The sequence below is a fragment of the Lysinibacillus zambalensis genome (assembly GCF_040183165.1).
Taxonomy (GTDB): domain Bacteria; phylum Bacillota; class Bacilli; order Bacillales_A; family Planococcaceae; genus Lysinibacillus; species Lysinibacillus zambalensis.
Window position 1 is genome coordinate 1 of the sequence record NZ_JBEGDG010000005.1, and the last position, 57,671, is coordinate 57,671.

General features: G+C 37.1%; 53 protein-coding genes and 1 riboswitch (1 of these 54 running past the window's edge). Of the genes, 7 read left to right on the top strand and 46 right to left on the bottom strand.

Annotated features, from left to right (window positions below; translation table 11 throughout):
• Positions 1-225 precede the first annotated feature (225 nt).
• The 6 genes from ABNX05_RS08500 to ABNX05_RS08525 form a co-directional block, all read right to left on the bottom strand.
• Positions 226-354, bottom strand: coding sequence for a hypothetical protein (locus ABNX05_RS08500; protein ID WP_349659519.1), 129 nt, complete (start codon positions 352-354; stop codon positions 226-228).
• A gap of 29 nt (positions 355-383) precedes the next feature.
• Entirely contained in the window at positions 384-1,283 is a 900-nt protein-coding gene (locus ABNX05_RS08505; RefSeq protein WP_349659315.1) for a hypothetical protein, read from the bottom strand.
• Positions 1,284-1,714: 431 nt separating this feature from the next.
• Positions 1,715-2,329, bottom strand: a complete 615-nt coding sequence (locus ABNX05_RS08510; protein ID WP_349659508.1) for a response regulator transcription factor — start codon at positions 2,327-2,329, stop codon at positions 1,715-1,717.
• Positions 2,313-4,526, bottom strand: coding sequence for a sensor histidine kinase (locus tag ABNX05_RS08515; protein WP_349659509.1), 2,214 nt, complete (start codon positions 4,524-4,526; stop codon positions 2,313-2,315). Before ABNX05_RS08515 ends, ABNX05_RS08510 begins: the two co-directional genes overlap by 17 nt.
• Before the next feature lie 83 nt (positions 4,527-4,609).
• Positions 4,610-4,768, bottom strand: coding sequence for a competence pheromone ComX (comX, locus tag ABNX05_RS08520; protein ID WP_349659316.1), 159 nt, complete (start codon positions 4,766-4,768; stop codon positions 4,610-4,612).
• Between the two features lie 12 nt (positions 4,769-4,780).
• Positions 4,781-5,683: a polyprenyl synthetase family protein gene (locus ABNX05_RS08525; protein WP_349659317.1), complete on the bottom strand. Its 903-nt coding sequence runs from the start codon at positions 5,681-5,683 to the stop codon at positions 4,781-4,783.
• A gap of 400 nt (positions 5,684-6,083) precedes the next feature.
• Here ABNX05_RS08525 and ABNX05_RS08530 point away from each other — a divergent pair, with 400 nt between their 5' ends.
• Positions 6,084-6,701, top strand: coding sequence for a hypothetical protein (locus ABNX05_RS08530; protein ID WP_349659318.1), 618 nt, complete (start codon positions 6,084-6,086; stop codon positions 6,699-6,701).
• Between the two features lie 255 nt (positions 6,702-6,956).
• On the opposite strand, the gene ABNX05_RS08535 is transcribed toward ABNX05_RS08530, so the two are convergent.
• From ABNX05_RS08535 to putP, 12 genes are all read right to left on the bottom strand, one after another.
• Positions 6,957-7,271 carry an antibiotic biosynthesis monooxygenase family protein gene (locus ABNX05_RS08535; protein ID WP_079562489.1) on the bottom strand — a complete coding sequence of 105 codons (315 nt, stop codon included), beginning with the start codon at positions 7,269-7,271 and terminating at the stop codon, positions 6,957-6,959.
• A 1-nt stretch (position 7,272) separates the two neighbouring features.
• A complete protein-coding gene (locus tag ABNX05_RS08540; RefSeq protein ID WP_349659319.1) occupies positions 7,273-8,283 on the bottom strand; it encodes a siderophore ABC transporter substrate-binding protein in 1,011 nt (336 codons plus the stop codon).
• A 63-nt stretch (positions 8,284-8,346) separates the two neighbouring features.
• Entirely contained in the window at positions 8,347-9,108 is a 762-nt protein-coding gene (locus ABNX05_RS08545; RefSeq protein ID WP_349659320.1) for an iron ABC transporter ATP-binding protein, read from the bottom strand.
• Positions 9,105-10,058: an iron chelate uptake ABC transporter family permease subunit gene (locus ABNX05_RS08550; protein WP_349659321.1), complete on the bottom strand. Its 954-nt coding sequence runs from the start codon at positions 10,056-10,058 to the stop codon at positions 9,105-9,107. The genes ABNX05_RS08545 and ABNX05_RS08550 overlap by 4 nt, the downstream gene beginning before the upstream one ends.
• Complete coding sequence (locus ABNX05_RS08555; protein ID WP_349659322.1) at positions 10,051-11,001, bottom strand: ABC transporter permease; 951 nt, start codon at positions 10,999-11,001, stop codon at positions 10,051-10,053. Before ABNX05_RS08555 ends, ABNX05_RS08550 begins: the two co-directional genes overlap by 8 nt.
• Positions 11,002-11,413: 412 nt before the next feature.
• Positions 11,414-12,466: a YkvI family membrane protein gene (locus ABNX05_RS08560; RefSeq protein ID WP_349659323.1), complete on the bottom strand. Its 1,053-nt coding sequence runs from the start codon at positions 12,464-12,466 to the stop codon at positions 11,414-11,416.
• 65 nt (positions 12,467-12,531) lie between these two features.
• Positions 12,532-13,635, bottom strand: coding sequence for an o-succinylbenzoate synthase (gene menC, locus ABNX05_RS08565; RefSeq protein WP_349659324.1), 1,104 nt, complete (start codon positions 13,633-13,635; stop codon positions 12,532-12,534).
• Positions 13,636-13,657: 22 nt separating this feature from the next.
• Positions 13,658-14,482, bottom strand: a complete 825-nt coding sequence (locus ABNX05_RS08570) for a GNAT family N-acetyltransferase (protein ID WP_349659325.1) — start codon at positions 14,480-14,482, stop codon at positions 13,658-13,660.
• On the bottom strand, positions 14,482-15,627 hold the full coding sequence (locus ABNX05_RS08575) for a M20 peptidase aminoacylase family protein (protein ID WP_349659326.1): 1,146 nt from the start codon (positions 15,625-15,627) through the stop codon (positions 14,482-14,484). The genes ABNX05_RS08570 and ABNX05_RS08575 overlap by 1 nt, the downstream gene beginning before the upstream one ends.
• Before the next feature lie 193 nt (positions 15,628-15,820).
• Positions 15,821-17,308 (bottom strand): peptide MFS transporter, encoded by a 1,488-nt coding sequence (locus ABNX05_RS08580; protein ID WP_349659327.1) that lies wholly within the window; start codon positions 17,306-17,308, stop codon positions 15,821-15,823.
• A 408-nt stretch (positions 17,309-17,716) separates the two neighbouring features.
• Complete coding sequence (gene hflX / locus ABNX05_RS08585) at positions 17,717-19,003, bottom strand: GTPase HflX (RefSeq protein WP_349659328.1); 1,287 nt, start codon at positions 19,001-19,003, stop codon at positions 17,717-17,719.
• Between the two features lie 159 nt (positions 19,004-19,162).
• Positions 19,163-20,650, bottom strand: coding sequence for a sodium/proline symporter PutP (gene putP / locus ABNX05_RS08590; RefSeq protein WP_349659329.1), 1,488 nt, complete (start codon positions 20,648-20,650; stop codon positions 19,163-19,165).
• 183 nt (positions 20,651-20,833) lie between these two features.
• Here putP and ABNX05_RS08595 point away from each other — a divergent pair, with 183 nt between their 5' ends.
• The gene (locus ABNX05_RS08595; RefSeq protein WP_349659330.1) at positions 20,834-21,994 is read left to right on the top strand and encodes a class I SAM-dependent methyltransferase; all 1,161 of its coding nucleotides are present in this window, start codon (positions 20,834-20,836) and stop codon (positions 21,992-21,994) included.
• A gap of 9 nt (positions 21,995-22,003) precedes the next feature.
• Here the strand turns inward: ABNX05_RS08595 and ABNX05_RS08600 are convergent, their stop codons facing one another.
• The 3 genes from ABNX05_RS08600 to ABNX05_RS08610 are packed head-to-tail and all read right to left on the bottom strand — an operon-like array spanning position 22,004 to position 24,328.
• Entirely contained in the window at positions 22,004-22,279 is a 276-nt protein-coding gene (locus ABNX05_RS08600) for a hypothetical protein (RefSeq protein WP_349659331.1), read from the bottom strand.
• A gap of 41 nt (positions 22,280-22,320) precedes the next feature.
• Positions 22,321-23,640 carry an ABC transporter permease gene (locus ABNX05_RS08605; RefSeq protein ID WP_349659332.1) on the bottom strand — a complete coding sequence of 440 codons (1,320 nt, stop codon included), beginning with the start codon at positions 23,638-23,640 and terminating at the stop codon, positions 22,321-22,323.
• A 1-nt stretch (position 23,641) separates the two neighbouring features.
• Entirely contained in the window at positions 23,642-24,328 is a 687-nt protein-coding gene (locus ABNX05_RS08610) for an ABC transporter ATP-binding protein (protein ID WP_349659333.1), read from the bottom strand.
• A gap of 454 nt (positions 24,329-24,782) precedes the next feature.
• On the opposite strand from ABNX05_RS08610, the gene ABNX05_RS08615 reads away from it, so the two are divergent.
• From ABNX05_RS08615 to ABNX05_RS08625, 3 genes are all read left to right on the top strand, one after another.
• On the top strand, positions 24,783-25,403 hold the full coding sequence (locus ABNX05_RS08615; RefSeq protein WP_079562474.1) for a DUF47 domain-containing protein: 621 nt from the start codon (positions 24,783-24,785) through the stop codon (positions 25,401-25,403).
• Positions 25,404-25,423: 20 nt separating this feature from the next.
• Positions 25,424-26,440 carry an inorganic phosphate transporter gene (locus ABNX05_RS08620; RefSeq protein ID WP_349659334.1) on the top strand — a complete coding sequence of 339 codons (1,017 nt, stop codon included), beginning with the start codon at positions 25,424-25,426 and terminating at the stop codon, positions 26,438-26,440.
• A gap of 184 nt (positions 26,441-26,624) precedes the next feature.
• A complete protein-coding gene (locus ABNX05_RS08625; RefSeq protein ID WP_349659335.1) occupies positions 26,625-28,736 on the top strand; it encodes an MMPL family transporter in 2,112 nt (703 codons plus the stop codon).
• A gap of 113 nt (positions 28,737-28,849) precedes the next feature.
• Here the strand turns inward: ABNX05_RS08625 and ABNX05_RS08630 are convergent, their stop codons facing one another.
• From ABNX05_RS08630 to ABNX05_RS08695, 14 genes are all read right to left on the bottom strand, one after another.
• Positions 28,850-29,461 carry an alpha/beta hydrolase gene (locus tag ABNX05_RS08630; RefSeq protein WP_349659336.1) on the bottom strand — a complete coding sequence of 204 codons (612 nt, stop codon included), beginning with the start codon at positions 29,459-29,461 and terminating at the stop codon, positions 28,850-28,852.
• An 18-nt stretch (positions 29,462-29,479) separates the two neighbouring features.
• Entirely contained in the window at positions 29,480-29,671 is a 192-nt protein-coding gene (locus tag ABNX05_RS08635; protein WP_349659337.1) for a hypothetical protein, read from the bottom strand.
• A 22-nt stretch (positions 29,672-29,693) separates the two neighbouring features.
• The gene (locus ABNX05_RS08640) at positions 29,694-30,158 is read right to left on the bottom strand and encodes a hypothetical protein (protein WP_349659338.1); all 465 of its coding nucleotides are present in this window, start codon (positions 30,156-30,158) and stop codon (positions 29,694-29,696) included.
• A gap of 520 nt (positions 30,159-30,678) precedes the next feature.
• Complete coding sequence (locus ABNX05_RS08645; RefSeq protein ID WP_349659339.1) at positions 30,679-31,290, bottom strand: NUDIX hydrolase; 612 nt, start codon at positions 31,288-31,290, stop codon at positions 30,679-30,681.
• A 12-nt stretch (positions 31,291-31,302) separates the two neighbouring features.
• Positions 31,303-32,382: an AI-2E family transporter gene (locus ABNX05_RS08650; RefSeq protein WP_349659340.1), complete on the bottom strand. Its 1,080-nt coding sequence runs from the start codon at positions 32,380-32,382 to the stop codon at positions 31,303-31,305.
• Positions 32,383-32,677: 295 nt separating this feature from the next.
• Positions 32,678-34,375, bottom strand: a complete 1,698-nt coding sequence (locus tag ABNX05_RS08655) for a M3 family oligoendopeptidase (protein ID WP_349659341.1) — start codon at positions 34,373-34,375, stop codon at positions 32,678-32,680.
• 73 nt (positions 34,376-34,448) lie between these two features.
• Positions 34,449-35,024 (bottom strand): YdcF family protein, encoded by a 576-nt coding sequence (locus ABNX05_RS08660; RefSeq protein ID WP_349659342.1) that lies wholly within the window; start codon positions 35,022-35,024, stop codon positions 34,449-34,451.
• Between the two features lie 85 nt (positions 35,025-35,109).
• The gene (locus tag ABNX05_RS08665) at positions 35,110-36,852 is read right to left on the bottom strand and encodes a methyl-accepting chemotaxis protein (RefSeq protein WP_349659343.1); all 1,743 of its coding nucleotides are present in this window, start codon (positions 36,850-36,852) and stop codon (positions 35,110-35,112) included.
• A gap of 352 nt (positions 36,853-37,204) precedes the next feature.
• Positions 37,205-38,500, bottom strand: a complete 1,296-nt coding sequence (locus ABNX05_RS08670; RefSeq protein ID WP_349659344.1) for an arsenic transporter — start codon at positions 38,498-38,500, stop codon at positions 37,205-37,207.
• Between the two features lie 90 nt (positions 38,501-38,590).
• Positions 38,591-39,310, bottom strand: a complete 720-nt coding sequence (locus tag ABNX05_RS08675; protein ID WP_349659345.1) for a YebC/PmpR family DNA-binding transcriptional regulator — start codon at positions 39,308-39,310, stop codon at positions 38,591-38,593.
• A gap of 374 nt (positions 39,311-39,684) precedes the next feature.
• A complete protein-coding gene (locus ABNX05_RS08680; protein ID WP_349659346.1) occupies positions 39,685-40,149 on the bottom strand; it encodes a low molecular weight protein-tyrosine-phosphatase in 465 nt (154 codons plus the stop codon).
• A 216-nt stretch (positions 40,150-40,365) separates the two neighbouring features.
• On the bottom strand, positions 40,366-40,974 hold the full coding sequence (locus tag ABNX05_RS08685) for a lysophospholipid acyltransferase family protein (protein WP_349659347.1): 609 nt from the start codon (positions 40,972-40,974) through the stop codon (positions 40,366-40,368).
• Positions 40,975-41,054: 80 nt separating this feature from the next.
• On the bottom strand, positions 41,055-41,885 hold the full coding sequence (locus ABNX05_RS08690) for a putative RNA methyltransferase (RefSeq protein ID WP_349659348.1): 831 nt from the start codon (positions 41,883-41,885) through the stop codon (positions 41,055-41,057).
• Complete coding sequence (locus ABNX05_RS08695; protein WP_349659510.1) at positions 41,885-43,261, bottom strand: MATE family efflux transporter; 1,377 nt, start codon at positions 43,259-43,261, stop codon at positions 41,885-41,887. The genes ABNX05_RS08690 and ABNX05_RS08695 overlap by 1 nt, the downstream gene beginning before the upstream one ends.
• 138 nt (positions 43,262-43,399) lie before the next feature.
• Here ABNX05_RS08695 and ABNX05_RS08700 point away from each other — a divergent pair, with 138 nt between their 5' ends.
• Entirely contained in the window at positions 43,400-43,612 is a 213-nt protein-coding gene (locus ABNX05_RS08700) for a hypothetical protein (RefSeq protein ID WP_349659349.1), read from the top strand.
• Positions 43,613-43,793: 181 nt separating this feature from the next.
• Here ABNX05_RS08700 and ABNX05_RS08705 read toward each other — a convergent pair whose 3' ends face one another.
• The 6 genes from ABNX05_RS08705 to ABNX05_RS08730 all read right to left on the bottom strand — a co-directional run bounded on the left by ABNX05_RS08705 (position 43,794) and on the right by ABNX05_RS08730 (position 51,874).
• Positions 43,794-44,561 carry a tyrosine-protein phosphatase gene (locus tag ABNX05_RS08705; protein ID WP_349659350.1) on the bottom strand — a complete coding sequence of 256 codons (768 nt, stop codon included), beginning with the start codon at positions 44,559-44,561 and terminating at the stop codon, positions 43,794-43,796.
• Positions 44,562-44,993: 432 nt separating this feature from the next.
• Positions 44,994-45,956, bottom strand: a complete 963-nt coding sequence (locus ABNX05_RS08710) for an ABC transporter substrate-binding protein (protein ID WP_349659351.1) — start codon at positions 45,954-45,956, stop codon at positions 44,994-44,996.
• Between the two features lie 4 nt (positions 45,957-45,960).
• Positions 45,961-46,500, bottom strand: a complete 540-nt coding sequence (locus ABNX05_RS08715; protein ID WP_349659511.1) for a hypothetical protein — start codon at positions 46,498-46,500, stop codon at positions 45,961-45,963.
• A gap of 196 nt (positions 46,501-46,696) precedes the next feature.
• Positions 46,697-46,886: riboswitch (cobalamin riboswitch) on the bottom strand.
• 250 nt (positions 46,887-47,136) lie between these two features.
• The gene (locus ABNX05_RS08720) at positions 47,137-47,685 is read right to left on the bottom strand and encodes a hypothetical protein (RefSeq protein WP_349659352.1); all 549 of its coding nucleotides are present in this window, start codon (positions 47,683-47,685) and stop codon (positions 47,137-47,139) included.
• Between the two features lie 604 nt (positions 47,686-48,289).
• The gene (locus ABNX05_RS08725) at positions 48,290-49,486 is read right to left on the bottom strand and encodes a C40 family peptidase (protein ID WP_349659353.1); all 1,197 of its coding nucleotides are present in this window, start codon (positions 49,484-49,486) and stop codon (positions 48,290-48,292) included.
• Positions 49,487-49,885: 399 nt separating this feature from the next.
• Complete coding sequence (locus ABNX05_RS08730; RefSeq protein ID WP_349659354.1) at positions 49,886-51,874, bottom strand: ABC1 kinase family protein; 1,989 nt, start codon at positions 51,872-51,874, stop codon at positions 49,886-49,888.
• A 494-nt stretch (positions 51,875-52,368) separates the two neighbouring features.
• Between ABNX05_RS08730 and ABNX05_RS08735 the strand changes: the two genes are divergently transcribed.
• Positions 52,369-54,063: an FAD-dependent oxidoreductase gene (locus tag ABNX05_RS08735; RefSeq protein WP_349659355.1), complete on the top strand. Its 1,695-nt coding sequence runs from the start codon at positions 52,369-52,371 to the stop codon at positions 54,061-54,063.
• Positions 54,064-54,103: 40 nt separating this feature from the next.
• Here ABNX05_RS08735 and ABNX05_RS08740 read toward each other — a convergent pair whose 3' ends face one another.
• From ABNX05_RS08740 to ABNX05_RS08760, 5 genes are all read right to left on the bottom strand, one after another.
• A complete protein-coding gene (locus tag ABNX05_RS08740; protein ID WP_349659356.1) occupies positions 54,104-55,048 on the bottom strand; it encodes a c-type cytochrome in 945 nt (314 codons plus the stop codon).
• A 274-nt stretch (positions 55,049-55,322) separates the two neighbouring features.
• Complete coding sequence (locus tag ABNX05_RS08745; protein WP_349659357.1) at positions 55,323-56,027, bottom strand: DsbA family oxidoreductase; 705 nt, start codon at positions 56,025-56,027, stop codon at positions 55,323-55,325.
• A gap of 13 nt (positions 56,028-56,040) precedes the next feature.
• On the bottom strand, positions 56,041-56,817 hold the full coding sequence (locus ABNX05_RS08750; protein WP_349659358.1) for a sulfite exporter TauE/SafE family protein: 777 nt from the start codon (positions 56,815-56,817) through the stop codon (positions 56,041-56,043).
• A gap of 104 nt (positions 56,818-56,921) precedes the next feature.
• A complete protein-coding gene (locus tag ABNX05_RS08755; protein WP_349659512.1) occupies positions 56,922-57,149 on the bottom strand; it encodes a sulfurtransferase TusA family protein in 228 nt (75 codons plus the stop codon).
• A gap of 411 nt (positions 57,150-57,560) precedes the next feature.
• Positions 57,561-57,671, bottom strand: partial view of an MBL fold metallo-hydrolase gene (locus tag ABNX05_RS08760; RefSeq protein ID WP_349659359.1) — the 3' portion only. 1,017 nt of this gene lie beyond the right edge of the window; only the last 111 of its 1,128 coding nucleotides appear in the window; its start codon lies off the right edge, out of view; it ends in the stop codon at positions 57,561-57,563.

Sequence of the window (57,671 nt, forward strand, 5' to 3'; positions counted from 1 at the left end):
TGGTGAAGACTAATAATCAGCGGGGTAAACCTCCCCACTGATTTAAGTTTCACTTTATCCCGCATTAAGGGGCTGTAAACTATAAATAATTAACTGCCCCTAAATGCCCGATTGGTGAAGACTAATAATCAGCGGGGTAAACCTCCCCACTGATTTAAGTTTCACTTTATCCCGCATTAAGGGGCTGTATAATTTAGAAATCAACTGACCCTTAATGACCGGTTTCTAACCTACCGTATTCCCTCTTTCTTGTGGTATGACAAAGGATTTTCCTTCTGCTTTATTAAAATAATTTGAAAGAGCTAATGCAACGACAAATAAGATTGCAACGATAGGTATTATTTTTCTAAACAAAATATACACATCCTCATTTTCGATTTGAATTATTTTAATAACACTGGATCGAATAACCAATCCTTCGGTCCAAAGTTTCTATCCTTCTCTCCTCTTACCTCACGGGATATATTATTTTTAATAATTAGTTCTCTAAACTTTCTACTGAACAAAGTTTTTCGGTATAAATATCTTCCGTCATGGCTCCATTCTGCCGAGAGGAAAATATCATTTTTTATATTGGTTAAATCTTCGCGATGATAAGTATCAGGACCATTAATTACCCCACTTAATCCGCAACGACATGGAGGCTGCTCTGTCGCAAAATACAATTTAACTCTTTCAGTGCTAGATTCCGGCAATACTTGTGTCGGTATAATTTGAAAAGCTTTTCGCTTCCCTTCTCCCGGTCCTTGATGAATAACCTCTAAAAGTTCAAAGCCTTTAATATCTTCTTGTTTCATTAATGTCGCTAATTCCTGTGAAGCTACCCAATATCCGCTCACATGAACTAGATGACGATCTTTCATTTCCGTAGTATCTATCACCAATGGTGAAAGTTGTTCTTTTTCCATTAGTCCACAGTGTTGGCAATGGGTACTTAAAGAAAATAAAGTTCCTTTATCATCTATAAACATATCAGGGGAGTTACCTGCCGAATTTAAGGTAAACAATGAAGCTTGCTCATATTCGCTATCTGAAAAGTCAAAGTAAAAGCGTTCCCCAATAGAAACAATTCCTAATTCATGTTCCAATGATTTATATAGTGCCGCGACATGTTCGTATGTTACATCATCATTTAATGTGAAAATAGGATTAAATGATGCCTTTAAATTTCTCTTTCTTATTTCAGGCGCACCGACGAAAATACCATAGCGATTATAAACTTTAATGACTTGATCTTGACTAGATTCATCTATAGAAAATAAATTTTCAAGTTCTACTTTCAAAATACACGCCTACCTTTATATAAAGTTTTATGGTGAAGTATGTTGACTGGCTAGTAACTTTTAAAAAATCTACAATCTCTACTTTATTCTTAGATAACTAGGCTTTTATCGAAATCTTATATTATCGTATTACTTACTATAACAAATCTACTTAACCACGATTAACTTAAGCGTACCAGTACTTACACCGATATTTCAACGTTGGATTTACGCCAATTTTTTGGCGGTCTTTGCCCCAATTCTTGGCGTGATTTGGCGGACATACAAAAAATACCGCCAAAATTTGGCGGTATTAAACGAAAATTTTAGATATTTAGACTTATAGTTTAGGTATAATTAACTAAATTAAATTATGGTATTTTAAAACCACCTAAACTCTCCCTTTTTATAGAAAAATCTACCAGAGAGGATGATTGTAACATACAGACAATCTATAGTAAATTCATTCTTTCTGCAAGATTCACAGCGTCAGTCCTTGAATCTACATTCAATAAAGAAAATAGTTGCGTTAAATATCTTTCAGTTGTTCGCTGAGGGATATTTAATTCTATAGCAATCGCTTTATTCGTATGTCCTTCTGCAATCAATCTTAAAATTTTCTTTTCTTTTTCATTTAAGTGTATATCAAGTTTTGCATCCTGCAATTTAAATTTATTATCGAGAAAATCCAAGAAATTTTGAGGTAACACAATCTCACCATTTGCAATGGCTCGAACAGTTCGTAAAATTTGCTCCTTAGACGCTGTTTTAGCTAAAATCCCTTCTATTTTCCGCTCTAAAATAAGTGGATAATAATCAGTAATATCATCACCAGTATAAAGGATAATTGAAGCATTTGACTGGATAGCTTTAATGTTGCGTGCTAAATGTATGCCATTCTCTAATGGCATATTTATATCAATTAAGTAGATATCATACGGTTTGTTTTTAATTCTCTGTATGACATGAGTCGCATCACTTTCTGTATCAACTATAATATCATCATTTTCTTGAAATAAATTTTTCGTTCCCTCTAACACAATAGGGTGGTCATCCACTATAAGCATCGTAATCAAGTGTATCACTTCCTTCTTTTACTGTAATTCTAATAAACATCCCTTCATTAACCTGTGAATCGATGTAAAACTGCCCGTTAAAGGCCTTTACACGCTCTTGCATACCTTGAATTCCCATTGACTCTCCGACAATAATATCATCTACATTACAGCCTACCCCATCATCCTTATAGATGATTTCAAAACCATCGTTCATTTCTTGTAAACGTATTTCAACTGTTGTTGCATAGGAATGTTTTAAAGCATTGTTGAGTAATTCTTGAAACAGTCGATAAATCATTAAATTCATACGCTCATCTTCTAAATAAAGGCGATCTATCGTATAAATTAATTTAAAACTAGCTCTTTCTATTACTTTACGAATTAACTTTTCTAACGCAGCGTTTAGCCCTAATGTATCTAATAATGGAGGTTTTAAATTTTCGCAATATGCTCTTAAATCATGTAAAGACGTAATCATCTGTTGATGAATTTTATCAAGTTTTTGTTGAATATCAGTTGTATCTTTCGCATTGACTAGGACATCAACCTCTCGGGCAATATGGAGCTGCTCTTGCAAATTGGTATCATGTAATTCTTGAGCTAATTGATATTTTTCCTCTTCAAATCTTAACCATAATAATTTGCTTAACCAAGGTAATTGACTATCATCTACCTGTCTCATATGCCTTAGTTCCTCTAACAGCTCTTCTACCATCTTTGTATTTTCAATAAAATTGTTTACATATAATAAAAGCAATTCAAGCCATAGAAGCTCTTCATCTTTTAAATGAATCGAATTTTTATGTTCCAATACTAAGGCTCTTTTATAATGAGCATCTTGATGGAGGAAGGCTAAGTAGACTTTGTCGATTCTCCGTATTTCTCCTAATTTTAAATCCTCTATTAGCGCTGGATTAGTTGAAAGCCTTCCCTCAACTGTTGAAGTAAATTGATTTGTGTCATAGTTATAAGTTAATACAAATACATTCTCTAGCTCAAGATGTAATGAAACCTCTTGTGCAAACTTCTCTAGAAGCTCATCTATTTTAATCGTTTTACCAATCCTATCGACAGCAGTGTATAGCTGGTGTATATAATCCCCTTTTGTCGAAAATAAAATTTTTCGCTTTCGATAATCTACCTTCTCTTTTATGTAAAAAAGGACAACTAACGATGTAAAAGTAAAGAAAGAAACACCTGATATTACAGGTATAGTTAAATATTTTCCGGCAATGCAATACAAACCAACTATAAACCATACAGTAAATATTAATGAAAAAATTATATAATACCGAAGTCTTGTAATATGGTATTCAATATCAAATAGCCGCTCTGCTAACTGTGTAAAAATAAAACTAAACGGAATTAGCAATAAAAATAGAGCACTAATTTCAGCTGAAAGTATAGATTGATGAAATAAAATGTTAGGGAGCGCATATAGAAAAAGGAATGGCAGAAACGGAATCATTATACTAATTAATAAAACTTTTAACTGAGGCGATTTATATTTGAAATAGCTTAGCAATAAAATACTAAGTATGATAATAAGGAAAATGAGGAACACCGTTAGTACAATATTCGAAAGTAAATTATTAATAGCAGGGTAAATAATGCCCATACCGCCTAGTATCATTGCTACCACAGGAAGAATATAAAATAATTTTATATTGTTAGAACGCAACCAGTTTGTTTTTAAAAATGTATAATAATTTCTTAAAAAATGGAGTAGTAACACTAAGCATAGCAACATGCTACCCCGGTTAACGATTACACCTATACTGTTAAGGCCGCCGGATGCACCGATGCTAACATAAGCAATGGAAACAGTGAGCATAAATAAAATAAGCAAACATAAAAGAGATGTATTTTTTTGTTTAAAATATAAGTAAAACACAATAATCAATGTTAAAAAAAAGTAACCGGATGGTATTACCAATAAATAATAAAAAAATTGCTCTTGTAAATCTGATTTACTAATCCTCACATCAATTATTTGTCCGTTAGGCTTCATAATTGTTAGTGAGCTTGCCGTACGTAAAACATGATCATGTTTTACATTAGGGACATTCTCTATTTGGATGTTATCTACACTTAAAACAACATCTCCTTTAGTAATTCGATTTCCATCCGCTAATTGTTTATTGTATGAATTAGTTGCTACCCATTCCCCATTTTCTTCTTTTAAACCTATAGTCAAAAAATTCATGCTGTAAGTGACATATAGTAGGTAAGAACCTAGCAATATGTAAATACTTATAGCAAGTAGAAACCATATACGTTTAATTATTTTCAGTTCCAAAATACGTTTTCTAAGCATACTATTTCTTCAAATGAGTCAAGTATTGCTTTTTGCTCCATAGCTGAAATTCCAATTAATGAGGCTTTTTCTTCTTTTATTAGTGTAACTAGTTCATGGTTCTTTTCTAGATGTTGAATTACATTAATCATATTAATCCCTCCTCATTTCATTAGTTTTTTTAGGTAGTCTGTATATACTTCATTTATAGCTACATTTTCAAGAGCATTTAATGCTTTTAACTTATAAACATTTTTAATAGTAATTGCATAACGTATCGCACCACCATTTGTCAACTCGTTTTTCGTAGCATTATTATCTAAAAATGCATCTATATTGTCATTATAATAGCTTATAACAGACTTTGAAACATCATTTTTCTGTGATAAAAGATAAATAATAGGCAATGAGTATCTTTTATTTAGCAAATCATTTTTAGATCCCCACGTTTTTAAACTTTGAATATCGTTTTTAATTTGTTGGATAATACCTATGTATTTCCCATACTCGTTAACATCAGAAGATGTCTCGCCTTTTGCAAGTACTTCACCAATTAAGCAAGTCATTGCTGTTAAAGAACCTGACTTTTGTTCAATCATTTGTAAATAGGATTGCTCATCCCTACAAGTATTAAGTAAATCTAGTTGCTGACCATTTATACTTCGTAATGCATAATCATCAAGTATTTGAATAGCTGCACTTTTGTGTTCAAAGGAAGTCTCACGTATAGTTCTAGAAGCCATCACTAGCATAGCTAACGCAACATTTAATGATAATTCAGGTGTTTTAGTCCAACTGTAGTCTGAATCCTTGTCCTGCAAGTCATCGATGATATCAAACGATAAAATTAAAAGTTCGATAGCTGCGGCAACTTTATAGATGTCCTCGTTCAAACAATCTACAAATGCTTCGTAATGCCAATAACATAGCTTACCAAATGAATAGCCAACTGCCTTTTTTTCTTCCTTAAAAATCTTTAGCATCGACCGTAGTTCATGACCTATCAATAACTCGTTTTCAATTAGAATATCCAATGTTTCATTAATTTTTTCGTCAAGCTCCTGCAATAGTCCTCTCCTCCCACAAGTATGTTATCAAATAGTATACAGATTAATGGGAAATAATACTAGAGATTAAAATTATTAGGGAATATTTTACATATAATAATGACGGAAATACCGCCAAAAAATGGCGGTATTATATTATTGACCGCCATTTTTTGGCGTAAACCCACCATTGAAATGGCGTCCTTATCGATGATACGCTTAAATAGGCTAAGATCATTCGCATCTGTTCGTAATATTTTGATTTAATCAAGTTAAAAGCTTCATCGTCAAATATTAGAAAATAGAATTGAGACCGTATGCAATGTACTGAATAAAAATCTCTTAAGTTATCAAGATGGCCAGCTAGGAATCATTTAAATCTATTAACAGGGAAATACTCGAAACACAGGGAGTGATTGAAATGAAAAATGACGTAAATGAAAATGTTTTAATACTTACAGCTAATTTCTCCTGTACAATTTCTGTTTCTGAAGAGGAAATCACGATTAAAAAACCTTCGAAAGAACAGCAATGTATAGAGCAAATAATTGTTGAAGCCGAGCAACAGGCTTATAAAGAAACATTGGCAGAGTATAAAAGCAAATCTACATTTTCAAATTTTATTTGCAATATTCCTGGATTTGAGGATACTTTTCAGCAAAAGCTAGACGCTTTTATTGAACAATATGGAATTAAAAGAGTATCTGAAGAAAATCAATCTATAGCACCTTTAGTAAGTCCATTTACCTCTGGATTAAACATACATACACCTATAATCTATACGTTTCCAAGCTTTTGTATTATAAATGCTAGAGGCAATTGCTCTAGCATTTATAATAGAAATGCCGCTGTCGGCTTACCTGTTTATCTCTATAATTCAGAAATAGAAATGTCCTCTTTAGGGAAAAATAATACTGCTGTAAAGGAAGCTAATTATGCACCCAAACATTTTACCGAGGTCTCCATTAGTGATAATGGTATTTCTTTTAATATTACGACAGCATTTAATGCATGGAATAAAGCGTCCATTAAGCATTAAGAAACAAAACTACATTGGGATGGCACGGTTATAAATTTGTGCCTCCCTTCTTCCTTAATAACGTTTTATGTGTCATTTCAATGCTTCTATTCATCACTTAATTTTTCTATTCGCCACTCTGACTTCTTTCAATCTCGCTAGCCATTCTTTCCTTCGCTCTCTGTCACTTTGCCTATCTATTGTTTTTTCTACGAGACCGTACGTATTCGTATAAAAAAAGGTGCCTCAAATGGACTTTGAGACACCTCTAAATTATTAACCTTTTACATAATAAACTTCTTGTCCGCTTTCGATGATGTGATCAGGCTTCGGTTTACCAGCATTTGCTTTATGACCAGCAATATGCTCCGGGCTCTTCTCCCAATTTTTCCATGCTTCTTCTGATTCCCATCGAACCACAATTAACACTTCTTCATCACCACGTCGTACTTTTTTCAAAAGTACTTGCTTATCAATAAAGCCTGGCTGTTGTTCAAGTAATGTTGGACCATCTTTTTTAGCACCAAAACGTTCAACTACTTTATCGGAATTCCCTTCCGTAACGACAATACGTTTAATTTGTACAAACATATTATTTAAACGCCTTTAAAATGTCATCAGCTTTTTGTGTTTCAGAAGTTAAACCGCCACCAGATAAATACCAAACTTGTGGATCTAAATAGAAGATTTTACCGTTTTTCGCAGCGTTAGTAGCACCAACGATTTCGTTTTCAATTGCAGCTTTTGTACCAGACTCACCATCTGGAGTTACAGCAGCATCACGGTCAACTACGAATAAAACGTCTGGGTTTGTATCACGAACATATTCAAATGATGCGTTTGAACCGTGTGTAGAAGCTTCAATTTTTTCATCAGCAGCTTTTACACCATAAACATCATGAATTACACCGAAACGCGAACCAGGACCATATGCAGATAATGCACCTTCAGAACCTAGTACGATTAAAGCTTTTTCTTTAGCTGAAGCTGTTGCCGCTTTAACTTCCTCTACTTTTGCTTCGTAAGCAGCAAATGCATCAGCAGCTTCTTTCTCTTTACCAAAGATCTTACCAGCTAATTCAACGTTAGCTTTGAATGATGGCATGAAATCTTTTGCATCAACACCTACGAATACTGTCGGTGCAATTTTAGATAACTCATCGTAAGCTGCAGCTTGACGACCAGAGATGAAAATAATATCTGGGTTCATTTCAGAGATTGCTTCAAAATCAGGTTCTTTTAAAGCACCAATATTTACATAAGATTTATCAGCATATTTGCTTAAATACTTTGGAACTGATTTTTGTGGTACACCTGCAACTTTAACGTCTAAAGCATCTAAAGTATCAAGGAAACCATAGTCAAATACAACAACTTTTTCTGGCACTTTATCAAGAGTTACTTCTTTAAATGTATTTTCACCTTGTGTGCTACCTGGAATTGTAATTGGATAAGCTGTAGCTTCTTCCTTTTGCGTCTCAGAAGGTTTGTTATCAGTTGAAGAATCTTTCTCTTCTTTTTTTGCTTCGTCCTTAGAACCACAAGCAGCTAATACTAATAGCATCATAGCCATTAATACAGTTAGTAATTTCCAATTTTTCATTGTAAAATTGCTCCTTTAAATTTAATTTATAGTTAATAGATGGTTATCCCATCTTTACTATTTTTAAGAGTTGAAATACACACAAATGCGACATCCATTTTGTTCTTGAACAGGAATATCCATATCGTAGATTTCTTTAAGTGCATCAGGGTTGATAATGTCATTTGTTGGACCATCTTTGACAACACGACCATTTTTTAATGCAACAATATGATCAGAGTAAACGGAAGCAAAGTTAATATCGTGTAATACGATGACAACCGTTTTTCCTAACTCATCCACGAGCTTACGCAAAATTTTCATGATTTGCACAGAGTGCTTCATGTCTAAATTGTTGAGCGGCTCATCAAGCAAAATATAGTCTGTATCCTGTGCAATAACCATTGCGATAAATGCACGTTGACGTTGACCGCCGGATAATTCATCCAAATAATTGTGTTGAATATCCTCTAAATTCATATATTGAATTGCTTCATCTACTTTTAGTTCATCCTCCGGCTTTAAATTACCTTTTGAATAAGGGAATCGCCCGAATGAAACAAGCTCACGAATTGTTAAGCGTACATTCATATAGTTCGACTGCTTTAAAATAGATACTCGCTTTGCAAAGTCATCTGATTTCCAACGACGTACATCAGACTTGTCGAGTAATACTTCTCCAGTATCTGCATTAAGTAAACGGCTTACCATTGAAAGCAATGTTGATTTACCTGCACCATTTGGTCCAATAAAAGATGTTATTTTCCCTGGTACAACGTCGACACTGACATCTTGAATGACCGGTTTTTTCCCAAAGTACTTGGAGAGTTCTTTTACTTGGATCATCCTGCTGACCTACTTTCCTTCAATAATAAGTAGATGAAGTATACGCCACCTACGAAGTTTATAATAACGCTCAGGGTTGTATCGAAGTTAAATATACGTTCGACCATCCACTGTCCACCGACTAAAGCTACAATACTCATTACACAAGAACCTATGATGATCACAGAGTGCTTGTACGTCTTAAAATATTGATACGATAAATTTGCTACGATTAAGCCAAAGAACGTAATAGGCCCAACTAGAGCTGTAGACACGGCTATTAACACCGAAGATAATATGAGCATACGCTGTACAAGCTTATCATATGGTACCCCTAGGTTTATGGCTGTATCCCGACCAAGAGACATTACATCTAGTTGGTTCATATGACGCCAGCCATAAATAAAGGTGATGATGATGGCAACAGCTGCAAGCCATACTAAATCCGAATTCACATTGTTGAAGCTTGCAAACATTTTACTTTGTAAACTTAAAAATTCATTCGGATCTATTAAAACTTGGAAGAACGTAGTTACGCTTCCTAAAAACGTTCCGACAATCATACCGACAAGCAGTAAGAAATAAATCGGACGCTTACCTTCCTTGAACAATACGCGATAAAAAATTAACGCAAAGATAACCATAGCTGAAACAGCTAGTAAGAAATTGTATTTGGCATTAATGACGAATATCGACATAGAGCCAAAAAAGTAAAAGATGAACGTTTGAACCATCATATATAATGCATCAAGTCCCATTACACTTGGCGTTAAAATACGGTTATGTGTAATCGTTTGGAAAACCACCGTCGAATAAGCAATCGCAATTCCGGTTAACGACATTGCAAACACTTTAATGAGACGACGTGGGAACGCATAATGAAAGTTACCATTAAGTTCATAAAATACATACAGTAAAATAGATGCTACAGCCAAACCTAGTAAGATCAACATTTTTGTACGGTTACGCATATGCTTTCCCCCTAAATAACATAATTAGGAAGATTGCACTTCCGATGACACCGACAGTCATACTAATCGGAATTTCATAAGGGAAAATCAGTACACGCCCTATAATGTCGCAGAATAACAAGAACGACATTCCTAGTAGTGCGGTATGAGGCAATGTCTTAGCAAGATTATCCCCTTTGAACAGCGAAATTATATTTGGAATGATTAAACCTAGAAACGGTATCACACCAACTGTCAGTACTACCGTTGTCGAAATAAGTGCTACTAACACTAAACCTAGATTCACAATGAATTTATAGGAAAGACCAAGATTTTTTGCAAAATCCTCCCCCATTCCTGCCACTGTAAAGCGGTTCGCATAAATGTAAGCTAATATAAGCACGGGTACACTTATGTATAAAAGCTCATAACGACCTTTCATCATTAATGAGAAATCTCCTTGTAACCACGCAGAAATGTTTTGGATAATATCCGCCTTATACGCAAAGAAAGTTGTAATTGAAGAAAGGATATTCCCAAACATTAAGCCAATAAGTGGTATAAAGATCGCATCTTTAAACTTGATTCGATTTAATATTTGCATAAACAATAATGTGCCGGCTAAAGCAAATAGGAAAGCGAAGGAAATTTTTTGAAAATACGTGACGTTTGCGAAAAACATCATCGAAATTAGAACCCCCAACTTCGTAGCATCTAATGTACCTGCTGTCGTTGGTGACACGAACTTATTCCTACTTAAGCTTTGCATAATTAAACCAGCAATACTCATACCTGCACCTGCTAACAAAATTGCTACAAGTCTCGGTATACGACTAATAATAAATAGTCTAGTTTCTTCTGATTCGAAGTCTAATAGATCACTCGGTTTAATATCAACTACTCCGATAAATAGTGAAACTATAGACAACACAACAGTTGCTGTTAAAAGATATCTTTTTTTCATTGTAATCCCCGGTAGATTCATTTTTGCTCGTAATAATCATTGAAAATGATTATCATTACTCACGATTCTCATTATAAGCTCGTTTCCATTCTCAGTCAACCTTCCATTGAGAATTATTCTCGTTTTATTTGAGAATCTTTAATAACACGAGCTTTCTTAACGGAATTCTTATTTATTTGGTTCCTCAAAGTTAAATATCTCTACTTTTTCGTCACAATAAAAAGGTAATTGAGAATAAAATACTAATTTTTTCTCAATCACCTTTTAAATCAATTGATAATTGCGTCCGGAGGCTTTGGGCCAATAAATGTCTTTTGTGCGAAAGCGAAGCGACAACAACAACAACATGATGTTGGTCACTCAGTCGTGTGTTGTTATTGCTTTTGCTACATAAAACATTCGCTGAAAGAAATTATGCTATTCGTCGAACGCCTTTGAGCCACGCAAAAACAATTAAAATGATTAATATAAAACCTACATACCCCATCACTGCATATAGCTTGGCTACAAGCGTTGTAAAGCCAGCGAGACTTGCTAAAAAGCCCAATGCGCCGATAAAAAAGGCAGTAACCTTAAAACTAGCCTTATTAGGTTTAAAAAACCTTACCATAAATGAATAGAACATCCCTACCGCTGTATTATAAATCATCCCTAATAAGGAAAAAGACATCAACAGACCGACTAGAGGATGAATTTCATTTGCTAAAGCTAGCATCGGTATATCTAGGCCAACGATTACATTCATTTTGGCAAGAAGGGATAGGTTAATAAGAAGAATTAAAGCTCCGAGCAAAACCCCACCAATAATGCCTCCCATCCCCGCCACCTTCTCATTGCGAATAGATCCACACATAACAGTTAAAAGAGAAAAACACACACCGATATTAAAAGACGTATACAGTAAAGCTGTAGTCCACCAGCTTTTAGTACTCACTTGTGCTTGTTGTGCGATAACAGCTTGTTCGACAAAGGTCAAATCCATCGTAGCTATTGAATAGACAGCTATGATCGAGACAATTGCTAGCAGATAGGGTGTAGCAATAGCAATAATGTTTATAATACTCTTCACATTCATCATAACCGTCGCTATAGTCAGTACAATCATACAAATGCTCCCTAGCCAAACCGGCAGTCCAAACATTTGATGAAACGTAGCACCTGCTCCTGCAAACATGATTACTGCTACACCGAATAAGAAAAGGGACAGTAAATAATCCATCACAAAGCCTACAGTATTACCTGATATTTGATAAATTAAATCCTTGTGCGATGTCGTACGTAATCTTGAGCTAATTTGTGCAAGGCACATTCCTACTAAAGCAAATCCAAATGTCGCAATAAGTGCACCATATACCCCATGAAAGCCATAGCTTGTAAAATAAAGTACGATTTCCTGTCCTGATGCAAATCCCGCACCGACGATAATTCCTACATAGGCACCACCGATTTGCAAACTTTTTTTCAATCAGTTCTCTCCCTGTTTATCCTTATTATCGGGATCATCACCAAAGTGTGGTGATGATCCTACTATTAATAGACCTTTCTGCTGATTGTTAGCTTATCGATTACCTTCAAATTAGGTGTATATCCAATACCAATTGTTTGTGGCACACGAATATAACCATCCTCTACAATTACTTCAGGTGTAATGATATCCTCATACCAATAATGACTAGAGCCTGCAGTATCCCCTGGTAGCACAAAATTAGTGAGCGATGTTAATGCAATATTATGCGCTCGTCCGATTCCTGCCTCTAGCATGCCACCACACCAAACAGGAATTTTATTTTCCTTACATAAATCATGAATTCTTCTCGCTTCTGTTAAACCGCCTACACGTCCTATTTTAATATTGATAACACCACAACTACCAAGCTCTATCGCTTTTCGAGCATCTTCATAGGAAGTGATGCTTTCATCTAAACAAATAGGTGTTTTTATTTTTCGCTGTAGCTTAGCATGATCGACAATATCATCTACAGCTAAAGGTTGCTCAATCATTAATAGATTAAATGCGTCAAGTTGCTGCAATACATCCATATCGTTCAATGTATAGGCTGAATTAGCATCTACCATTAATGGCAGATCGGGCATTTCAGCTCGTATAGCACGAATAACTTCTACATCGTGACCAGGCTTAATTTTCACTTTTACTCGTTTATAGCCTTTATTTACATGGCTTTTTAATAGCTTTATTAATGCTTCGGTGGAAGATTGAATACCTACGCTAACGCCTACCTCTATTTGTTCCTTATGTCCACCTAATGCTTTTGCAAGTGATTGTTTCGTTTGTTGAGCATAAATGTCCCATATAGCCCCTTCAATAGAGGACTTCGCCATGCCGTTACGACGAATAGAGGAAAACAAAGCACTAACTTCATCTGGATGCCCAACCTCTTTATGTAACAAGATAGGTATCAAGAAGTCTTCAAGCATATGCCATGTTGTTTTTAATGTCTCCTCTGTATACCAAGGCGCTACAAAGGCAACAGCTTCTCCCCATCCTACAGTTCCTGATTGATCTATCGCTTCTATAAGTAAAAATTCCTTTTCATCAATTGTGCCAAAACTCGTTGTAAACGGAGATTTCATTGGCATTTTCATATGTCTAACTGTAATCTGTTCTAATTTCACAAGATTTCACTCCTTATCCTTATTATAAAGCTAATAAGGAGCGTCTGACTAATAGATAGCTATGGACATATTCCTTGTGCTTTTTCATTCGAACGATTGCATAATCTTGTTCAAATAATGTCGTTAAAATAGTACGAACTTTATAACGCCAGTCTTCTGCAAGCTCAGGACTATCCACTTTCATCTTTTGTAAATATTGAGGTATGGGCAATAAATAAGCGTCCTTATAAAATAATTGCTCTCGCTGAAATTCACCTTCAATATCGAGCACTGGTAAGCCATCTACCGTTAAAGACCACGGTACAATTTCTTCGGCTCCCTCTTCTAGTTCATCTAAGGAATCATCTACTCGATCGCGTTCGATCCACCATTCTACGACAATTCGATCCGAAGGTAGCCCATCGTTAAAATCATCCTTGAGCGGACCATAATAATCATTTTCATACTGAAGACTAAAGGAATTGAGCTTCAAAAACGATAAATTAGCCATACATGCTTCTAGTGGATCAAATAGCCAAATCACAAGCTGAAACCCATATTCTTTTGCATATTCCTGCTGGGCATGCTTTAATAATTCACCTACACCTTGTTCACGATATGTTTTCTCCACGCCAATCATGTGTGAGTGTAAATACATTTTTCCATGTCCATAGCCAACAAAGCAGTAGTTAAAGCCGATCAGCTTGTCGTCTAAATACGCCCCAAGTACTAATCCACCATTTTGTACAGCCGCTAACAATTGATGAGAGGGAATAGCCTGACTCCCCCAAATACTTTCGTTTAAAATTTGCACTTCTGCAACCTCTGTAGGTGTCATTACTTTTTGAATACGCACTCTCTCTAACATTATGCTGACCCCTCCTTTGTATTCCCTGACTCCAACGCTAACAATACCGCTCTTGTAAGAATTTCAACTCCAGTTACTAGCCTTGCCTGCTTAAATTTCATCTTCGGATGATGTAGTCCTGGTGCTAGTCCACAGCCTAAACCTAACATCGTAGATTTTATATGTGGGCGTTGGACAGCATAATGATGAAAATCTTCTCCTCCAGGTGTATGAATTGGCCTTCTTAAATTTGACACCCCTGTTGCTTGCACGATTGCTTTCTCCATAAGAGATTGAGCGGTTGAGTCTACCTCAGCAGCTACTATATTTGCCACTGTACGTAATTCAATCTGTACTTTATGCAACAGCTTGGAAGAATCAATAACCCTTTTTACTCCCTGTACTAGTGCATCCATCACATCATTTTGTTGAGCTCGTATATCAATGGTGAACGCTGCACTCCCAGGAATAATATTGCCGGATTCTCCTCCTGCATGAAATTTAGTCATCTTAATTGATACAGGAACCATCGGATCTGTATGAATGGTTCGTAAATCTTCAATAATAGTTGCTCCTACTTCAATGGCATTCACGCCAAGATGCGGTCTAGCAGCATGGGCATCTTCTCCAATGATTTCTCCTTCTAATAATCGAGAAGCTCCATGGTGCAACGCGGCACAATATGTACCGTCTTCAAGCTCTTGGACAGGTCTTACATGGACACCAAATAAAAAGTCTAAATCATCAATGACTCCTTCTTTTAAAACAGAGAAAGCGCCTGTTCCTTTCTCTTCCGCTGGTTGAAAAATTACACGAATTGTACCGTTGAATGATGGAGCAAGCTCTTTCAAAAGTAAGAGGGCACCGATTGCCATCGTCATATGTCCGTCATGGCCACAGGAGTGATTCGCACGAAATTCACCATCTACTTCCTGCCATAACGCATCCATGTCCGTACGTAAACCGACTTTAGGTTGACCATTCCCTACATCAACATAAAGCCCTGTACTGTTTTTAAAGCGTATTGGTGAAAAACCTTCACGAGTTAGTAAATCGAAAATATAATTTGTTGTTTCTACCTCATGCCAACTTATTTCTGGATTCGCGTGCAAGTACGTGAAAATCTCCATTAATCTTGGCCTCAAACGACTCAAAGCTTCCTTCATAGCATCCAACCCCTTAAATTATCATACTATTAAGATTATTATAAATGAAAATAATAACTTTTCTACTCTAAAACGTCCCGCATCCAGCCATTTAACCACACGTTATGTGATGAGCAGATTATCAACAAAATATTCTTTATACAAAAAAAAATGCAAGCACAGTTATTTGAATAACTGTACTTGCATTTTTTGATTAATTAATACCTCGCATAGCTTTTGAAATAATTGGCGATAGCACTAATATTATGATCCCGAAAACAATTGCTAATGAGCCTAAGAAACCGAAGTATGTGAATTCACTTACCACTTCATAGACTTTTACAAGTTGTGCGTTGATCGCTTGCGCTGCTGCGCTTGTTAAAAACCAAAGAGACATCGTCTGTGCAGCAAAAGCCTTTGGAGCCAATTTTGTAGTAACTGACAACCCTACTGGCGATAATAATAACTCCCCAACTACAACTAAAAAGAATGATAATACTAACCACAATGGACTTACTAAATCTGTACCACCAGATAAATACGCTGGAAGCATCATCACTAAGAATGACAATCCTGCAAAGAATAATGCATATGCGAATTTACGCGGTGTAGATGGTTGCTTATCTCCCCACTTCATCCATAACATGGCAAATAACGGAGCCATTGTAACGACGAATAAAGGGTTTAACGATTGGAACCAAGAAGATGGGATATGAAAACTACCAATATCCAATCGTGTACGACTATCTGCATACGTTGCTAAAATAGTCGCCCCTTGTTCTTGGATTGCCCAAAACATTACAGCCGATAAAAACAAAGGAATATAAGCCAGCACGCGAGACTTCTCGTCCTTCGTTGTTTTCTCACTGCGATACATATAAATAAAGTACAACGTTGGAATTACAATACCTAGCGCCGTAATAATTAAACCAAAAACATTCACTGTTAGTACGCCAGTTTTAATACCAATTGCCCCAGCAATAATAATAAGTAGCGCTAAAATCCCAAATCGTGTAAAGACTTTTTTCCGTTCTTCAGGCAGTAGCGGGTTGTTTACCTGTAAACCTGCTAACCCTAAATATTTTTTCCCTGTTAATTTAAAAATAATTAAACCAACTAACATTCCGATCCCCGCTACACCAAAGCCTAGGTGGAAATTATACTGTTGTCCAATTGTTCCGACAATTAATGGTGCAAGGAATGATCCCATGTTAATGCTCATATAGAAAATTGAAAAACCTGCATCACGACGACTATCTGTATCAGCATACATATCTCCGACAATGCTTGAAACGTTCGGTTTTAATAAGCCTGTCCCAATAACAATAAAGAACATTGAAACAAATAAAATGCTAGCGCCACCAGGTAACGCTAGCAGGAAATGTCCAAACATAATGAACACGCCGCCATAAAAAATGGTTCTACGTGTACCTAGTATTCGGTCAGCAATCCAACCACCGATAATCCCTGACATGTAAACCAATGATCCGTAGATAGCCATAATTGAGTTCGCTAGCCCACGATCTAGGCCTAAGCCACCTTCATGCAATTCATAATACATAAAGAAAATCAGAATTGCTCGCATACCGTAGTATGAGAATCGTTCCCAAAATTCAGTGAAAAATAATGTAAAGAGCCCTTTAGGGTGTCCGACAAAGCCATTTTGAGGGACGGATTTTACAATTTCATCTTTAGTAGACATAAAAATATCCTCTCCCGATTTCATTATTCAATGATAATATTATTACCCAAAAGTAAGGATAAAAACTTTATTTCATCATACTAAAGCGTTTTAAAAACTTTTTCAAGAGTTTTAAAAAATGTTGGAATTTTACACCTTTTCTTTAAATTCAGACTCATTTTGCTATATTTATAGCAAACCTATTGATATTACTGAGTTTTCTTACTCTTTAATATCTACTAATTTATAAACTTCTACAAAATTATTCTAAAATATTTTATAATCAGATTATTTACTTTATTTACAAATAAGCTAGTATTATCTAGAATTTAATCCACAATGATATAAATTCGCTTTATCTTTTGCAACAAAAAAACACGTTAGAAACACGAAGAGTGCTTCTAACATGTTTTTAGAACATGTCTGTGATTAATTAATTACATATTGTTGGAATTTTGCGTAATCCGCTTCTTTTGCCTCTATTGTTAACAGCGTGCCATTTTCTTCATAGGCTGTTTCATAGACAGAGGCATGTTCATTTAAATAAGATACGATATTTCCCTGCTCATACGGAATGAGCATTTTACATGTTATATAATCAGAGAAAATATGCTGACGTATCATTTGCAATAATTCCTCTAATCCAGTCCCTTCCTTCGCTGAAATCCAAATATTATCACCACTGATCACAGGGTATGGAACGTTGGCTATATCAGCTTTATTATACACATAAATTGTTGGAATCCCTTCAACGCCAACTGCTTTAAGCGTTTCATTTGTTACTTCCATCATAAAGCCGTGCTCAGAATTGGAAACATCCACAACATGTAGTAATAAGTCGGCATCACGAGCCTCTTCTAGAGTTGAGCGGAATGCCTTCACTAGATGATGCGGTAATTTGCTAACGAAACCAACTGTATCTGTTAATAAAAATGTCTTCTTATCAGGTAATTCTATTTGACGGACAGATGTTTCAAGTGTGGCAAAAAGCATATCCTTTTCAAACACTTGTTTATGATCTTCCTGCCCTATTTTCGTAAGTAGCTGATTCATAATGGTTGACTTACCAGCGTTCGTATAGCCAACAATGGAAACGACAGGGACGGCATTTTTACGTCGTTGTTTACGCTGCGTCTCTCGTTGCTCCTTCACATGCTCTAGGTCCTTCTTAATTTTCGCAATTTGATCCTCAATTTTACGACGGTCTAGCTCGAGCTTTGTCTCACCGGCACCACGGTTTTTAAAGCCACCTCCAGTACCGCCACCTTGACGACTGAGAGAAGCATGCAAACCAACCAAACGAGGTAACATATATTGCAATTGCGCTAACTCGACTTGCAGCTGGGCTTCACTTGTTTTAGCACGACGTCCAAAAATATCTAAAATCAACATCGTTCTATCAATAACCTTTGTTTCTAAATCGCGCTCTAGATTACGGATTTGCGAAGGAGATAATTCATCATTAAAAATTACTAAATTCGCCTGTACTTCATCATAAAAGTTTTTTATTTCTTCAATTTTCCCTGTTCCAACATAATGAGATGGCGTAACTCGCTCTAAATTTTGTGTGACTATGCCAGCTACTTCAACATTTAAAGCTTCAGCTAAATTTTTTAGCTCCTCCATTGAATAATCAAAATGCTCATCATTCCGTAAATTTACGCCAACTAAAATAGCTTTTTCCACCAATATATCTACTTCTTTAATTCTATCCATCCACAAACCTCCCACCAATGCCTTGATGCTACTACGACAAATTTTCTTCATCTTACCATATAATGTCCAAATTCGTGTTGTTTAGTAGTTATCTTATTTTCAATAACATATATATCATAAAAAATGCGCCTTCTATACAAAAAGGCGCACTACATTTATTTACTTACGTTCTTCTTTTAACAATACCTCAGTGCGATTGAACTCGTCTTCAATATCTTTATTCGGTTTATATGTCAAGATACTGACAATAACTGCAACGATTAAGCATACGAAGAAGCCTGGAACAATCTCATATAATGTATCAGATAAGACCTTTATTTTCCCCCAAATGAAGGCAGTTGCAGCACCTGCTATCATCCCACTGAGAGCTCCGTAATTCGTTAATTTCCTCCAATATAGAGACAGCAATATTACTGGACCGAATGCTGCACCAAAGCCAGCCCAAGCAAAGCCTACTAGGCCTAAAATAGAACTATCTGGATTCCATGCTAAAATCGCTGCGATAATAGCTACAACTAAAACAGCGACACGGCCAATAAAAACATAATGCTTATCATCTGCCGTTTTATTAAATATAGCTTTGTAAATATCTTCTACAAGCGCTGACGAAGTAACAATTAATTGTGATGAAATTGTACTCATAACCGCGGCTAAAATGGCAGCTAGCATTATACCTGCAATGAATGGGTGGAATAGGATTTGGCCAAGTACAATAAATACTGTCTCGGCGTCCTTTAACTCACCTGCATTTTGTTCATAATAAGCCACACCTACCAAAGCTGTTGCAATCGCCCCGAACAAACTTAGCATCATCCAGCCAATACCGATACGACGTGCCTGCTTTGTTTCTTTTACTGAACTTATTGCCATAAAGCGTACGATAATATGTGGTTGTCCGAAATAACCTAGTCCCCATGCAAGTGATGAAATAATTGCCGCAGCAGTTGCAGTTGCTGGTAATAAACTTAGATGTTCAGGATTTACAGCTTTAATAGATGCTATTGTGTCTCCAATTCCACCTGTTAAAAACAGTCCAAATAATGGTACAGAAATAAGTGCAATAAACATAATTAGACCCTGTAAAAAGTCTGTATAACTAACAGCTAAAAATCCTCCAAACAATGTGTATGCTACAACAACAGCAGATACAATCAATAAACCAGTATGGTAGTCATAGCCAAATGAACTATCAAAAAACTTGCCTCCTGCAACCATTCCCGAAGAAACATAAAATGTAAAAAAGATTAAAATAATAATACCTGACGCAATTCTTATAAGCTTTGTGTTGTCACGTAAACGATTATCTAAATAACTCGGAATAGTAATTGAGTCATTAGCAACTTGTGTATATACACGTAGTCTCGGTGCTACTAGTAACCAATTCAAATAGGCACCAATCGTTAAACCAATAGCAATCCAAGCCTCAACAATTCCAGATAAATAGATCGCACCCGGTAATCCCATTAACAGCCAGCCAGACATATCTGCTGCACCTGCACTTAGCGCTGTGACAGCAGGGCCTAGCGAACGCCCACCGAGCATGTAATCCGTTAAATTAGATGTTTTAATAAATGCATACCAACCGATTCCTAGCATAGCTATCATATAAATGATAATCGAAAGTAATTGATACATGTTTGCAGACATATTTTTCCCCCTTATTTCCCCATAAATCTTTTTATTAAAAATTCTCTATATTTAAAATACCACAAATATACAAGATAACCTATAATTATTCAAAGAGCGAGTTCTAAAATTTATAATAGCAATGCAATTCATAAAGTATGTTAAACTAGTGCCATCTATAACACGATAAAGAAGGCGAAATGTATGACATATGAAGAAATGAAGGCTCAGCTTATAGAGCGGATTTTACAACAACAACTTGTTACTGCGACAATCAGTCAACCACGTATGAAATCAAACGAAATAAAACGTATAAAGCTAAAACCTTTATTATTGAAGGATACTTACCATATACAAATTGAATATCAATTTGAACGTATTTTAAAGCATGAAAATGTTTTATTAGAAAATTTCCCTGAGAAGCTAGAAGCATTTTTTAACGATTACCGCCAAGCACATATTGATTTTATTGATGAAAAAATACAAGTGCAGCTATCAAAAAAGAACAAAGTACTATGGAAATCTGATACTTCCTCAACGCCAAAGCAAGTTAATTTAGCGCATAATCGCAAGAAAAACTATTTGCTGGCAGAGGATAAGCCATATCCATTTTTAATTCGTCTTGGCGTACAAACGGAAGAAGGAAAAATAAAAAAACAAAAATACGATAAGTTTAAACAAATCAACCGCTTCATCGAATTTATTGATGATGCATTAACATATTTACCAAAAGATCGTCAGGTTCGTATTTTAGATTTCGGTTCAGGCAAATCCTATTTAACATTCGCCTTATACCACTATTTAAAAATCGAAAAAGGCTTAGACATTCGTGTCACTGGCTTGGATTTAAAGAAGGAAGTCATCGAAGAATGCTCACAAATCGCTCAGGATTTAGGCTATGAACAACTCGAATTTCTAGTAGGAGATATTAATGATTATAATGATGAGTCTGCCGTGGACATGGTAGTAACTCTACATGCTTGTGATGTTGCCACTGATATGGCATTGGCACGAGCTGTGAAATGGGGAGCAAGCGTTATTTTAAGCGTCCCTTGTTGCCAGCATGAGCTAAATCGCCAGCTTAATACACCAGCTCTTGATATCATGCTTCAGCACGGTCTCGTACGCGAGCGTTTTTCAGCGCTTGCAACGGACGCAATCCGAGCAGAAATTCTATCACTTGTGGGCTATGAGGCACAACTGCTGGAGTTTATCGATATGGAAAACACACCAAAAAACATTTTAATAAGAGCATATCATACTGGTAAAAAGCCAAGCTCTGAACAGCGCGCTAGCTACGATGCATTTTTAAAGTTACTAAATGCCAAGCCGTTTTTAGCGAATGAGTTACAAGCTTACCTATAATATACCGCGTTATTTGTGAGTGAAGCGCGGATATTCGCGCTGCCTCTGCGGGTATTTCATTGCGGAACGCGGGTATTTGTCTTCCTTTCGCGGGTATTTCATTGCCAAGCGCGGGTATTCGTCTTCCTTTCGCGGGTATTTCATTGCCAAGCGCGGGTATTCGTCTTCCTTTCGCGGGTATTTCATTGCGGAACGCGGGTATTCGTCTTCCTTTCGCGGGTATTTCATTGCGGAACGCGGGTATTCACTCTCCTTCCGCGAGTATTTCTTAATTTGCTTAATCACATTAAGAGGGCGGTCCAATAACTTTTGGACCGCCCTTTCTATTATAGTTCTTGTCGTAATGCTTGAATAACGTCAATTTTTGTGGCCTTTCGTGCCGGACGATAGCCTGAAATCATCGCTACACCAATACTAATAGCTGCTGCAATAATAACAAGCTGCCAAGGAATTAGAGAAAATGTAATGTCACTTTTACTAAATGCCTCTTCCCCTGTTGCTGCTTCTAGAATTACAGGCAGTGCAGCATTTGCTACGAAGCTAATAATATATGAAATAACTACAGCTATTAAAGTCCCAATAACACCGATGAACGTACTTTCCATTAAGAACAATCGTTGAATAAGCTTTGGACTTGCTCCAATCGCCTTTAAAACACCGATTTCACGAGTACGCTCTGTAACTGCCATTGTCATTGTATTGAAAATGCCAATCGAGGCAATCAAGACAGCAATTGTTCCTACAAAAATTAAGCCGATCTTTAAAACTAGGAAAAATACATTCATTTTATCCAACTGCTCAGTCACCGAATAAACGTTATAGCCATCGTCTTTTAGTTTGTCTAAAATTGATTTTACATTTTCCATACTATCAGCGAAAATATTGAATTCTGAAAGAAACATGTCATCTTCTTTAACATTACCCGTTGCTGCTAAATTAGTTGCTAGCATAGGCTTTTGCTCTGTATCCATATAAATAGAGTTATTGACCATCCAATCATAAGAAGGCTTCTTCATAACACCGACAATCGTATACTTTATTTTCTCGCCCTCTTCTGCACCCTCAGTACGCGGCATTAATGCTAATTCGATTTCTTTACCAATTAATGAGTCCTTATACCCTTCCTCACTACCATTATAAAACGTGCCTTCCGCTTCAGCTTTTTTACTTTTCTCTTCAATAATTTTGCGCTCTGCATCATTTATTAATGTTTGAGCAAAATGATAACCTACAACGATTTCGTTTGGCTTTGTTGGATACTTTCCTTTTGCAAGCTTGCCACTTACTTGCTCAAAATCTTGCATATTCGCAACGTATACATCAGATAGTGTATCGCGGTCTTCAAAAAATGAATGTCCGGATGCATTGACAGTAATCGTTTCAAGTACTGTTTTCACATGTTCTATACTTTTTATTTCATGGATTTGTTCCTCTGTAAATTGATCATTACCAAACACTTGAATTTTCGTAATATTTTCATCCGATAATATTTCATTACGTATGGAATCCTGCAGCCCAAACCCAACCGATGCGAGGACAATCAAAAATGCACACCCCATCGTTGCCGCTAGTACTGTCATAAACACACGTAATTTATTTTTCTTTATATGCTGTGTAACAAAATCTAATTGATCTTTAAATAACATGTTATGCTTCCTCCTTTACAAGTTCCCCATCGTACATGCGGAAACGTTGATGTGCTATCGTTGCTACTTCCTCGTCATGTGTAATGATGACGAATGTTAAACCAAGCTCACGGTTTAGACTTTGAATGAGCAGCAATATATCTTGCTCTGTTTCTGAGTCAAGACTTCCTGTCGGCTCATCTGCCAGCAAAATAGGTGGATTTGTAATTAAGGCTCTCGCAATACTAACACGCTGTTGCTGACCACCCGATAATTCATTCGGGTAATGGTCTGCTACCTCCGTTAAACCAACCTTGTCCATTAATTTTTTCACCTTTTCAGTACGTATTGCTTTCTTGATACCTTGCAACTTCAATGGCAGTTCTATGTTTTCAGACGCCGTTAAGCCTGGCATCAGTTGAAAGTTTTGAAAGATAAATCCGAAATGTTGCAAGCGAAAGGCTGCACTTTCTACTTCAGTAAAATTACCTGCTTCTTTACCGTTTACCTTAATAGATCCTTGTTCAGATTTCATAAATCCTGCTAGTATTTGTAATAAGGTAGATTTACCGGATCCGCTTTTACCAACAATTGCGATAATCTCTCCTTTTTTCACCTCAAAGTTGACACCCTTTAATACCGGAACCTGTTTTTCCTTGCCTTTCTTTCCAATTAAAAATGTATGTTGTAAGTTTTCGACTTGAATCATTTTCAAATAAACACCCTTTCACATTCTTTAAATCCATCACCATAACGTGTGGTGATGAGTAATTCTTTCTCCATTGTAGACAAGAATTCTTAATAAAGTTGAAGGATAAAAATGAAGATATTCTTAAGAAAAGGGATAACTATGAGTAAAGCAATCCCTTTACATCCCCTTTACAATTCTGACATATAAGTTATGCAAAATTTTATGTCTCCATAGTATTCTTTTGTATTAAACAGAAAGTATAAATCCTTATAAAACCTATGTTTAAAGCGTTTTCCTGTACTAATAAAAACAAATACAGAGGTTCCATTATTATTTTGTGAGCAAATTGTATATTACAGGATTGTAAAGTTTTATGGAGAATAGAAAAAATTTATGTAGATAAATTAAAGATTTTGTTATGATAGTAAAGTTTAGAGGCCAATTTATTTATATCCAGGAGGATTCGATTTACATGCTTAACTCAAAAAAACAAGACCCTTTCTTTATAGCTTTGCATAAAATTGCTGAGAATATGAGAGAGGCCGTACATTACGCAAATGATTTTCGTATTAACAGTGTAGCTGACTTAAAAGAGATTAGCATTACTATGAAAAATTACGAAACAGCTGGTGATAAGCTCATTCACGAACTGATCGTGATGCTAAACAAATCATTTATGACACCTATCGAGCGCGAAGACATTCTAGAATTTGCCATTCGTATGGACGACGTATTAGATGGTACGGAGCATTGTATCGCTCATTTTGAAATGTTCTCTCTAACAGAAGTTGACGAATCAATGCGTACTTTCTTAGGCTATATTTCAAAAAGCGCTGATGAAATTGTGAAAGCAACAGAAGAGTTAAAGAAAAAGAATCTTATTGGCATGCGCCCACACGCAATTCTTATTAAAGACTATGAACGTGAATGTGATGAAGTACAACGTTCGTCTATTAAACAACTATTTTTAAATGAAAAAGATCCGATTCGACTTATTAAATATAAAGATATATATGAACAACTTGAAGATATCGCTGATCATTGCCAAAACGTTGCAAATACTATGGAAACAATTATCATGCGTAACGCGTAATTAGGAGATGGGCACTTACAATGAACACAATCATTATTCTAACCGTACTGGTCGTTATCTTTGCCCTAACATTTGACTTTATCAATGGCTTCCATGATACAGCAAATGCTATTGCAACTTCGGTTTCCACTAGAGCATTGAAACCTCGCGTAGCTATCATGATGGCTGCAGTGATGAACTTTATCGGAGCTATTACTTTCGTCGGTGTTGCAAAGGCTTTAACAAAAGATATTGTAGATCCATTCGCTTTAAATGCCTTTGCGGGAGATACAACTGGTTCAGTCGTTATTTTAGCGGCATTAATCTCCGCTATTATTTGGAACTTACTAACGTGGTATTTCGGTATTCCATCGAGTTCTTCACATACTCTGATTGGCTCCATTGCTGGTGCAGCAGTTGCATCTGCTGGCTTCGATGTTCTAAACTATGGCGGCTTCACTAAAATCATTATGGCCTTAGTGCTATCACCAATCCTTGCGATTTGCGCTGGCTTTATTATGATGACACTGTTTAAATTATTGTTTAAAAACTTAAATTTATATCGTACGAATAAAGGTTTCCGTACGATGCAAATTTTCACTGCCGCCATTCAATCTTTTACACATGGTACAAACGATGCACAAAAGGCAATGGGGATTATGACGATGGCGTTAATCGCTGGTGGTTTGTATACGGGAGATGAAATTCCTTTCTGGGTACGAGCTGCAGCAGCAACTGCGATGGGGCTTGGTACTTCTATCGGTGGCTATAAAATTATTAAAACAGTCGGCGGTAAAATTATGAAAATCCGTCCAGTAAACGGAGTTGCAGCAGATTTAGCATCTGCGTCTGTTATCTTCGGTGCTACATTAATTCATTTACCAGTTTCTACAACACACGTTATTTCTTCCTCTATCATGGGTGTCGGCTCTGCACAACGTGTACGTGGCGTAAACTGGGGGATGGCGCGTAAAATCGTCACTACTTGGATTATTACAATGCCAATTTCTGCAGTTATGGCAGCTACGATTTACTTTTTATTATCGTTATTCTTTTAACTTCTTCCCACCTCTATAGATGGTGAAAAACATGTGGATTTCATGGAATTATGCCAAGGCATAATTGATTTTGATTGCATACTAAGACTCCTGTTCCTTATTAGGGACAGGAGTCTTTAAATTATTACACGACAAAATGTGACACATCCTTTACACTATTTTAAAAAGGGGGACAGTACCTACTATGAAAACTTTTTCAGCTTTTATAACAGCCCACGCTAAAGCTATCGTAGCCTTATGGTTCGTCATTTTTATTTCCATGGCTATGTTCGCTATACAACTTCCGAGTAAACTTCATGGCGACGGTTTCTTCGTGAAAGGAGATCATACCTACGTAACAAATGAGCTTGCCAAAACATTTGATTTACCTTCCGAGACAATTTTGGTCGTCTTCAATCCAGCGGACGATAAGAAAATTCAAGATACATTAAAAAAGTTGGAAAAAATTAAGGAGATTCATTCAATCCAGTCACCACTCGATGATGTTTCTTTACAAAAGAATGGTATAGCTTATGCCATGATTCATCTAAAAAATAATATTGATCAGCTACCGGATGTTGTGAAAGACATTCGTTCATTAATAGAGGATGACGGTGTGAGCATTACTGGCGGACCTGTTATTTCAGCGGACATCAATACAGCCAGTCAAAAGGATTTAGCGTCAGCAGAGGCGATAGGCTTACCAATTGCTATCATAGTGCTATTACTAGCTTTCGGTACTGTCGTAGCCTCCATCTTACCTATCGTTATTGGCGTAGTTACTGTTGTCACTGCATTTGGAATTTTGACTTTGTTTAGCGGTAATGTCAATTTATCGATTTTTGTATTAAATATAGTACCCATGCTTGGACTTGCATTAAGCATTGATTTTGCCTTGTTATTTATTAACCGGTATCGCGAAGAACGTGCTTACACATCCATTGTACAAGCTATTCAAACGTCTATACAGACAGCCGGCCGTTCAATCATCTTTTCTGCTGCTTGTGTCATGATCGGCTTAGGTGCCATGATTGTCATTGACGTCGAGATTTTTCATAATATCGCTTTAGGAGGCGCAATTGTTGTATTTCTTGCAGTACTTTCCGGCTTAACCTTGCTACCTGCTACGATGATGTTATTAGGAGATCGCCTTAATAAATGGCGCCTATTACGTGTAAAATCTGGTGGTACAAATCGTTGGCGAGGTTTTGCCAGTTTTGTCATGAGACATCCTGTTGCCATCGTTATTGCGGCTTTATTATTACTAGGCATTGGCATGATTCCATTGAAGGATATTAAACTTACAATTCCTCAGGTGGATTCATTACCGGCTAAATATGAGGCACGTACTGCTTATGATCAGCTAGATGAGACGTTTGGACTTGGTGATACCTCAACATTATATTTATTAGCTGAACGTAAAGAAGGCTGGGAAGATAATGAAGCAAGAAAGCTTATTTACACTATTCAAGAAAAGTTGCTTGATGACCCATTAGTAAATCATGTTTCAACCATTTATACGACGGCTAACATTAAGTCACCTGAGGAACTGACTGCTTCTTTGAAAACTCCACAAGTGGCAGAACAAATAAAACCAATTCTAAATACGTTTGCTAAAGATAACCAACTCTTTATCCCAATTACATTGGATGCAGCCGGTTCATCCACTACCGCTCAAGAATTTGCTCGAACATGGAAAGATAAAGATTTAAGTGTCGATTTCACGCTCGGGGGTCATGCGAAATTCAATCAAGAGATTTTCGATGAAATTGCTAGTAAAATTTTCTTGGCTGTATCTATTATTATCATTTCAACGTTCTTTATTTTAATGGTCGCTTTCCGCTCTATTTTAATCCCACTGAAAGCGATTATTATGAATATCACTGGACTTTCATCAGCCTTCGGTATTCTCGTCTATATTTTCCAATATGGACATTTAGGCATTGAAGCCGGTACGATTGTCCTTATTATCCCAGTAATTGTATTTTGTCTTGTATTCGGCTTAAGTATGGACTATGAAGTCTTTTTAATATCTCGCATTCAAGAAGAATATCAAAAAGGGGCGGATAATACACGTGCCACGATTGACGGTCTAACTTCTACAAGTCGTATCATTACGTCAGCAGCGCTTATTATGATTGTTATTACAGGGGCATTCGCTTTTACAGATGTGATGCCCGTGAAGCAAATTGGGGTTGGTATAGCTATTGCGGTCGCCATCGATGCAACAATTATTCGCCTCATGCTTGTTCCTAGTCTTATGAAGCTCTTTGGGGACTGGAATTGGTGGCTGCCCTTTGCGAAGAAACAGAAATAAACGGAAATTAAAATTAATTATGCCTCAGCATCCGAAATCGGCTTTGTGTTTGGACACCTACTGAAAGAAATTAAAAAAATCCGCACCCTTACTCAAAGGTTGCGGATTTTTCCTTATTTTGAATAAATATGGTCGTACCATTCTTTTGCAGCTTCTACCTCAGGCATTGTTAGCTGATGACCATAATTAAACCATACAGTTGTTACATCGGCCCCAGCTGACGTTAAAAGCGCCTCTAAATCTTCAGATTCCTGAGCAGTACACATTGGATCATTCGTTCCAGCACCGATAAAGACAGGAGTTGAAGAAAGTGTAGGCAATTTAATATCGCGTCTAGGCACCATTGGATGATGCAATATTGCACCTGCTAGAGCATCTTCATAATGGAATAATAGGCTAGCAGCAATATTCGCACCATTAGAATAGCCGATAGCAACGACTCGATTACGGTCAAAGCCATACTGCTGCGCTGCTTCTAATAAAAAATCATTTAATTCCTTCGTACGGAAAATTAAATCCTCTATATCAAAAACACCTTCCGCTAATCTACGGAAAAAGCGTGGCATACCATTTTCAAGGACATTTCCACGGACACTTAAAATACTTGCTGTTTCGTCAATTTCCTTCGCAAGGCCAATTAAGCTTTGTTCATTTCCACCTGTACCGTGTAACAGTAAAAAAATTGGTTTTGTTTCATCTGTTCCTTTATAAAAAACGTGCTGCATTTACAGTCCACCTTTCAATTATCTTGAATTCGAGATAATTGTAGCCTGTGGCAAAATTAAATTCAAGCTCTTTGACTTATTTATTTGGCGATTTTCACTATTTGGCTGTTCCTTATGATCTTTATAAAATTTTGTGATCGTAAATACTGAAAATAAACAAGCAGCTAGAACAACAACAATAACTATTCCCACTATTTTTTTCCCATTCATTCGTTCGTATCCCCCGAATTACTTATTTCTTTTTACGAAAACCTTCTTCTAGTAAATATTCTTTCGCAGCATCGTGTGTACCAAAGGCTTCTTCTAAGTTTTCTCCATGATAAACATTCCACGAACGTTGCTCAAAGGCTAGCATTAATTGAGCACCTTCACGATTTTGCCATAGCTCTTCGATCGGCTCTTGCTCCTCTGCTTCTTCCGATAAATATTGGATGGCATCTTCAATAATTTCACGAAGTTGTTGTTCATCGTAGTCACGAATATTTACTAGGCCTTTATCGCTTGCTTCTTCCTCGTAGCGCAATAAATCACCGACAAATACAAAACCGTTGCCATTTGGGTGTAGTTTTTCCACAACAATTGTCTTTTCATAAAGGCTATCCATAAAGTGATAATTTACGCGTTTCAATGAAATTTCCTTCTTTGTCAGTTCAGGAAATGAGTCAATGATGGCTTGCTTTTGTTCAAATGTTAGCATATAAAAATGCTCCTTTTCTATTCAATATCTCTTTTAGTATAACTTATTATTCCTGTTATATTGAAGTAAAATAGGTAGTACTAAAAGTAAAGTTTAATGTCCATAACGTGTAGGTTGATTGTGTAGGTTGATTTCCGTTCCGATTGGGCGCTTTCCTGGGGGCGTCCGATGAGCCGCTTCGCTTCGCTGCAGGGTCTCGGGCCATCAGGATGTTGGTCACGAAGGCGTTAGCACAGGACGTGATGCTCTTAGCCTTCGTTCCTCTATTACGAATCCCAAAGGAGTCACCCAAGATCAACTTATATACAGCATACTCTTTAACAAAATTAATGATTAGACAAGAAGTCAGATCCTAATCATTTTTACTATTAAAGAAAAAATCCGCTTAAACTCTCTGTGGAAAAAATAAGAATGTACCGATGTGGCACATAGCTTATCCCACGGAAAGCGAAGCGGATTTATCTTTTACAATTCAATTATGCTAGAATTCCTATGAAGGTTTTTCAGACACCACACAAATTCATAACATTTTATCTTTTACAAACTGAATAACATGTGCAACGTATAGTTCCCGGTAAGGGACAAATTGAGCAGCACTTACAGGGCGCACAATTTTCGCTCGTTGACCATCAGGGAAATATTCATAGCCTTCAATATTTAAAGTAGCTGTCTCTCCTAAAAAGAATGCCTCTGCCTCGTCAAGCTTTGCTCGAACGACCCCTGACACTTCCTCATACTGCAGGTTAAATGATTCCCAATCATGTTTGAATGGATATATAAAAACATGACAAAATTCATTGTCAATCATGTTTTCTGAAACGATACTACAAGATGTCATGCCCATTTTAACTACTTCGTGTACGTCAACATCGAGTCCTAGCTCTTCCTTTACTTCGCGAATTCCTGACTCGACTGTCTCTACGGCTAATAAATGCCCCGCCGCTGTAATATCAAGCAAACCAGGATAGTCCTTTTTTTGTGCACTACGGATTTGGAAATAGATATAGTCCTCATTGACAAGCCAACAGTGGAATGTTTCATGCCATAGCCCTTTTTCATGTACCTCTGCTCTCGTTGCTGTCCCTATCTGTTCATGCTGTTCATTAAAAACTTTCACAATTTCTTGTTCCATTTTTTCCGACTCCTATACCGACTTCGTAGCCTTTTTCTTAATCACGTTCCGTTCATCATAAATATTGGATGCGATTACTTTTAATACTGCATAAAACGGTACAGCAATGATAATACCGATAAAGCCTGCAATATTACCTGCTGCTAAAATAACTGTAATAACGGTTAACGGATGAATATCGAGTGTTTTCCCCATTACATTAGGTGTTATAAAGTTACTATCAATTTGCTGCGCCACGAGCGTGACAACAGACACCCATATGACTAACACTGGATCCTGAACAACAGCCACAATCAGCGCTGGTGTAAAGGCAATCCATGGTCCTATAAACGGAATCATATTCATAAAGAAAGCAAATATAACAAGAAGCAATGAATATTCTAAACCTATAATTAAATACCCGACATACATAATGAGTGCAAGTAAAAAACTAATTTGTAGCTGTCCTTGTATGTAGCTACGTAAAACACCATCAATTTCACTTAACGTTTTCTTCACCCATTCACGGCGTTCACCACTAAAATATTTATAAACTGATGGTGCAAATTTTTCATGATCCTTCAACATAAATATAAAGAAAAACGGAATTAAAATAGCTAATAAAGAAACTGAAACAACTGATTGTAAAAACGATACTAGTCCCTTACTTGCCGCAAAAGCAATATCCTGCACATAGTTCGCCATATTGTCGATAAGATCTTTTAACTGTGGTGGGAAGTTATCCCTGTTTCTCAATACATAATCAGCTGCATCTTGAATACTAGCACTAATCTGCGGTACATTTTTCACTAAATTATTTACCTGTACGGCAATCGGATTACCAACGATCCACCCAAAGCTACCTACAAGCGCTATTAATCCAACGATTATCGTTAAAATGCTCGCCCATCTCGGCCATTTACGCTTCTCTAAAAATCTCTGAATCGGTTCTGTAACATAATACAAAACACCGCCCAGTAATAAAGGCACAAAAATAGCTTTTAAGATAATTACAAGCGGCGAAAAAATCCAATGAATCTCTATAAAATATTTAATGACTAATAGGGCAAGTAAAATCCCTACGCCTACTTGAAACCAAACTTTCCTCGTCACTTTAATTCACTTCCTTTTATCTCAGTTACTGAAAATACTACTTATATATTAACCATTTCGCAAGTATCCTATTAATTATTGTTTAAATATGAGAGTTTATCAATTATGCCTCGGCATAATTTTAGCTGCCGCATTGCTTTCGCTATAAAAGACATTTGCTGAAAAAAGTTAGCACAAAAAAATTCGCAACCCTCCAATGGGCAATCTCGCAAGCCCCTCAAATGCCAAAGCATCCGAGGAGGCTCATACGGTTTGCCTTCCACAGGAGTGTCGCAAATTTTCACAATGTAGTAGTTTATAATTTTGTATCGTCTATTGAATTTAAGTAATCTTCAATATCGCCAATAACCGATTCAACACAACCGTCCTCAAATGGTGAAATTAAGCCTGCTTCTTTTACAAGCTTCGTAAAGGACATAGAACCACCTAAACCACATAAATGCGTATAGTCCTTCCAAGCAGCTTCAAATTCTTCACGTGAACGTTTCCAGAACTGGAATGCACAAATTTGTGCTAACGTGTAATCAATGTAATAGAACGGACTTGCATAAATATGTGCCTGACGTTGCCATATACCACCTGCTTCTAGATAACTATTATGATCATAGTCACGGTGTGGTAAATATGTCTCCTCAATTTTTTTCCATGCAGCTTTACGTTCAGCTGGTGTCATATTCGGATTTTCATAAATCACATGCTGGAACTCATCAACTGCAACACCGTAAGGAAGGAATAATAAGCCACTGCTTAAGTGTGTGAACTTATATTTTTCTGTATCTTCCTTAAAGAATAGCTCCATCCATGGCCATGTGAAAAACTCCATACTCATCGAATGAATTTCACAAGATTCATAAGTTGGCCATAAATATTCTGGGATTCCGATATCACGGCTTGAATAAACTTGGAAAGCATGTCCTGCTTCATGTGTTAACACATCGATATCACCTGAAGTACCATTAAAGTTCGAGAAGATAAATGGTGAGTGATAGTTTTCGATAAACGTACAATAACCGCCACTCTCTTTTCCTTTCTTCGCCACTAAGTCCATTAATTCATGATCAATCATAAAGTTGAAGAATTCACCCGTCTCTGGTGATAGCTCCTCATACATTTTTTTACCGTTCGCAACAATCCATTGCGGATCACCTTTTGGTGTCGCATTTCCTGATACAAAGTTGAATGCTTCATCGTAGAACTTAAATTCAGAAATACCAATACGCTTTGCCTGACGTTCATATAACTTAGTTGCAATAGGTACGATTAAATCACGAACTTGGTCACGGAATTTCTTTACCATATCTGCATTATAGTCAATGCGATTCATTCGAACATAGCCTAGCTCGACATAGTTTTTATAGCCTAATTTAACAGCGATTTCATGGCGCACTTTGACAAGTTCATCATATAATTGATCAAATTCCTCTTCATGCTCAGCAAAGAAGCCAAAGCGTGCATCCGTTGCCGACTTACGCATTTCACGATCAGTAGACTCTGCATACGGACCAAGCTGAGCAAGCGTTAATGTTTCACCATTAAAGTCAATTTGCGCAGAGGCAACAAGCTTATTATATTCTGAAACGAGCTTGTTCTCCTTTTGCATTAGATCAATGACTGCTGGAGAAAAACCTTTAATTTGATAGGTTGCTAAATCAAATAATTGCTGGCCCCATTTTTCTTCTAACTGCTCACGAAATGGTGAAGCGATTAGTGCTTTATAATATTCTGTTGTTACCTCTTCCAGCTCAGGTCCAACCTCATCAAAATAATCGCGTTCTGCATGATAGAATTCATCATTTGTATCAATCGAAGCACGAATATACACTAGGTTTGCCATCGTGGCATAGTCATTACTCAACCCGTTTAATTTCTCAATTATTTCACTTTGCTCGTCCATCGTTTGCGCATTTTTAAATTGGTCAATTAAAGATAATTGTTGCTCTTTCATTGCCTCAACTTTCGGACGGCTGTATTCATAGTCTTTAAATGTTTTCATAAAATCCCCTCTTTCTGTCATATCCCCCGTTACATTTCTATTATATGCCAAATCTATAGTATTAAGAAATAAATTAATAACCAAATACATATGTTTTTAATAGTGCGGCCTTTTCACGAAGCGTTAACTTCAATTCCACCGATTTTGGTGTTTTTGCCGCAACGACATCTACTTCAAAGCCTAAAGACTCCGCTAAATATTTTGCACGCTTTAAATGAAAATCATTTGAGACAATCGTGATTTTCTTAGTTTCTTTAGGCAAAAGTTCTTTACTAAATAATAAGTTCTCGTAAGTTGAAGTAGATTGGTCTTCCACTACTATTCTATTTGTATCAATACCATTGTCCTGTAAGTATTTAAGCATGACTGAAGCCTCTGTCCGATCTTCATCTTCCCCTTTTCCACCTGACACAATCACTTTTACACGAGGATACTTTTTCAAATACTTTACTGCCTCTTCTAATCTATTTTTCAAAGAAAGCGATGGAATTCCTCCCGGTTTTACCTTTGCTCCCAGGACAATCATGTATGTAGCTGTTCCGTTTGCAGCTGGCTGGACACCCTGTTTCATCTCCTCGCCGAGCCAAATATAAACAACACTACTCATAGCAAGTAATATAACCCCTAATCTTATTACCCATTTCTTCACGATCGACCCCCCCTTACCTTTTATTAACGTTTAGGCAAAAAAAAGGATGCTTGTACTGAAATTGCTGTACAAACATCCTAATTGATTATCTTAATATAAAGCGCTTAATAGAATCCTGTAACGCTGTTATTTCATCTGTTAAATCATTAGAAGATTCACTAACAACCTGAATGGCACGCTGTTGTTCATCAACGGATGCCGTTACTTCCTCTGATGCAGCAGCATTTTTCTCACTAATCATCGCAATACTTTCGATAGATTGCATAATGTTATTTTTTGAGCCATTCAAATATTCTACTCCAGTAGTCATTTCCTTAATAATAGAAATGATTTCTTCTACGGCCAATTCTATTTCCTTAAAGGATGACTCTGTTATGGCAACCGAATCATTTTGCTGACGAACAATGACGTTTGTTTTCTTCATTTCATCGTTCACTAAATTAGTTTCACTTTCAATCCCTTTTAAGGTTGTACGTACTCGGTCTGTTGCTACAGATGTTTGATCCGCTAACTTACGTACCTCCTCAGCAACAACCGCAAAGCCTTTGCCATGCTCCCCAGCTCTAGCTGCCTCTATCGATGCGTTCAATGCAAGCAGATTCGTCTGATCAGAAATCTCCGTAATCGTACCGACAATGCCTTCAATTTCCCTAACTTTCACAATTAAGCTATTAAATACAGCATGAACATTATTAATCACTTCTGAAGACTCGTGTGATGTCTCTTTTAAGCTCTTTAAATTTAAGAGCCCGTCTTGATTTGATTGCTTCATATTTTGAGATGCATCAAGCATTACTTCATTTTTGTCATGCAATAATTCAATCTGTCGCGCAAAATCAATAGCTGTTCTATTCGTATCCTCTGCATCTGAAGCTTGCATTAATGCGCCGTTTGAAACCTCATTTATCGCTTTTACTATTTCATCTCCATAAGCGTTTGTTTCCTCTGCCACAGATGTTAAATTTGACGATGTCGATTGAATTTCTACAATAGCTTCCTCTACATCTGTAATTAATGTTTTCAGTTGATCAACCATTTCATTAAAGCCTTCATTTAACTGACCAATCTCATCCGAGCGTTGTAGATTTTCAATTTCTACAGTTAAATTCCCTTTGGCTACCTCACGTACACGTTTCGATAATTTTCGTACTGGTAAAGCTAAATGTCTTGAAACCATTATGACAACTATAGTACCTATAATGATGGCACCTAATAATGTAATACCAATAACAAATAATAATGAATTAGCCCCTTCATTAAAATCTTGCATATATGTACCCGATACAATGATCCATCCCCAATTTGGATCCTTTGCAGAATAAATTATTTTATCAGCTACTACATCTTGCCCTGGTAGCTCAAACTCATATTTGGTATATCCCCCACCGGCAAGTGCTTTTTCGGTTACTTCCCGAATAAAGTAATTTCCGCTACTATCTTGATCGTTCCATAGGTTATCCCCTTCTCGAGTGGGATGGGTTGTTAATGTTCCTTTATCATCTAAAACATATAGATACCCATACTCCCCCAAGTCTCCAGGATAATTAATTGGCCTCTTTCCTTCACTATCCTTCGGTCCTAGAAATGCCTCCCGCACTTTCTCCTGTGCAACTTCTAAAGGAACGTCGCCCCTTTTAACACTCTCATTTGCAAGCTCGATTAATTGCAAAGAAGATTCAACACTATTTTTAATAACTTGTTCACCAATATCATCCAGACCTTTTTTTGCTTTACTATAGCTAGCTAAGCCTATCACTAAGCTAGGGATAATTAATAATGCTAGTGAAATGATAATTAATTTCCCCTGTATCGAACGTGAAAACTTCATGCTTTAGCCCCCCCTTTTTTCCTCTTTCACTATGACTATTAATCTATATTATGTTATGATTCTGAATATTTCACAATGGGTAAAACGTAATTTACGTTTGAATTCTTCGCCTTTTTACGCAAATATGATCGATTACTTAATGTGGGGGATTTCCATTGCTACTGGACCTATTTCCGGCGGCGTCCAGCCTTCACTCCATATCTAACAAATATGATTCCAAACTTTTAATGACGATTTTCAAATATGCATAATAGGTAAAAAAACTATCTTTCTACAAGGATATGCCTTATAGAAAAATAGTTTTTTGATTTTTATCGTCATTAAAATGTTTAGACACTACCTTAGTTCTCGCCTATGATATGATTTTAATCCATATTACTAAAGCTATTAAAGTAGCGAAAAGGGTTGGGATTGTTAACATAATACCTATTTTTAAATACTGAACCCAGCCAATCTTTATTCCTTTTTGCTTCAGTATATGGAGCCATAACAATGTTGCGAGTGAGCCAATCGGCGTCATTTTAGGGCCTAAATTTGTGCCGATGACATTTGCATAAATAAGCCCTTCTTTAATAATTCCAGTTGCACTAGTTTCAGCAATAGCTAATGCATCAATCAGTACAGTTGGTAGGTTATTCATACTAGCTGACAAAATCGCTGCTACAAACCCCATCGTAATTGTCGCTACCATTAATCCTTGCTGTATAGAGTGCTCTAATAGACTTGCTAGCAATCCGGTCATTCCTACATTTTTCAAGCCGTAAACAACCACATACATACCGATAGAAAAGAACACAATATTCCACGGTGCCCCTTTCACAACTCTCTTTGTATCTACAATATGGCTACGCCGTGCTAGTAGGAAAAAGATAGCTGCTACACCACATAAAATAAATGACACTGGAATTTTGAAAAACTCACTCGTTAAGAAACCAACTAATAGAATGGCTATAACATAACATGATAATAAAAATAATCTCGAGTCACGAATTGCAAGCTTTGGATTATCAACTGCCTCGAGTGAATATTCTTTTGGAATTGAACGGCGAAAGACAATATAAAGTACGACTATACTTGCTAGTAAAGAAACTATGTTCGGTACCAGCATATGTAGGGCATATTCCATAAATCCAATACCGAAATAGTCTGCCGACACAATATTTGTTAAATTACTAATGACTAACGGTAAGGATGTTGTGTCCGCTATAAAGCCACTTGCAATAATAAATGGAAAAATCATTTTATCGGTTAAATTCAATTTACGGATCATTGCGAGAACAATTGGTGTTAGTATTAAAGCTGCACCATCATTTGCAAATAACGCTGAAACAATAGCACCTAGACAGGAAAGGTAAATGAATAAGCGTATACCATTTCCCTTTGCCACTCGTGCTATATGTAAGGCAGACCATTCAAAGAATCCTATTTCGTCTAAAATAAGTGAAATAAAAATAATTCCTATAAACGAGAACGTTGCATTCCAAACAATCCCCGTCACCTCAACAACATCTTGCCAGGTAACAACTCCGAGCGTTAACGCAATTGCAGCACCAAAACAAGCAGACCAGCCGATTGATATTTTACGTGGCTGCACTATTACAAAAAATAAAGTTATTAAAAATATGGCAATCGCTAAAAGAGCTTGCACAGATTTCCTCCCTGCCTCCGGTGGATGTTTGGACACCCGCAGAAGTTAAAAACCAGTAGCTTTATTCGCTACTGGTTTCATATGTTTATATTATTCGCCTAAATCAGCGTTATGGTAAACGTTTTGGACATCCTCTAAATCTTCTAATGCATCAATTAATTTTTCAAATTTCGCAATGTCGTCCCCAGTTAATTCTACTTCTGTTTGCGGAAGCATTGAAAGCTCCGCTACTGTAAATTCTTGAACGCCTGCTGCTTTTAGTGCTTCTTGTGCAGCAAAGAATTGATCTGGCTCTGCATAAATGATGACAGCCTCATCTTCTTCAAGAATATCACGAGCATCAACATCTGCTTCCATTAAAATTTCAAGAACTTCATCTGCTGATTTACCTTCTAAACCAATAACCGCTGTTGAATCAAACATGTAGGCAACAGAACCACTGACACCCATATTCCCATTATTTTTACCAAATGCTGCACGTACATCAGAAGCTGTACGATTAACATTATTCGTTAAAGCATCAACGATTAACATAGTGCCTGCTGGTCCGAAACCTTCATAACGTAATTCGTCGAAGTTTTCATCGCCGCCACCCTTCGCTTTATCAATTGCTTTTTCAATAATATGTTTAGGAACGCTATATGTTTTTGCACGCTCAAGAACAACTTTAAGAGCACGGTTTGATTCAGGATCTGGCTCGCCTGATTTAGCTGCCACATAAATTTCGCGTCCAAATTTTGCATTGATACGGCTTGTGCTTTGGTCTTTAGACGCTTTCTTTTCTTTAATATTGTTCCACTTACGACCCATTGTTTCCACTCTCTTTCAAATTATAAGTTGTTTATCAATTACGCCTTTGCGTAATTGCGTCCAGATTTTGAATTGTGCTAGCACAATTCACTCCTTTCAAAATCCGTGACATCCGCCGGAGGCTTTATCTTCATTTAAACACCTTTGAATAGGAGTGACAATTTCGCTCACCTTATATAGAGGAAGATCTACCGCTGAATGAAGATAATCATAGATGCACAGTTGTACATCATTAAATGGTGATTAAATACTTTTCGTATCTTTACTCTGAAAATAATAACACAAATGATGCTTACAAAGCTAGATATGCCAATGTTTAAGATCATTTTCTGAAGTCATATAATGGTTGGTTGATTTCTGTTCCGACTGGGCGCTTACAGCTTGTATTGTCCTTTGATTTTTTCTAATAATGCATGACAGCCTTCTAAAACTAAATCATAGGTTTCTTGGAAATCTCCTGTATAGTACGGATCAGGCACGTCTTTTCGATGGTCAGTTAAATCTAAAAAGCGAAAGATCTTTGTGGAATCCAGATTCCCTAGCATCGTTCTGATATTACGTATATTGCTTTCATCCATGCCAATAATGTAATCAAAATTTTCAAAGTCAGCCTTTTGTAATTGTCGGCCTTGCATCCCTTTCGTTGAGATGCCATATTCTTTTAGCTTACCTTGTGTTCCTCTGTGTGGAGGATCTCCAATATGCCAAGAGCTTGTTGCAGCCGAATCTACCTCGACTTTATGACTCAAATGCTCTTTCTCTACCAAATCACGCATGACCGCTTCAGCCATTGGTGATCGACATATATTCCCCAAACATACAAAAAGTACTCGAATCATTTTTATGTCCTCCTACAATCAATCTCACCTTGGCGTATCGTAGCTGTCGCTACAGTAAGCATTCGCCAAATGTAGATAAAGCACTCAAAATCAATCGATTCTGAGCGCCTTTTAAGTTATCCCATATTACTAGCAGTAAGCTACTAATTCAAAATGATGTGAAGATAATAGTTTGGGTCTTCACATAGAGGGTTTACCTCTGAATGGTGTTTCACTTTATTTCTTTTTTGCTGCAACTCGCTTCTCTAATTCTTCAGTTAATGCTACTAATTCATGCTCAAGGCGATTTGTAAATTCCTCACGCCCTTCTTTACCTTTACCCGTTACGTAAAATGGCTCGCCATAAATTAGATAACCTTTACCACGTTTAAAGACATCACCGGCATTACGCGCACCAATGTAAGCGGCTGGTACAATTTGTGCTTTTGACAATTGTGCTATTGTAATCGCACCTTGCTTTAAATCCGATCCTTCCGCATTTCGCGTACCAGATGGGAATATCCCAACAATTTTTCCCTCTTTCAATAGCTGCGATGGAATTTTAATAACGCTTGGACCTGGATTGTCACGGTCGACTGGAAAGGCATTTAAACGCTCTATCAGCCAGCCAATACCCTTTATATCAAACAATTGCTTTTTAGCCATAAAGTTAATTTCTCGAGGGTATACAGCAACACCAAGATTTAAAATATCAACATAGCCCGTATGTGTACATGCAATAATAAACCCACCTTCCTTCGGTAAGTTTTGTTCTTCATATACACGTGCTTTTGAGCCTGTTAATTTTAAGATCACTTTTACAACATTTGCTATAAATTTATACACTGTTTCATTCCTACCTTATTCAATAGTTATCCCCATTGTAATCGAAAAGACCAGTATACTGCAATTGCAGGTGAAAATATCTAGACTCTTCCCACTAATACATCAACATCAATCGTAATTTCATGTAACAGGATAGTGGATCCTTCTTTTTTATGCCAGCCCATTGGTGTCATTTCCAGCAGTGCTGGTACAAGCTCTGTAGCTAGCGGTACCGTATATGTAATACGTTCTACACTAACATCGGTGAAGCTTTCTTTAAAACGAGCAACTATTTGTTCATTCGAATACGACTCTTTAGTAGAATCCGCATATAATTGCGCTCGAAGCTCATGTAAGTACCCACTTTGAGGTACAACCTTAACAACACAACCATTGTGAGTTAATAGACGTTTAAATTCTTCATAATTGGCAGGCGATAAAATATTTAATATGGCATCGAAGCTCGTCCTTGCAAATGGACTTTTCGCTAAATCACCAACACACCACATTTGCTCTGGATAATGTCGAGATGCAGCAAGGATACCTTCCTTCGCTATATCAATACCAATTCCTATCCCATGTTTCTTTGCCATAATACGAGCTAAATGCGAACCTTCACCACATCCCGTATCAAGTACGGTTTCTGCATTAGCAATTAGCTCTCCGATTTTATCTTCTACTACATCATAAATCCCACTATCAATAATCGCTTTTCGTGATTCAAACAGCTCTTTGCTATACTTAGAAACGGCACCATGTGTCAGCATATTAATGTAGCCCTGTTTGGCAATATCGAAAGAATGATTTGAGGAACATACTAATCTACCTTGTTCAAAAACATCCATTGACTCCTGACAAATTGGACAAGCAAAAAGCTTTATATTTTTATCCATTAACGCTGCTCCTGCAGCTCTTTTAGAAAGTGCCCCCATTAATTTTCCTCCTTCGGTTCTGTAGGTGAAACAAGTGCAAAGCGCTCCCACTTACGACTTCTCCATCTAAAGTATACGATAATAGCTCGCATCCATTCATCTGCCGCAATCGCTAGCCAAATACCTACTAACCCCCAATTTAAAACGAATACAAACAAGTATCCGAGTGGGAGACTCATACATACCATTGATAAGAAACCAATTTTCAATGGAAATTTTGCATCCCCTGAGGCACGCAGCGAGTTAATAACTACAATATTCATTGTTCGCCCTGTTTCAAGGAGAATACTTAATGCTAGGACAGATGCTCCGATGGCAATTATCTCTGGATTATCTGTAAAAACGTGCATAAGTTGCTTACGGAATATCGTTACAACTGCAACCATTGTGATTGTAAAAGCAAAAGCTGCGCGTACACTTGTCCAAAGTTGATGATAAGCTTGATCCTTTTTACCAGCACCAACACTTCGTCCAATAATTATAGCCGTACCTGTTCCGATGGCAATTGCAAATAAATACGTAAACATCGAAATATTCATGGCATATTGTCTCGCCGCAAGTGTCTCTGCGCCTAAGTAAGTCGCATAATAAAGGAAGACAATCTGACAAAACTGATAAAGCACCTGCTCAAATGCTGACGGTAAGCCTATATTTAATATTTTTTGAACATATTCCTTTGAATACTTGAAATAATATTCTAGCTTCACTCTTACTTCCATGACTTGATACAACAGCCAGAAAAACACAAGAACTGCCAAACCACGGCTTACCACTGAGGAAATAGCTGCACCTTTTACACCTAACTCCGGTAATCCTAAGTTACCAAAGATTAAACCGTAGTTTAAGATAACGTGTAGCACATTCATACCTAGTGATACATACATCGTTTGCTTTGTCCATCCATGTACACGGATAATTGCTGCTAAAGCATTTATAATAGCCTGTAAGAAAATAAAGCTTCCGATGATTACCAAGTAGCTTTGAGCGTATTTAAGCACTTCCCCTTGCAAGTTCATCATAGTCATTAAATGACTTGAAAAGAAGAAAAATAAGATACTCATCATTAGTCCAACAACCAAATTCATCGTAACTGCTAAAGCGGAAATCTTCGCAGCCTCAATAAATCGCCTTGAACCTAAATATTGAGATACAACAATGGAAGCACCATTACCAACTACCTCAAGTATTAAAATTGCAATATGAATATATTGATTGGCTGCACCAACTCCTGATACAGCATTATCTGATAAAGCACTGAGCATAAAAGTATCGGCTAGTCCCATTAACATAAATAAAAATACTTCTAAAAATATCGGCCATGTTAAATGGAATAAACTTAACCTATCTGTCTCTTTAATATCACTTTCTTTTAATATATCTGCCAATACTTTTCACTTCTCCTAATCGTTTCATAAAGATTTTTACGGGCTGCCCAACTTTCAACTACCTTCTTTACCATCTATACAGATAAATTACTGCCCAATCAATTATGCCTCGGCATAATTTCGTCCGGAATGGCTTTGCGCTTAGGCCTGCAAGTGTCTTTTGTGCGAAAGCGTAGTGCTAACGCAGCGGCAGCAACAGGTGTTTTTTGTGCGAAAGCGAAGCGGCAACAACACGAGGGCCGACACGATGTCGGCCATTTCCGTAATGCCACAGGACGTGGCGCTCTTAGACTGAGTTCCTCTATTTCAGCGGGTGTTTGGACACCCGCTGAAATAAGTTAAAAATATATAGTATCTTATCATAGATTTTTAGGCTGTAAAGAATTTTTATAATGAAACACCTAATTATACCTTGGCATAATGCTTCCATAAGCTTTTTGGCCAATATGAGTTAAAAGATTATGCAAAGATAATACAATACGCAAAAAATCCCTCTCACAATTTTATGTGAAAGGGTTTCTTATCATAGTAAACAATAATCCTTCAATTGCTTACGTTTTACAGTTGTTAACCCAAACTCTTGCTCTAAAAAAGCTGCCTTAGAGCCATATCGGTTATCCATTGCATCAAATGCTGCTTGTAAATAGTCTTCACGGGCAGACATTAAGGCATAAAATTGCTGTAATTCTTGATCACTATAATCTTGCTGAATTGTTAGAGCCATTCGTTCTACTAAGGGACGTAAATGTACATTTGTATCTAAATAATCCTCCATGATCGTTTCCTCAGGGACATCTAAAGCAAGTAAAATAAGTGCACTGCCAATACCTGTTCGATCCTTCCCGACTGCACAATGATGAACAAGCCCTAAATTTTCAGGTTGTTGAATCGTTGCTATTAACTCTTTGAACGATGCATTATTAAAAGGCATTTGTGCATAAAATTCTCGAAACATCTCCGTGCTTACAACCTTATAAAAATCTTTCCCACCAGCGTTTGTGGGCATCTCAAAAGCATGATTTCCTTTAGCTGGTATTTGAATATAATTGGCATATGGGAATATCGGATTAGGATTATTTTGAGCCTCATGGTTGTCTCGATAATCAAAAATTGTTTTCACACCTAACGTTTCAAAGCGCTCTTTATCTGATTTCGTCATTTTACCAAGTGCTGCTGAGCGATAAATCAAACCATTCTTAACAGCACGCCCATCTCTCGACTTATAACCACCCATATCCCGAAAATTATAAACTGCCTCAAACGGAATAATATTCATATCAAACTGTTTCACTGACTACACCCCTCCCTGTTAGTAAGCATACTTATCTCTATTTTATAGAACAATTCGATATAATACCAATTTTCGCACTAGGGGATGTCATACACTTCTTAGACCAACGAGAGATTTATTTGGGGGTGTTTCTCTATTGGGGCAGAGCAGTTATCCACTTTACTCGTTCTCTTTCCCACCTAAGCGGAGCAGTTATCCACTTTACCCGTTCTCTTTTCCACCCAAACGGAGCAGTTATCCACTTTACCCGTTCTCTTTTCCACTCAAGCGGAGCAGTTATCCACTTTACCCGTTCTCTTTTCCACCCAAGCAGAGCAGTTATCCACTTTACCCGTTCTCTTTTCCACCCAAGCAGAGCAGTTATCCTTTTTATCCATCAAAAAAAGCTGCCCTTGATAAAGGACAGCTCAAAACACTATTTTTCAATATCAATTATTTAAATAACTCAGGGTATACTGCTTTTGCGATTAACTCAACAGCTTCGCCAATACGCGGACCTGGACGACTTGAAGTATCAGTATCTATATAATAAACCGCTTTATTTTGAATGGCCGTGATTGAATTCCATCCATCACGTGAAAGAATTTCTTCCGTTGTGTTTTTCATTTCTACTGTTGTTAAAATAACAGCTGGGTTTTTCGCAATGATATCTTCCTCAGATACCTTTGCCCAGCTTTCAAGGTCAGCAAAAACGTTGTTAACGTTTGCAGCATTTAAAATCTCTTGTTGGAATGTACCAGAACCAGCTGTATAGATATCTGGCTTTGGACTAATTTCTAAATAGATATTTTTTGGTTCTTTCACATCTTTAACTTTCGCTTGGACATCTGCAATTTTAGCTTTAATATCTTCATTTAACTTTTCGCCTTTATCTTTGATGCCCATAACCATTGCAACTTGTTCGATATCCCCATAAACATCATCAAATGATTTAGCTGACTGAATGGCAAACACTTTAATCCCCGCATCTTCGAGACCTTTTAAGGCATTTAAATTTTCTTCATCGCCTCCAGTTGTGTAGGCAATAACTACGTCTGGCTTTAACGCTAAAATACGCTCGCTATTGAATATTGTAGAAGTAGAAACACGCTCAATTTTTTGCGCTTCTTCTGGATACGTATCATACTCTGTTGCACCTACGATTTTATCGCCAACGCCTAGCTCAAATAAAATTTCTGTATTACTCGGTTGTAATGAAACAATAGTTTTAGGTACTGCATTAAACTCAACTTCTACACCACGGTCATCCTTAACTTTATAGCTAGTAGTTTTCTCAACTTGTTGATCTTCTTTAGAAACAGCATCTTTATTTGTATCTTCTTTCGTGCCACAGCCAACTAATACAAGTGCCAACATCAACACAGAAAGCCATTGTAGCTTAAACATTTTCTTCATTTCTTTAACTCTCCTTTTTCTTTTTCATCGGGTATGACTTACTAATAAACGGTATTTCAGCAATACCAGCATGCTGATTCATATAGACAGCCATTACAAAAAATACATTGGCTAGCAATCCTAAATAATCAAAGAGAATAGCTGGTACTTCGCGTTCTTCAGATACTTTGTGCAAAACACGGTATGATTTTTTCGCTTCACTACGACATAAATGTAATACAGAAGCTGCATCTGTTCCTTGAGGTAATACAAAGTTTTGTATTTCCTCTTTAACATGACTAACATAGAAATCATAGCGATCACTAAGCCGAGTCAAATCATCTTCGGTTACAGCTAATTTACCTCGAACCGAGCCATTTACATGGTAAGCCATTGGCAAAATGGCTAGTAAATCTTCTGCTACTACCTCTACCGTTTCTTTTTTAACCGCCGCCAATGCTACACCAATATGTGTTGTTAGGCTATCCGTTCGAATTTCAAAATCTACTGTAGATGCCTTTTCACGCATAAATGGATAACAAGAATAACGTGCATCTTTTTTCAAATATAAATCCCCGCTTTCCTTCATAAAAAATTCTTACCTTAATAACACCTCGGCTTACACCAGGTGAATTATAAGCGCATAAAAAAACGTTGTTCCCACTCCTAAGGAAACAACGAAAAATAGCATAAATAGTGTCGCATAAATACGACATAGCCTATGTATTTGCCGCATATTCTCCTAGCTTCCGAAGAGTTATCTATACGTTCAAACAAAGGTCGGTCTCCTGGCTTGTACAGCTCACTACGTTCATAAAAAACCTTCCCATCGGATAATTCGACAGTGGTATATTTTTACGACTTCTGTACTTACAGTTGCGGAAACAGCTCCGGTTTTTCACCGAATTCCCGATTATGCTATAGTTTAGCACCTTTATTCTGCAAGAATTATTCACTTGTTATGCAGTTTATCATAGATTGATAGGAAAAAATAGCTGTGGAATTTTAGAATAAACAACGATGGATAAAAATCATGCAGGTATTACCGTATGCACGCGGATATATTCACTGCCCCATTGGGTATTCATCCTGCTCGTGCAAATATTTATTATGCCTCATAAATTAAAGCATTTAATTTTTTCATACGTTATGAAAACTATTTCTCATAATGAAAGAATTTGCAAAAAATAGTCATTAACTTTTATCGGATGGCATTTTTATATTTCTTTTTGGATTTAACATCTTTCTCTTCCTCAATTAAACGCTGTGCAATTTTTAGTAGTTTTGGGTCATTTGTTGCATCGAATAGCTTTTTAAAGGATACAATAATATCATAGCGTATTAATGTCGGGTGCTTTTCGTCTAAGCATGTTTGATATCTTTTAGCCAAATATGATACGACTAAATCTCTTTGTACCTGCCCCGCTAAGCCTATTTTCCAAATCGCCTGTAAAGTATGCCTCACAGTGACTGTTTCTTCATCATACGTTACTGCCCAAATCTTTAAGAAGTCCTCTAATACTCTTTCTTCAGGATCACTTTTTGCTGCCAGTGCGCATAAAAATTGTGCAGCACTTGCACGTATATGTCCATTTTTGTATGTAAGAGTTTGAACTAGTTGTTCCCAAACTGAATAGGTCCAATCAACTGGTTCCTGCATAATTTTCATTAATTCTTCGTATGATTTGTATTGAATATCACGGTCACGCTCTGTTAAATTACTAAAAAGTTGCAAAATCTCTTTTTCCATGATTCATCCCTACCTTTATTGTTTCAGAACGTAAAAAATAGTGTACTTGTAAGTGTTATCTCATTTACCATCATGCGTTACTTTGCTACTACAAAATAAAAGTCTCATATAATTGTAATTTCAGAGCAAAATCCCCGATTGTATATTTCAAAATTATCAGAAATGACATTCATTATGCAAGAATCTTTTCTTTTAGCTATATGAAGATAGAGGAATACTCGTTAGGATTATCATTGGAGTTATCTCACTTATTAGCCTTCGATTGAGTCCAAGCAAAATACGTAATAACAAAAAATTGATGCTAATTCTTTTTTCGGCTGTATTATCATTTTTATAACTGGGGCTATAGTTGTAAAAATATCTACCTATGTAAATTTATTCATTACAAAAGTTATTTTACTCATTATTGACCGAGTAGTCGAGCCTAAATTAATGAATAACATTATATGTTTGCCTAATAGGTTTAATCGTAGAATCTTAACTATAGTTTAAACAGTTGATAATTTCCAGTACCGCCAAATAATAAAAAAAGGTTATCTTTGTAATTTCTTTTACAAAGATAACCTTTTCGCTATTTAAATCGTCTATATAATAGTACGGCTTATTAAATACGACCGAAGCCTACTAAATATTGATTCCACCAATCAAGTGATTCAATGACAACACCTTTATTTTGAGCATCAATCATTGTGTTGTTCCCTAAGTAAATACCTACATGCGCTATACCCGAACCATAGCTGAAGAATACTAGGTCACCTACACGTGCTTCACTTGCTGAAATACGTTGTGTTGCTAAATATTGTTGTGATGCTGTACGTGGTAAAGATACGCCTGCTTGTTTGTAAGACCATTGTACAAGACCTGAACAGTCAAATCCTGTCGATGGGTTACTACCGCCCCAAACATAGCTACGACCTAGGAATTGTTTCGCAACTGAAATAGCATCACCTGAAGATGCAGTGCCTGCTCCTGAACCAACAACCACATTTTGTGAAGATTTTTCATTGTTAGCTTTGCCACTATTATTAGCATTGCTATTGCTATTGCTATTATCGTTAGTGCTAGTGCTAGTGCTAGTGTTTGTTGCTTGTACAACTGGAGTAGCTGCTTGAAGTGCACGTAAACGAGCTGCCTCTTCCTCTGCTGCTTTACGTTCTGCTTCTAAACGCTCTTCTTCTTGTTTCGTTGCAATTTGTGCTTTTAATGCAAGAGATTTTGCTTCATTTTCAGCTTTTTTCACTTCCATTTCGCTTTCCTTCTGTTGAAGCTCTTGGAATTGCTTTTGAAGCTCTTTTTGTTTTTCATCTAATGTTGTTTTTTGTTTCTCTAAGCTAGCCTTATCTGCTTCTTGTTGATCTACTAATTCTTGGTCAGCATCCATTAATGTTTTTACCGCTACGACACGGTCCATTAAATCTGCAAAACTTTTTGATTCAAGAACAGCGTTTAAATAAATACCTACAGTATTATCTTGAGCTTGATATGCAGCCATACGGTCACTTAAAATCGCTGAACGTTGCTCAATACGTTTTTTAGTGTCTACAATATTTGCATCAACTTCTTTAATGTCCGCCTGTACTTTGTTAAATACTTTTACTTTTTCATCGATCTCTTTTTGTAGGTTTTTTAGCTCTTCGTGTAGCTTTTTAACCTCTGTATCTATTTTAGCTTTCTTATCAATCATTTGTTGAGATGTTTCTTCTGCGTGCACTTGAGTTGGTTGAACTGTATTAAATAATAAGCCGCCCGCTAATGCTAATGCTAGCACCATCGACTTACGCCATTTATTGCGCTTACCCACGTTATTCTTTCCCTTCACTAGTCAATTTCGTTCGTAGAATTTTAATGTACTCATTGGAACGATTTCTTTTATTTTTTCTTATATTTTATTAGCCTTTTAAAGTTTAGCACTATTAGCATAACTTTTATACTATTTCGCGCCTTTTTAATGGTTTAGTAAAACTCGCAACATTCTTGTAATATTTACGTAAATCCCGATAAATTCTACAAAATTACGTTTTATTCTACATATCAACGTTTTTGACTACTTTACCCTTAGTCCTACTCTCTGTTTTGTAATGTTTTTGTAATATTTCTAGAAAACATTTTTAACATAAAAAAAGGTAAGGGAACATTTTCCCCTACCTACAAATAATGTGTAACCATAAACAAAGATTGATTTCTCTCCAAGTTGGCGCTTCTATTGCTTCATGGCACGAAGCGCTTGGATAGAAAGCCGTACTAACAGAATGGCACATAGAAATAACCCTAAGTATGCTGCTGTATTTAAATAGATCGCATACGTGTCATGAATAAATTGTGAAATGGCTAAGAGTGCTACAGAAATAATGCCAAAGGTAATACCAACGAGAAGTAAGACGAAACGGGAAAACAGATTGGTAATAAAACGAGCATTATCCTCATCTGAAAAAACATCGTGATGTAAGATAATTTTCCCACTTTCTACACGTTGAATAAGCTGGTCGACTCGTCTTGGCATTTTGCGCAATGTCGGAATAAGCATGGATAATTCTTCTTGTAAACGTTCCTTTGTTGCCATCGGTTCTTTAAATGGCTTCAGGAAGGATGCCCGCATATATGCGGATGAAAAATCTTTCGCTTCCGTAAAAATATCAAAGCTTGGGTCAATTACCCGTAGTGTGCCATCCAGTGTTACTAAGGAACGCAGTGCTAAACCTACTGCAGGATAGAAAGCAAGACCAAAATCACGAACAACTGTAAATAACGCATGTATCAATTCCTCTGTTGGAATCCGATCCACGTAAGAGATTTTCAAGAGAATTTGATCTATGGCTTGTTCCATCTTTGCACGGTCTGCATGGCCCGAATTTTCAACCAATAGTGTTAAGCCATCATATAAAACACTTGCATCATTTAGCTGAATTCCCATTAAAAATAGCTTTAAACCCTCTTGCTGTGTAGCTCCCAAACGGCCAACCGCTCCAAAATCAAGCAGTATCGGTGTGCCATCCGTCTCATCAATATGAATATTCCCCGGATGTGGATCTGCATGGAAAATACCAGAAAGAAGCATCTGCTCAAAGAAGGAATATAAAACAGTCCGTGCAAACTGCTTACGATCACTTTCAAATTGGTTAAATTCAGCTATAGCATTTGCAACACTTTTTCCTCGTACATATTCCATGACAATAATATTTTCATTACAATATTCTGTATAGATTTTAGGGATCCGCACCTTATAATCGCTTTTGGCAAGTGCCTTTGTCACCTGCAATGTATTTCGAACCTCAATATCTAAATGGATTTCCTCGCGTAATCCATCTGCAAATCCTTTTGCAAGTTCTCGAAAACCAAGTGACTCAGCCCATGTAGACTTGTTCGAAAGCCAATTAGCGAATTCCTCCAAAATGTCGAGATCGTCTCGCATAATCCCCTTCACTTCTGGACGCAGTAGCTTTACCACGACTTCATCAAAATTTTTCAATCGCGCCTTATGTACTTGTCCAATGGATGCTGCCGCAATAGGCTCCATTTGAAAGTTTGAAAATATTTCATTCATAGGCTTCGGAAGTGAATCTTCTAAAATTTGTGTTACCTGTTCTGGTGGTAAAGGCTTCACACTATCTTGTAGCCTCTCTAACTCGGCAATAAAGATAGGAGAAAATAGTTCCTTACGAGTGGAAAGTACTTGACCAAATTTAATAAATATCCCACCACATTGTTCCAAAGTTACTCTTAAAGCAATGGCAAGCTCTTTTTCATTTTCACGTTGTCTTGCGTATTTAATCGTTTGAACAACGCCATTTGTCACCGCTATTTTCAATACATGACGCAAGCGCTTTTGTTGTCGCCAGTAGCTTCGAAGGCGCATGAATAAATTTTTTTGCCCATTACGATGATCTGTAGCCCTCATACCGCTTGGATCGAAAAGCTCAAAAACGAGATAGAGCAACATCGAAATTAGTAGCATGCTACCAATCCAAATAAGTGTGCTGACCTCTGTCACTGTTTGCATCATCGGTTCGTATAAAAAATCTGTATGACGTAAATACGTATACCAATAAACGAAGGACGTTAGCGTCACACTAATGACTACAGAAAGAACCCTACGTATAAAATTAATATTTGAACCAATTAATCGGCCACTGACAAAATAAATAAGTCCTGATACAACAATGATTTGGATTAAAAATTTCAAAAAAATCAACAGCGTCACCTCCGATACCACTTCCTAATACCGCTAGTATAACAAATGTAAGGCTCATCATCCTTACGCAGGGGTCACTTCCCTCCCTTAGAAGGCTCTGATTTCCGCTACGTGCTACTCGCTTTGTCGCTGACGCTTCGCTTTCGCGCAGAGCAAGGCTTCCCGCGAGAGTCGAATAGCCCTTCGCTACAATCAGTTAAAACCGTCATATTTTACTGATATCCCCAACTTTTAGTGATAAGCATATCCGGTTACTTAATTTCTTTTACTAAGTTTATCCCCAAAATTTTGTCTATTTGTTTACTTCTTTAGTATTTATCCACGTACAATGATTTTTACTCAGTAATTTTTGTTGATAAAATACCCAAAGGGGTATATAATTCACTTAAAGCAATATTTATCCACAGTTTTATTCATTATCGACACAAGAAAAGTCTTGATTTATCCACAACATACCCCGTTATGTATATTACAAGAAAAGGATGTGCTTACTCATGAGTAAAAAATTTTTAGTTATCGGTGGTGTCGCAGGCGGTGCCTCGACCGCTGCACGTATTCGTCGCCTCGATGAACAGGCTGAGATTATAATGTTTGAAAAAGGAGCGAACGTTTCATTTTCAAATTGCTCTTTACCATTTCATCTTAGTGGAATCGTTGATAACAGCGACAAATTAATCTTAATGACACCTCAAGCCTTTCAAACAAAATACAAGATTGAAGCACGTGTTAATCAAGAAGTTTTACATATTAACCGAAAAGATAAAAGCATTACTGTAAAGGATTTAACTACTGACACTGAGTATGAAGAAAGCTACGATACATTAGTGTTATCTCCTGGCGCGAGTCCAATTGTTCCAAACTTAGACGGCGTTCATTCTTCACACGTTTTTACTGTTCGTAACGTCGTGGATATTAACCGTTTAAACAGTTATATCCAAAGCGATAACATACAGGATATCGCTGTTATCGGTGGCGGATTTATAGGCGTGGAGGTTGCAGAAAATTTACGACTTGCCGGTTTTAATGTCTCACTCGTTGAGTTTAGTCAACAAATTATGACGCCATTTGACTATGATATGGCACAAATATTACACAAAGAAATGATGGATAAAGGCATTAATGTCATCGTCAATGACGGCCTAGCTAAAGTTACGGCAGATTATGTAGAATTGAATTCCGGTAAACAATTGAAAGCACAGGCTGTTGTATTAGCTATCGGCGTTCGTCCCGAAATCTCTTTAGCGAAAGAAGCCGGACTGGCAATAGGTGAACTTGGCGGCATTCAAGTTGATGCTAATTACGCAACATCCGATCCTTCTATATACGCTGTGGGCGATGCTATAGAATTATTCCATCAGCTAACTCGTAAACAAACTCGCCTGGCACTAGCAGGCCCAGCGCAACGACAAGCACGAGCAGCAGCTAACCATATGTACAATATACCTCAACAAAACAAAGGAGTTATCGGCTCTGCAAGCGTGCAAATTTTCGATTACACGTGTGCCACAACGGGCTTAAACGAAAAAACAGCGCTCGCACATGGCTTCCAAGCCAAAAGCGTGTACTTGATCGCACCAGACAAAGTTGGTTTAATGCCAAATAGTAACCCACTTCATTTTAAACTTGTTTACGAAGTGCCGACTGGGAAGATTCTCGGTGCGCAAGCGATTGGAAAAGGCAACGCTGACAAACGCATCGACATTATTGCAACTATGATAACAATGAAAGGCACATTAGAAGACTTAAAAGAGCTAGAGCTATCATATTCTCCAATGTTTAGCACCGCACGCGACGTTGTTAATTTAGCTGCACTCGTTGCTCAAAACCAGTTATATGGTCATTATAAACAAGTAAAAGTTGACGAAGTTAGAGATCTCGTTGAAAATAATGCCTATTTCTTAGATGTCCGCGAAAGAAATGAATTCGAGGCAGGTCATCTCATTCATGCGCATAATATTCCGTTAAGTGAGCTCCGCGAACGTTTGGATGAGATTCCACAAGATAGACCCGTTTACGTACATTGCCGATCTGGCCAGCGAAGTTACAATGCTGTAATGACCCTCCAGAACAATGGTTTCTCTAATGTCTTTAATGTCGCTGGATCCTTCCTCGGTATTTGCTTGTATGAATATTTCACTGATGCAACAACTAACAGAGATAAAATTGTCACGGCCTACAATTTTAAATAACACGAAAGGGATGCCGCTAGTTAGCAGCATCCCCTTTCATTTAATTAGTAGAAAGTACTTTCTCCCAATTTATTGTGCCATTTTTAACTTGTTCCCGTTTTTCTTTATTCATAATATCATTTGGACGTCCGCCTTTTGGCCAATCTTTATTATGATTTCCCCATTCAGGTCGATCCTGCGATAAAATAAAGGCTGCTAAATCAGCGGCATCTTGATCTGTCAAAGTACCAGCTGCACCGACTGGCATATTATTTTGGATGTAACCAGCCATTTTTGACATTCTTGCCATACCCGCTCCGTCATTGAATGATTTTTCACCCCATAATGCCGGACCTGTATTAGCACCATTACCTGAGCCATCTGCCGCGTGACACGCGATACAAGACTGAGCATACACTTCCTCACCATTCTTAACATCCGGTATAGGAATGTCCTTCATATTACTTGTACCTACCCATTCACGCTCCGCCCCGATAGGTACACCTTCTGAAATATAAGAGAAGTACGAGACCATCGCTTCTAACTCTTTGCTATTCATGTCAAATTTCTTACCGTTCATACTGCGAACCATGCAACCATTAATACGCTCCTCAATCGTTACAATATCACCAGAGCGCGCGATATATTGGGGATAATCCGCCATAACACCTACTAGTGACGAAACTTGCTCATCGTAACCTGCCCCCGCATGACAGCTTGTGCAAGACAATTGATTCCCAACATATTCTTCTGCAGCAACATGTGTATTATTGACAAGCTCATAACCATATAATATTGCTTCCTTCATAGGTCCATCCGGTACTTCTTCAATACTTGGTGGCGCATAGACAACTGACTGAGCAGCTGCTGTTGTTGGTACTTTCGTTTGTACAGCGGCTTCTTTGCTTTCTGCATCCCCTAAAATTTTGTCGCTAATGGCCGCTCCTACAAAAAGCGTGCCCGCTAACAGCACTGCCCCCGCTACTCCTGCTACTATAGGTTTCATCTATAATACCCCCCTTTGTATAATCACCTATATTTTAGCAAAATAGCATCTTTTTCGATGTGACTTTTCTCACACTTCACGCAAATAGAATCATTTAGAGGATAAAATTATGAAATTCGTTGTTCTACAACACATTAAACGAGACTTAATACCTCTTGCAGTATGTACTATTTCCTGAATTTGTAGCTGACGCTTCACGTTCGTGCAGTTCAACATTTCCGAATGAATATAAAAATGCCGAGCACAGCATTGTACCCGACATTTTAGCGTTCTACTATAATTTACATTCACCATCAGCACAAATAGCTTCACCATCACCTACCATCTTTAGCACCGGCTGAACACCTGCTATCTTCGCCGCCTGATGCAATGTTCGTACGAAAACTTCATTCGGCTCTGCACCTTTAATACCGTAACGATTTTCAAAAACAAAGAACGGAACACTTTGTACACCTAGCTGTTGAGCATCATAACGATCTCTGTCTAAAGCTTCACCGAAGTCAGTTGATGCCAGAATACCCTTTGCTATTTCAACATCTAAGTTTATATTTTCTATGACTTTTAACAAGAACATATCATCGTTTAAGTCTTTTCCCTCCGCAAAATAACCATTCATAAGCTCTTCCGTGTAGACCGACTCTTTACCAAATTGTCGTGTCCATTTTGCTAATCGATGAGCTTTTTCAGTATGCGCTGTTTTCATATCTTCAAAATTGTAATGCAATCCAACCTCTTCGGCCCGCTTTGCTATACCCTTAGTAATATCCTTCACTTCTTCTATCGAGGAGTCAAATTTTTCAGCCATACCCTCATATAAAGTTGGTGCATCTTTCTTAGGTGTATCTGGTCCAATTTGATATGCTTTATATTCAATTTCTACCTGCCCTAAATAACCTGCCGAGTCAATGGCGCGTTCCAATTCTCTTTTGCCAATATAGCAGAACGGACATGTGAAATCCGAGAAAATCTCAATTTTCATTTTCTACAGCCTCCTACAATATATCTATCCAAATTTTAATGGCAGTTGCTAAAATAAGAACCGCTAAAATAGATTGTAAAACTTTTGTGTTTAATTTTTTCCCTGCTTTTGCACCTAATGGAGCCGCTATTAAACTAGCTACAATCATAATGAATGCAGGATAATAATCAACTTGTCCCGTCATCAACTTCCCAATCGTCCCGCCTATTGAGGATATAAAAGTAATAGCAAGGCTTGTAGCGATTGTCATACGTGTTGGTATACCTAGCACTACTAGCATTATAGGTACTAACAAGAAGCCACCAGCTGCCCCAACAATTCCCGAACCAATACCAACAACGAATGCTAATATGGCCGCTATCGGTTTATTGAACGTTACCTCATCCAACGGCTTATCGTCAATTTGTTTCTTAGGAATAAACATCATCACTGCAGCAATCAACGCCAATACACCATAAACGACGTTAACCCCTGCTTCAGATAAAAATTGGGAGCCATAACTACCAACGAAACTTCCTGTTAATATGGCACCACCCATATAAATAATTAGTGATTTATTTAAATAACCACCTTTACGATATGCCCATACCCCAGCAATAGAGGCAAAAAACACTTGAACCGCACTAATCCCTGATACCTCATGTGCTGAAAATGCTGCAAAACCAAGTAAAGGCGGGATATATAATAACATTGGATATTTTATAATCGATCCGCCAATTCCGAGCATTCCCGATACATATGAACCTACAAAGCCAATCAAAAATATTGTAATAATCCATGCTAAATCCATCTTTTTTCCTTCTTTCTGGTCACTGGCGCCTTAATGGCATTGTTATATCAATTGAAAGGAGGGTTGTTCTAAACTTCCAATAGAAGAGACAACCCTCACCAGTTTTAAGCTTTTTGAATAAAGAATGTAATGACACCAGCATCTTCAGATTTGTCTAAAATTGTATGACCGCCAGCTTTGGCCCAAGCAGGAATATCCGCAAGAGCCCCCTTATCTGTTACTTGAACTTCTAAAATTTCACCCGAAGTCAATGTATCCATAGCTTTCTTTGTTTTCACTATAGGCATTGGGCAAGATAAACCCTTTGCATCTAGTTGTAAATTTGATTTCATATTTTTCTCCTTTGAATCAGCAAAGCTTGTAAGCGATTTTGCCGGTTCTTTTTGTTTTTTCACGACTTTACGAAGGATGAGCACCTTCGCTTCACGGTATTTCCATGCTATAACCACGCATGCGTACTCATTACATTTAACCATCTCATCAATTATACACCGGCATAATTGCGTCCGGTTTCGACTTTGTGCTTAGGCCTGCGTAAGGGCCGACACGATGTCGGTCACTCAGGCGTTTTCACAAGATGTGAAGTTCTTAGCCTGAGTTCCTCTATTTCAGCGGATGTCTTTTGTACCAAAAGCCTAGCGACAGGTGCAGATGTTTGGACACCCACTGAAAAGTAACTTAAATCCGTATTCATCTCACCATCTATAGATGTGAGGGATTTCCGCTGAAAGAAGTTAAACAGACTATCGAACTGCGCAACGATTTGGACCAATTTCCATCTCTGTCTGTTCATCCTGTGTTGGCGTAATCTTCCCCATATTTACTTGACGAATTTCTTGATATGCATTTGGCTG

Excerpts from the sequence above, each read along its gene's own strand:
- ABNX05_RS08510 (WP_349659508.1), bottom strand. The coding sequence starts at position 2,329 with ATGCTTATAGTGGATGACCACCCTATTGTGTTAGAGGGAACGAAAAAT.
- ABNX05_RS08515 (WP_349659509.1), bottom strand. The coding sequence starts at position 4,526 with ATGAATTTTTTGACTATAGGTTTAAAAGAAGAAAATGGGGAATGGGTA.
- comX (WP_349659316.1), bottom strand. The coding sequence starts at position 4,768 with ATGATTAATGTAATTCAACATCTAGAAAAGAACCATGAACTAGTTACA.
- ABNX05_RS08530 (WP_349659318.1), top strand. The coding sequence starts at position 6,084 with ATGAAAAATGACGTAAATGAAAATGTTTTAATACTTACAGCTAATTTC.
- ABNX05_RS08535 (WP_079562489.1), bottom strand. The coding sequence starts at position 7,271 with ATGTTTGTACAAATTAAACGTATTGTCGTTACGGAAGGGAATTCCGAT.
- ABNX05_RS08540 (WP_349659319.1), bottom strand. The coding sequence starts at position 8,283 with ATGAAAAATTGGAAATTACTAACTGTATTAATGGCTATGATGCTATTA.
- ABNX05_RS08545 (WP_349659320.1), bottom strand. The coding sequence starts at position 9,108 with ATGATCCAAGTAAAAGAACTCTCCAAGTACTTTGGGAAAAAACCGGTC.
- ABNX05_RS08550 (WP_349659321.1), bottom strand. The coding sequence starts at position 10,058 with ATGCGTAACCGTACAAAAATGTTGATCTTACTAGGTTTGGCTGTAGCA.
- ABNX05_RS08555 (WP_349659322.1), bottom strand. The coding sequence starts at position 11,001 with ATGAAAAAAAGATATCTTTTAACAGCAACTGTTGTGTTGTCTATAGTT.
- ABNX05_RS08570 (WP_349659325.1), bottom strand. The coding sequence starts at position 14,482 with ATGTTAGAGAGAGTGCGTATTCAAAAAGTAATGACACCTACAGAGGTT.
- ABNX05_RS08575 (WP_349659326.1), bottom strand. The coding sequence starts at position 15,627 with ATGAAGGAAGCTTTGAGTCGTTTGAGGCCAAGATTAATGGAGATTTTC.
- ABNX05_RS08580 (WP_349659327.1), bottom strand. The coding sequence starts at position 17,308 with ATGTCTACTAAAGATGAAATTGTAAAATCCGTCCCTCAAAATGGCTTT.
- hflX (WP_349659328.1), bottom strand. The coding sequence starts at position 19,003 with ATGGATAGAATTAAAGAAGTAGATATATTGGTGGAAAAAGCTATTTTA.
- putP (WP_349659329.1), bottom strand. The coding sequence starts at position 20,650 with ATGTCTGCAAACATGTATCAATTACTTTCGATTATCATTTATATGATA.
- ABNX05_RS08595 (WP_349659330.1), top strand. The coding sequence starts at position 20,834 with ATGACATATGAAGAAATGAAGGCTCAGCTTATAGAGCGGATTTTACAA.
- ABNX05_RS08605 (WP_349659332.1), bottom strand. The coding sequence starts at position 23,640 with ATGTTATTTAAAGATCAATTAGATTTTGTTACACAGCATATAAAGAAA.
- ABNX05_RS08610 (WP_349659333.1), bottom strand. The coding sequence starts at position 24,328 with ATGATTCAAGTCGAAAACTTACAACATACATTTTTAATTGGAAAGAAA.
- ABNX05_RS08615 (WP_079562474.1), top strand. The coding sequence starts at position 24,783 with ATGCTTAACTCAAAAAAACAAGACCCTTTCTTTATAGCTTTGCATAAA.
- ABNX05_RS08620 (WP_349659334.1), top strand. The coding sequence starts at position 25,424 with ATGAACACAATCATTATTCTAACCGTACTGGTCGTTATCTTTGCCCTA.
- ABNX05_RS08625 (WP_349659335.1), top strand. The coding sequence starts at position 26,625 with ATGAAAACTTTTTCAGCTTTTATAACAGCCCACGCTAAAGCTATCGTA.
- ABNX05_RS08630 (WP_349659336.1), bottom strand. The coding sequence starts at position 29,461 with ATGCAGCACGTTTTTTATAAAGGAACAGATGAAACAAAACCAATTTTT.
- ABNX05_RS08635 (WP_349659337.1), bottom strand. The coding sequence starts at position 29,671 with ATGAATGGGAAAAAAATAGTGGGAATAGTTATTGTTGTTGTTCTAGCT.
- ABNX05_RS08640 (WP_349659338.1), bottom strand. The coding sequence starts at position 30,158 with ATGCTAACATTTGAACAAAAGCAAGCCATCATTGACTCATTTCCTGAA.
- ABNX05_RS08645 (WP_349659339.1), bottom strand. The coding sequence starts at position 31,290 with ATGGAACAAGAAATTGTGAAAGTTTTTAATGAACAGCATGAACAGATA.
- ABNX05_RS08655 (WP_349659341.1), bottom strand. The coding sequence starts at position 34,375 with ATGAAAACATTTAAAGACTATGAATACAGCCGTCCGAAAGTTGAGGCA.
- ABNX05_RS08665 (WP_349659343.1), bottom strand. The coding sequence starts at position 36,852 with ATGAAGTTTTCACGTTCGATACAGGGGAAATTAATTATCATTTCACTA.
- ABNX05_RS08675 (WP_349659345.1), bottom strand. The coding sequence starts at position 39,310 with ATGGGTCGTAAGTGGAACAATATTAAAGAAAAGAAAGCGTCTAAAGAC.
- ABNX05_RS08680 (WP_349659346.1), bottom strand. The coding sequence starts at position 40,149 with ATGATTCGAGTACTTTTTGTATGTTTGGGGAATATATGTCGATCACCA.
- ABNX05_RS08690 (WP_349659348.1), bottom strand. The coding sequence starts at position 41,885 with ATGGGGGCACTTTCTAAAAGAGCTGCAGGAGCAGCGTTAATGGATAAA.
- ABNX05_RS08700 (WP_349659349.1), top strand. The coding sequence starts at position 43,400 with ATGGCTTTGCGCTTAGGCCTGCAAGTGTCTTTTGTGCGAAAGCGTAGT.
- ABNX05_RS08710 (WP_349659351.1), bottom strand. The coding sequence starts at position 45,956 with ATGAAGAAAATGTTTAAGCTACAATGGCTTTCTGTGTTGATGTTGGCA.
- ABNX05_RS08720 (WP_349659352.1), bottom strand. The coding sequence starts at position 47,685 with ATGGAAAAAGAGATTTTGCAACTTTTTAGTAATTTAACAGAGCGTGAC.
- ABNX05_RS08735 (WP_349659355.1), top strand. The coding sequence starts at position 52,369 with ATGAGTAAAAAATTTTTAGTTATCGGTGGTGTCGCAGGCGGTGCCTCG.
- ABNX05_RS08740 (WP_349659356.1), bottom strand. The coding sequence starts at position 55,048 with ATGAAACCTATAGTAGCAGGAGTAGCGGGGGCAGTGCTGTTAGCGGGC.
- ABNX05_RS08745 (WP_349659357.1), bottom strand. The coding sequence starts at position 56,027 with ATGAAAATTGAGATTTTCTCGGATTTCACATGTCCGTTCTGCTATATT.
- ABNX05_RS08750 (WP_349659358.1), bottom strand. The coding sequence starts at position 56,817 with ATGGATTTAGCATGGATTATTACAATATTTTTGATTGGCTTTGTAGGT.
- ABNX05_RS08755 (WP_349659512.1), bottom strand. The coding sequence starts at position 57,149 with ATGAAATCAAATTTACAACTAGATGCAAAGGGTTTATCTTGCCCAATG.